Annotated in this window: 53 protein-coding genes and 1 pseudogene (2 of these 54 only partly in view); 23 read left to right on the top strand and 31 right to left on the bottom strand. The window is 70.5% G+C overall.

The genetic code is table 11. The features are described 5' to 3' along the window. Together P3T29_RS01325 and P3T29_RS01320 are read left to right on the top strand one after the other, a co-directional pair. Window positions 1–664, top strand: partial view of an ATP-binding cassette domain-containing protein gene (locus tag P3T29_RS01325; RefSeq protein WP_280714317.1) — the final stretch only. Its footprint begins 1,337 nt before the window's first position; only the last 664 of its 2,001 coding nucleotides appear in the window; its start codon lies beyond the left edge, outside the window; the stop codon is at window positions 662–664. Beyond that, window positions 661–2,100, top strand: coding sequence for a sulfotransferase (locus P3T29_RS01320; RefSeq protein WP_280714316.1), 1,440 nt, complete (start codon window positions 661–663; stop codon window positions 2,098–2,100). The genes P3T29_RS01325 and P3T29_RS01320 overlap by 4 nt, the downstream gene beginning before the upstream one ends. Here P3T29_RS01320 and P3T29_RS01315 read toward each other — a convergent pair. Beyond that, window positions 2,094–3,047 (bottom strand): NAD-dependent epimerase/dehydratase family protein, encoded by a 954-nt coding sequence (locus P3T29_RS01315; protein ID WP_280714315.1) that lies wholly within the window; start codon window positions 3,045–3,047, stop codon window positions 2,094–2,096. The genes P3T29_RS01320 and P3T29_RS01315 overlap by 7 nt on opposite strands. A 405-nt stretch (window positions 3,048–3,452) precedes the next feature. Between P3T29_RS01315 and P3T29_RS01310 the strand changes: the two genes are divergently transcribed. Then, window positions 3,453–4,604 (top strand): ROK family protein, encoded by a 1,152-nt coding sequence (locus tag P3T29_RS01310; RefSeq protein WP_280714314.1) that lies wholly within the window; start codon window positions 3,453–3,455, stop codon window positions 4,602–4,604. A 120-nt stretch (window positions 4,605–4,724) separates the two neighbouring features. Here the strand turns inward: P3T29_RS01310 and P3T29_RS01305 are convergent, their stop codons facing one another. Then, on the bottom strand, window positions 4,725–5,510 hold the full coding sequence (locus P3T29_RS01305) for a GntR family transcriptional regulator (protein ID WP_280714313.1): 786 nt from the start codon (window positions 5,508–5,510) through the stop codon (window positions 4,725–4,727). 230 nt (window positions 5,511–5,740) lie between these two features. On the opposite strand from P3T29_RS01305, the gene P3T29_RS01300 reads away from it, so the two are divergent. Next, window positions 5,741–6,541 carry an exodeoxyribonuclease III gene (locus P3T29_RS01300; protein ID WP_280714312.1) on the top strand — a complete coding sequence of 267 codons (801 nt, stop codon included), beginning with the start codon at window positions 5,741–5,743 and terminating at the stop codon, window positions 6,539–6,541. 415 nt (window positions 6,542–6,956) lie between these two features. On the opposite strand, the gene P3T29_RS01295 is transcribed toward P3T29_RS01300, so the two are convergent. Both P3T29_RS01295 and P3T29_RS01290 read right to left on the bottom strand, forming a co-directional pair. Further along, a complete protein-coding gene (locus P3T29_RS01295; protein WP_280714311.1) occupies window positions 6,957–7,127 on the bottom strand; it encodes a hydrophobic protein in 171 nt (56 codons plus the stop codon). Between the two features lie 30 nt (window positions 7,128–7,157). Beyond that, complete coding sequence (locus tag P3T29_RS01290; RefSeq protein WP_280714310.1) at window positions 7,158–7,553, bottom strand: hypothetical protein; 396 nt, start codon at window positions 7,551–7,553, stop codon at window positions 7,158–7,160. Window positions 7,554–7,874: 321 nt separating this feature from the next. On the opposite strand from P3T29_RS01290, the gene P3T29_RS01285 reads away from it, so the two are divergent. Continuing rightward, complete coding sequence (locus tag P3T29_RS01285; RefSeq protein WP_280714309.1) at window positions 7,875–10,124, top strand: SpoIIE family protein phosphatase; 2,250 nt, start codon at window positions 7,875–7,877, stop codon at window positions 10,122–10,124. 10 nt (window positions 10,125–10,134) lie between these two features. On the opposite strand, the gene P3T29_RS01280 is transcribed toward P3T29_RS01285, so the two are convergent. The 4 genes from P3T29_RS01280 to P3T29_RS01265 form a co-directional block, all read right to left on the bottom strand. After that, entirely contained in the window at window positions 10,135–13,353 is a 3,219-nt protein-coding gene (locus P3T29_RS01280; protein ID WP_280714308.1) for a HAMP domain-containing protein, read from the bottom strand. A gap of 93 nt (window positions 13,354–13,446) precedes the next feature. Further along, entirely contained in the window at window positions 13,447–13,890 is a 444-nt protein-coding gene (locus tag P3T29_RS01275) for an ATP-binding protein (RefSeq protein ID WP_280714307.1), read from the bottom strand. Then, entirely contained in the window at window positions 13,887–14,261 is a 375-nt protein-coding gene (locus tag P3T29_RS01270; RefSeq protein ID WP_280714306.1) for an STAS domain-containing protein, read from the bottom strand. Before P3T29_RS01270 ends, P3T29_RS01275 begins: the two co-directional genes overlap by 4 nt. Before the next feature lie 57 nt (window positions 14,262–14,318). Then, a complete protein-coding gene (locus tag P3T29_RS01265) occupies window positions 14,319–14,798 on the bottom strand; it encodes a hemerythrin domain-containing protein (protein ID WP_280714305.1) in 480 nt (159 codons plus the stop codon). A gap of 201 nt (window positions 14,799–14,999) precedes the next feature. Between P3T29_RS01265 and P3T29_RS01260 the strand changes: the two genes are divergently transcribed. Continuing rightward, entirely contained in the window at window positions 15,000–15,821 is an 822-nt protein-coding gene (locus P3T29_RS01260) for an RNA polymerase sigma factor SigF (protein ID WP_280714304.1), read from the top strand. 28 nt (window positions 15,822–15,849) lie between these two features. On the opposite strand, the pseudogene P3T29_RS01255 reads toward P3T29_RS01260, so the two are convergent. The 5 genes and pseudogenes from P3T29_RS01255 to P3T29_RS01235 form a co-directional block, all read right to left on the bottom strand. Beyond that, window positions 15,850–16,097, bottom strand: a pseudogene (locus P3T29_RS01255) (glycoside hydrolase family 15 protein); the annotation flags it as partial. A gap of 25 nt (window positions 16,098–16,122) precedes the next feature. After that, on the bottom strand, window positions 16,123–16,419 hold the full coding sequence (locus P3T29_RS01250; protein WP_280714303.1) for a WhiB family transcriptional regulator: 297 nt from the start codon (window positions 16,417–16,419) through the stop codon (window positions 16,123–16,125). Between the two features lie 115 nt (window positions 16,420–16,534). Further along, entirely contained in the window at window positions 16,535–16,957 is a 423-nt protein-coding gene (locus P3T29_RS01245) for an SsgA family sporulation/cell division regulator (RefSeq protein ID WP_280714302.1), read from the bottom strand. Window positions 16,958–17,592: 635 nt separating this feature from the next. After that, window positions 17,593–17,877: a plasmid stabilization protein gene (locus P3T29_RS01240; RefSeq protein ID WP_280714301.1), complete on the bottom strand. Its 285-nt coding sequence runs from the start codon at window positions 17,875–17,877 to the stop codon at window positions 17,593–17,595. Window positions 17,878–17,981: 104 nt separating this feature from the next. Continuing rightward, complete coding sequence (locus tag P3T29_RS01235; RefSeq protein WP_280714300.1) at window positions 17,982–19,001, bottom strand: YihY/virulence factor BrkB family protein; 1,020 nt, start codon at window positions 18,999–19,001, stop codon at window positions 17,982–17,984. 370 nt (window positions 19,002–19,371) lie between these two features. Between P3T29_RS01235 and P3T29_RS01230 the strand changes: the two genes are divergently transcribed. Further along, window positions 19,372–19,986 (top strand): GNAT family N-acetyltransferase, encoded by a 615-nt coding sequence (locus P3T29_RS01230; RefSeq protein WP_280714299.1) that lies wholly within the window; start codon window positions 19,372–19,374, stop codon window positions 19,984–19,986. A gap of 96 nt (window positions 19,987–20,082) precedes the next feature. Here the strand turns inward: P3T29_RS01230 and P3T29_RS01225 are convergent, their stop codons facing one another. Together P3T29_RS01225 and P3T29_RS01220 are read right to left on the bottom strand one after the other, a co-directional pair. Then, a complete protein-coding gene (locus P3T29_RS01225; RefSeq protein ID WP_280714298.1) occupies window positions 20,083–21,180 on the bottom strand; it encodes an NAD(P)-dependent oxidoreductase in 1,098 nt (365 codons plus the stop codon). After that, window positions 21,177–21,542: a hypothetical protein gene (locus tag P3T29_RS01220; protein ID WP_280714297.1), complete on the bottom strand. Its 366-nt coding sequence runs from the start codon at window positions 21,540–21,542 to the stop codon at window positions 21,177–21,179. The genes P3T29_RS01225 and P3T29_RS01220 overlap by 4 nt, the downstream gene beginning before the upstream one ends. 773 nt (window positions 21,543–22,315) lie before the next feature. On the opposite strand from P3T29_RS01220, the gene P3T29_RS01215 reads away from it, so the two are divergent. From P3T29_RS01215 to P3T29_RS01185, 7 genes are all read left to right on the top strand, one after another. Continuing rightward, window positions 22,316–23,593, top strand: a complete 1,278-nt coding sequence (locus P3T29_RS01215; protein WP_280714296.1) for an MFS transporter — start codon at window positions 22,316–22,318, stop codon at window positions 23,591–23,593. Window positions 23,594–23,628: 35 nt separating this feature from the next. Further along, window positions 23,629–24,432, top strand: coding sequence for a putative hydro-lyase (locus P3T29_RS01210; protein WP_280714295.1), 804 nt, complete (start codon window positions 23,629–23,631; stop codon window positions 24,430–24,432). A gap of 68 nt (window positions 24,433–24,500) precedes the next feature. Next, window positions 24,501–25,295, top strand: coding sequence for a 5-oxoprolinase subunit PxpA (locus P3T29_RS01205; RefSeq protein ID WP_280714294.1), 795 nt, complete (start codon window positions 24,501–24,503; stop codon window positions 25,293–25,295). After that, window positions 25,283–25,897 (top strand): allophanate hydrolase subunit 1, encoded by a 615-nt coding sequence (locus tag P3T29_RS01200; RefSeq protein WP_280714293.1) that lies wholly within the window; start codon window positions 25,283–25,285, stop codon window positions 25,895–25,897. The genes P3T29_RS01205 and P3T29_RS01200 overlap by 13 nt, the downstream gene beginning before the upstream one ends. Further along, window positions 25,894–26,835 carry a biotin-dependent carboxyltransferase family protein gene (locus tag P3T29_RS01195; RefSeq protein ID WP_280714292.1) on the top strand — a complete coding sequence of 314 codons (942 nt, stop codon included), beginning with the start codon at window positions 25,894–25,896 and terminating at the stop codon, window positions 26,833–26,835. The genes P3T29_RS01200 and P3T29_RS01195 overlap by 4 nt, the downstream gene beginning before the upstream one ends. A gap of 127 nt (window positions 26,836–26,962) precedes the next feature. Next, the gene (locus P3T29_RS01190; protein ID WP_280714291.1) at window positions 26,963–27,688 is read left to right on the top strand and encodes a GntR family transcriptional regulator; all 726 of its coding nucleotides are present in this window, start codon (window positions 26,963–26,965) and stop codon (window positions 27,686–27,688) included. Window positions 27,689–28,236: 548 nt separating this feature from the next. Next, a complete protein-coding gene (locus tag P3T29_RS01185; RefSeq protein ID WP_280714290.1) occupies window positions 28,237–28,389 on the top strand; it encodes a hypothetical protein in 153 nt (50 codons plus the stop codon). Between the two features lie 292 nt (window positions 28,390–28,681). Here P3T29_RS01185 and P3T29_RS01180 read toward each other — a convergent pair whose 3' ends face one another. Continuing rightward, entirely contained in the window at window positions 28,682–29,530 is an 849-nt protein-coding gene (locus P3T29_RS01180) for a LysR family transcriptional regulator (protein WP_280714289.1), read from the bottom strand. 95 nt (window positions 29,531–29,625) lie between these two features. Here P3T29_RS01180 and P3T29_RS01175 point away from each other — a divergent pair, with 95 nt between their 5' ends. Next, on the top strand, window positions 29,626–30,357 hold the full coding sequence (locus tag P3T29_RS01175; RefSeq protein WP_280714288.1) for an SDR family oxidoreductase: 732 nt from the start codon (window positions 29,626–29,628) through the stop codon (window positions 30,355–30,357). A 182-nt stretch (window positions 30,358–30,539) separates the two neighbouring features. Here the strand turns inward: P3T29_RS01175 and P3T29_RS01170 are convergent, their stop codons facing one another. From P3T29_RS01170 to P3T29_RS01155, 4 genes are all read right to left on the bottom strand, one after another. Further along, window positions 30,540–30,962 (bottom strand): organic hydroperoxide resistance protein, encoded by a 423-nt coding sequence (locus P3T29_RS01170; protein ID WP_280714287.1) that lies wholly within the window; start codon window positions 30,960–30,962, stop codon window positions 30,540–30,542. Window positions 30,963–30,973: 11 nt separating this feature from the next. Next, window positions 30,974–31,891, bottom strand: a complete 918-nt coding sequence (locus P3T29_RS01165; protein ID WP_280714286.1) for a helix-turn-helix transcriptional regulator — start codon at window positions 31,889–31,891, stop codon at window positions 30,974–30,976. Between the two features lie 424 nt (window positions 31,892–32,315). Next, window positions 32,316–33,065 carry an SDR family NAD(P)-dependent oxidoreductase gene (locus P3T29_RS01160; protein ID WP_280714285.1) on the bottom strand — a complete coding sequence of 250 codons (750 nt, stop codon included), beginning with the start codon at window positions 33,063–33,065 and terminating at the stop codon, window positions 32,316–32,318. 126 nt (window positions 33,066–33,191) lie between these two features. Further along, a complete protein-coding gene (locus P3T29_RS01155) occupies window positions 33,192–33,659 on the bottom strand; it encodes a nuclear transport factor 2 family protein (protein ID WP_280714284.1) in 468 nt (155 codons plus the stop codon). 93 nt (window positions 33,660–33,752) lie between these two features. Here P3T29_RS01155 and P3T29_RS01150 point away from each other — a divergent pair, with 93 nt between their 5' ends. Then, window positions 33,753–34,349, top strand: a complete 597-nt coding sequence (locus tag P3T29_RS01150) for a TetR/AcrR family transcriptional regulator (RefSeq protein ID WP_280714283.1) — start codon at window positions 33,753–33,755, stop codon at window positions 34,347–34,349. Window positions 34,350–34,519: 170 nt separating this feature from the next. Here P3T29_RS01150 and P3T29_RS01145 read toward each other — a convergent pair whose 3' ends face one another. The 4 genes from P3T29_RS01145 to P3T29_RS01130 form a co-directional block, all read right to left on the bottom strand. After that, window positions 34,520–34,939 (bottom strand): nuclear transport factor 2 family protein, encoded by a 420-nt coding sequence (locus P3T29_RS01145; RefSeq protein ID WP_280714282.1) that lies wholly within the window; start codon window positions 34,937–34,939, stop codon window positions 34,520–34,522. 326 nt (window positions 34,940–35,265) lie between these two features. Beyond that, on the bottom strand, window positions 35,266–35,724 hold the full coding sequence (locus P3T29_RS01140) for a cupin domain-containing protein (RefSeq protein ID WP_280714281.1): 459 nt from the start codon (window positions 35,722–35,724) through the stop codon (window positions 35,266–35,268). A 199-nt stretch (window positions 35,725–35,923) separates the two neighbouring features. Beyond that, window positions 35,924–37,219, bottom strand: a complete 1,296-nt coding sequence (locus P3T29_RS01135; protein ID WP_280714280.1) for a serine hydrolase domain-containing protein — start codon at window positions 37,217–37,219, stop codon at window positions 35,924–35,926. A gap of 322 nt (window positions 37,220–37,541) precedes the next feature. Next, the gene (locus tag P3T29_RS01130) at window positions 37,542–39,365 is read right to left on the bottom strand and encodes an FAD-dependent oxidoreductase (protein ID WP_280714279.1); all 1,824 of its coding nucleotides are present in this window, start codon (window positions 39,363–39,365) and stop codon (window positions 37,542–37,544) included. A 397-nt stretch (window positions 39,366–39,762) separates the two neighbouring features. On the opposite strand from P3T29_RS01130, the gene P3T29_RS01125 reads away from it, so the two are divergent. From P3T29_RS01125 to P3T29_RS01100, 6 genes are all read left to right on the top strand, one after another. Further along, complete coding sequence (locus P3T29_RS01125; protein ID WP_280714278.1) at window positions 39,763–40,917, top strand: DUF6183 family protein; 1,155 nt, start codon at window positions 39,763–39,765, stop codon at window positions 40,915–40,917. Window positions 40,918–41,180: 263 nt separating this feature from the next. Continuing rightward, window positions 41,181–42,710 carry an ATP-binding protein gene (locus tag P3T29_RS01120; RefSeq protein ID WP_280714449.1) on the top strand — a complete coding sequence of 510 codons (1,530 nt, stop codon included), beginning with the start codon at window positions 41,181–41,183 and terminating at the stop codon, window positions 42,708–42,710. Then, window positions 42,707–43,114: a roadblock/LC7 domain-containing protein gene (locus tag P3T29_RS01115; RefSeq protein WP_280714277.1), complete on the top strand. Its 408-nt coding sequence runs from the start codon at window positions 42,707–42,709 to the stop codon at window positions 43,112–43,114. The genes P3T29_RS01120 and P3T29_RS01115 overlap by 4 nt, the downstream gene beginning before the upstream one ends. Further along, window positions 43,111–43,470 carry a DUF742 domain-containing protein gene (locus tag P3T29_RS01110; protein ID WP_280714276.1) on the top strand — a complete coding sequence of 120 codons (360 nt, stop codon included), beginning with the start codon at window positions 43,111–43,113 and terminating at the stop codon, window positions 43,468–43,470. Before P3T29_RS01115 ends, P3T29_RS01110 begins: the two co-directional genes overlap by 4 nt. Window positions 43,471–43,510: 40 nt before the next feature. Further along, window positions 43,511–45,037 carry a cytochrome P450 gene (locus tag P3T29_RS01105; protein ID WP_280714275.1) on the top strand — a complete coding sequence of 509 codons (1,527 nt, stop codon included), beginning with the start codon at window positions 43,511–43,513 and terminating at the stop codon, window positions 45,035–45,037. Between the two features lie 524 nt (window positions 45,038–45,561). Continuing rightward, window positions 45,562–47,652 carry a hypothetical protein gene (locus P3T29_RS01100; protein ID WP_280714274.1) on the top strand — a complete coding sequence of 697 codons (2,091 nt, stop codon included), beginning with the start codon at window positions 45,562–45,564 and terminating at the stop codon, window positions 47,650–47,652. Between the two features lie 122 nt (window positions 47,653–47,774). Here P3T29_RS01100 and P3T29_RS01095 read toward each other — a convergent pair whose 3' ends face one another. From P3T29_RS01095 to P3T29_RS01075, 5 genes are all read right to left on the bottom strand, one after another. After that, window positions 47,775–48,440: a hypothetical protein gene (locus P3T29_RS01095; protein ID WP_280714273.1), complete on the bottom strand. Its 666-nt coding sequence runs from the start codon at window positions 48,438–48,440 to the stop codon at window positions 47,775–47,777. 72 nt (window positions 48,441–48,512) lie between these two features. Further along, a complete protein-coding gene (locus P3T29_RS01090) occupies window positions 48,513–49,820 on the bottom strand; it encodes an Nramp family divalent metal transporter (protein WP_280714272.1) in 1,308 nt (435 codons plus the stop codon). Window positions 49,821–49,949: 129 nt separating this feature from the next. After that, a complete protein-coding gene (locus P3T29_RS01085; RefSeq protein ID WP_280714271.1) occupies window positions 49,950–50,876 on the bottom strand; it encodes a ketopantoate reductase family protein in 927 nt (308 codons plus the stop codon). Between the two features lie 105 nt (window positions 50,877–50,981). Next, window positions 50,982–51,500: a hypothetical protein gene (locus P3T29_RS01080; RefSeq protein WP_280714270.1), complete on the bottom strand. Its 519-nt coding sequence runs from the start codon at window positions 51,498–51,500 to the stop codon at window positions 50,982–50,984. Between the two features lie 541 nt (window positions 51,501–52,041). Next, a complete protein-coding gene (locus P3T29_RS01075) occupies window positions 52,042–53,658 on the bottom strand; it encodes a ferritin-like domain-containing protein (protein WP_280714269.1) in 1,617 nt (538 codons plus the stop codon). Between the two features lie 221 nt (window positions 53,659–53,879). Between P3T29_RS01075 and P3T29_RS01070 the strand changes: the two genes are divergently transcribed. Beyond that, window positions 53,880–54,827 (top strand): diiron oxygenase, encoded by a 948-nt coding sequence (locus P3T29_RS01070; RefSeq protein ID WP_280714268.1) that lies wholly within the window; start codon window positions 53,880–53,882, stop codon window positions 54,825–54,827. Between the two features lie 52 nt (window positions 54,828–54,879). On the opposite strand, the gene P3T29_RS01065 is transcribed toward P3T29_RS01070, so the two are convergent. Together P3T29_RS01065 and P3T29_RS01060 are read right to left on the bottom strand one after the other, a co-directional pair. Next, a complete protein-coding gene (locus P3T29_RS01065; protein WP_280714267.1) occupies window positions 54,880–55,860 on the bottom strand; it encodes a zinc-binding alcohol dehydrogenase family protein in 981 nt (326 codons plus the stop codon). Continuing rightward, window positions 55,857–56,285: the end of an aminotransferase class V-fold PLP-dependent enzyme gene (locus tag P3T29_RS01060; RefSeq protein ID WP_280714266.1), read on the bottom strand. 705 nt of this gene lie beyond the right edge of the window; only the last 429 of its 1,134 coding nucleotides appear in the window; its start codon lies off the right edge, out of view; it ends in the stop codon at window positions 55,857–55,859. Before P3T29_RS01060 ends, P3T29_RS01065 begins: the two co-directional genes overlap by 4 nt.

The raw sequence follows: 56,285 nt of genomic DNA, 5'->3' as shown, positions 1-56,285 counted from the left end.
CGGCAAGAGCACGCTCGCCAAGCTGCTGGCCGGCCTGTACCAGCCGCAGCACGGCAGCATCTCGTGGGACGGCCAGGACATCGCCGGGTTCGACCCCCACTCGCTGCACGAACGGATCTCCGTCGTGATACAGCTGCCGGTCCGGTGGCCGACCAGCGCCCGCGACAACATCACCATCGGCCGCCACGACCGCAGCGACCCCGACCACGAGGCCGTGACCAGCGCCGCCACCACCGCCGGAGCGCACAGCGTGATCGAGCCGCTCCCCCACGGGTACGGGACCCTGCTCACCAAGCGGTTCGCGCACGGGTGCGATCTGTCCGGCGGCCAGTGGCAGCGGATCGCGGTCGCCCGTGGCTACTTCCGCGACGCCCAGCTGCTGTTCTTCGACGAGCCCACCTCTTCCATGGACGCCCGCGCCGAGGCCCAGGTGTTCGAGCACATCCGGGGGTTGGCCGGCGACCGGACGATCGTCCTGATCACCCACCGGCTGGCCAACGCGCGCCACTGCGACCGCATCCTGGTACTCCGGCACGGACGGCTGGTCGAACAGGGCACCCACGACGAACTGCTCCGGCACGGCCAGGAGTACGCCCAGATGTACGCGCTGCAACGCACGGCGAACGCCGAGCCGGGACACTCCCACGAAGGCAGGACAGCATGAAGTCGGCAGGCACGATCCGCACCCTCGACGAGGACTTCGGTCCGCCGGGCGGGCGGCCGGTGGAGCTGGTCTTCCGTACAGTCGGTGAGCGCACCTCCGCACTGGCTCTGCAGCTCGCCATCCGCCACGTCCGCCCGAACCGCGTCCACCTGGTCGAGAACGTCAAGCCGTTCGCCCACGCGATGGACCGGCTGCTCCAGATCGAGCACGACTGCTCGCACGTCGTCTACTGGGACGCCGACTGCCTCGTACTCGAGGATCTGCGTCCCTTCCTGGACGACAACGAGCTTGCCTACGTGGACGCCTACGTCCGGGACCGGTTCCTCGGCCGCACGCACTGCGGCGTCCACGTCACCCGGACCGACCTGGTACGGCGGATGCGCGAAGTCCCGCCCGCCGCAGGCGACCAGCTCAACTCGGTGCTCCGCCCGGAGTCGAACCGAAGGCTGGTCGCCCGCCGGAACTTCCTGCCCGAGGTGCAGCTCAAGGGCTTCCACATCCTGCACGACCACTTCCAGCACTACCCGGACATCTTCGCGAAGAACGCCCTGCGGGAACTGCGGTCACGAAAATCCGCCAAGCGTAGGGGACTTAATGCCGCAATGGCCTGCTGGGGCGACGCGCCGGAGTTCTCCGTCGCACGGGCCGCCATCCGGCACGCCCGGCGTACGGTGGCGCCCGACGCCGCACCGGCCGTCGTCGAGGCGTACATCCACGAACTGCCGCGCACGGCTCGCGAGAACGTGGCAGCCATCGGCCTTCCCCGGCAACCACCGCTGACCATGCGGGAATTGGATGATGCTCTGGCAGCGGATTCCGCGCTCGGCACACTCCGCCGACCACCGAAGACCTTCGCGCTCGGACTGCCCGGCACGGGTATCCGCAGCCTGACCATGGCACTGCACGAACTCGGTGTCGATCTGGCGGGCGACCCGCTCGGCGACGGCGGCCTGGCCGCGTTGCGGCGCGGTGACGGCCGCTTTCCCGCACTCGACCACTACGACGGGCTGGCGGGCATCGTACCGATGCTGTCCGTCGCCGGGTTGGACGCCCGCCATCCCGGCGCACGGTTCATCCTGACCGTGGGCGACAAGGAGACCTGGCTGCGCTCGGCGGAACGCCACTGGAGCAACGGCCCGCCCTCCGAAGCGCCACCGGCGGAACAGGCGGCCTACCGGGAGGCACTGCGACTGGTGCTGGACCGGCTCTGCGACCCGGGGACGGCCGGACTCGGACGCGCGCAACTGAGCCGGATCCACGACGAGTTGAACGCACAGGTACGCGGGTACTTCGCCGGCCGTCCCGGCGACCTGCTCGTGCTCGACCTGCGCGGCGGGGAGGGATGGGAGCGGCTGGCCCCCTTCCTCGGCTGCGAGCCGCCCGCCGCACCCTTCCCGCACGAACGCAGTCCCGCGCACCCCCAGGGCGCCTACTGACCGACGGACGCCACCTCGCTGGGGCTCCCGTGACCTGCCACCATCGCGGCGAGCCCCTCGGCCAACCGAGTCCGGGGGCGGTAACCGAACGCGCCGGCCGCCACGGTGATGTCGGCCCCGGTGTGGCGTACGTCGCCTCGCTGCGCCGGGAGCCGGACGATCTCGACCGGTCCGACCAGCTCCTCGACCACGGAGATCACCTCCCGCATCGTCGTACGGCAGCCGCCGCCGATGTTCGCCACCCCGGTGAAGTCGGAGCAGGCCGCGTCCCGCATCGCGGTGACGACGTCCGTCACGTAGGTGAAGTCGCGGCTCTGCTCACCGTCACCGTAGAGCGGGAACGACCCGCCGCTCGCCGCAGCGGCGACCAACCGCGCGAAGGCCATCTCCGGCCGCTGCCGTGGGCCGTACACCGTGAAGAGACGCAAGGACACGGTCGGGACTCCGAACCCGCTGCGGTAGAGCTCGCAGAGGTGCTCGGCGGCGAGTTTGGTCACCCCGTACGGGGAGGCCGGCTGCGGGCGCAGGGTCTCGGCCGTCGGGTAGGACGCCGCGTCGCCGTAGACCGACGAGCTGGACGCGTACACCAACTTCCGCAATCGCCGACCGCGTGCCGCCTCCAGGACGGCCTGCGTGGCCAGCACGTTGAGCGCCGCGTACGTACGGAACTCCGCGCCCCACGACGGCCGCACGCCCGGCTGCCCGGCGAGGTGGTAGACGACGTCCGCGCCCGCCAGAAGGACGCCCAGATCGGCCGTCAGCAGATCGACCCGCTGGAGCGAGAAGGCGCCGGACGACATCATCGGAGCCAAGTTCCGCTCCTTGACCGCCGGTTCGTAGTAGTCGGTGAACGCGTCGACGCCGACCACCTCGTCGCCGCAGGCCAGCAGGTACGCGCAGAGGTGGGATCCGATGAAACCCGCCGCCCCCGTCACCACAGCCCGCATCGAGCACCTTCTCTCGCAGCACACCAGGATCTGCCGCCCGAAACGTGGCAGAGCCCGTCCAGTTACTCACAGTTCCCATCATGCGGCATAGAGCGACCAGGACCGGTGACCCGTTTGGCTCAGGAGGTCTCGGGCCGGTCATCACCGAGGACGAAGAACCGGGCGTCGCGACGCCGGCCCCCTACCGGCGGACGCTCTAAGTACCGTTTCCATACCGAAGCCGTTTTGAGCTGCGGAAACGCTCGCGGCCGACAGGGCCGCCGGGTACGATCCGGCTCACGCCCTCCGGCGCGCCGTCCCCCGTGCCGCGACGTCCGGTGGGCGTTTCGCGGGGCATTCGGAGGTCACCGCGCACTCGGCACCCCGCGCGCCAATGCTGTCGCGCGAACGCGGAAGGGCAGCGCTTTGGCGGATCGGCTCACCGGAGGGGACTCCTCGCTGCTGCGCAGGATCAACGCCGCCGTCACGCTGCGTGCGCTGCGCGACGGCCAGTCGCTCACGCTCACTCAGTTGGTCGGCGACACCGGGCTGTCCCGGCCGACGGTCGAAGGGGTGATCGAGGGGCTGATGGAGGCCGGCCTGGTCGCGGAGGTCGAGCCCGTCCAGGACAACGGCCGTCAACGCGGGCGCCCGGCACGCTGGTTCCGCTTCCGAGCCGAGGCCGGGCACATCCTCGGGATCGAGATCGGGGTGCACGACATCCGGGTGACCCTCGCCGACCTGACGGGCCGCATCCTCGGCGGCGACGCCAGAGCCGTCGAGGAGACCCGGGACGCCGAAGGACGGCTGAGCTGCGTCCGGACGGCCGTCGCCGACGTGCTGCGCAAGGCCGGGGTGTCCCGGGACAGCCTCTGGACGGTCGCCGTCGGCACCCCCGGCATCGTCGACCGGGACGGCACGGTACGGCTCGGCACCGCGATGCCCGGCTGGACGGGCCTCGACCTGGGCGCGCGGCTGCGGCGCTCGTTCCGCTGCCCGGTGGTGATCGAGAACGACGCCAACCTCGCTGCCATCGCGGAACACTGGCAGGGCGCGGCGGTCGGCAAGGGCGATGTGGTCTTCGTGATGGCCGGACTGAGCCCCGGAGCCGGCTCACTGATCAACGGCAGGCTGCACCGGGGGTTCGGCGGCGCGGCCGGCGAGATCGGCGCCCTCCACCTGCTCGGCCAGGAGGCCACCCCCGAGCGGCTGCTCTCCACCACCGGCAAGCCGCTCGACCCGCTGGACGAGGCGGCCGTCGCCCGGGTGCTGCGGCTCGCCCGCGAGGGAGACGAGGTCGCGCAGGTCGCGATGGACCGCTTCCTGCGCCGACTGGTGCACGACGTGGCGGCGCTGGTGCTGGCGCTCGACCCCGAACTGGTGGTGGTCGGCGGCTGGGCCGCCGGGCTGGACGGCGTGCTGGAGCCGCTCCGCGAACAGCTGGAGCTGTACTGCCTGCGGGCACCCGAGGTGGTGCTCGCCGCGCTGGGCGAGGAGGTCGTGGCGATGGGCGCGCTACGGGTCGCCCTGGACCACGTCGAGGAGCAGCTCTTCGCCGTCGACCCGCCCGTACGCTGAGAGCGCCATAGACAGGGGCGCGGGAACTGCGCCAACTCGGAAGAGTCCAGACCGTTGCCTTCCGACTCGCGCAGTTCCTCGCGCCCCTGTTGTAGCTGATCGAGTACCTACCGCAGAGCCTTACGCGGTACGCGCGGCCTCGACCGGGGTGACCTCGACCAGGCCGGTCTCACCGAAGGTCAGCTTGCAGGTGTCGGCGCGGTAGGTCGAGACGGCGAGCGCGACCAGCCGCCCGGCGGCGGCGTACTGGGTGGTGACCACCAGGACCGGGGTGCCCGGCGGGCGCTCCAGCAGGGCGGCCTCCCCGGCCTCGGCGACACCGAGTTCGACCGAGCGGGACTCACCGTCGACACCGAGGCGCTCCAGCTGGCGGAGCACCGAGCGGGCGCGGTCGTTCTCCGCGCCGCCGATCAGCTGCGGGACGGCCGGGAGGCGCGGCACGGCGGAGTCGGGCACGTGCAGCGACTCGGCGGCCATGATCTGCCCCTGCACCAGGCGCAGCCGGCGGACGGTGTGCACCGTCTCGCCCGCCGGGATGCCGAGGGAGCGGGCCAGCTGGGCCGGAGCGGGCGCACTCACGCAGTCGACACTGCGCCAGGACTGGCTGCGGCTGGTACTGGGCCAGCCCTCGTCGCTGCGGCCGACCGGGACACCGACCCGGGGTGCGGCGATCAGCGTGCCGATGCCCCGGCGGCGGACCAGCCTGCCTTCCAGCTCCAGCTGGTCGAGCGCCTGCCGCAAGGTCGCCCTCGCCACGCCGAAGCGGGCGGCGAGCTCGCGCTCGTTGGGGAGTACCTGGCCGGTGGAGAACTCACCGTCGATGGTGCGCACCAGGACCGTACGCAGGTGCCAGTACTTCGGCTCCGGCACCGTCGAGCCCGACGCGGCCGGGACCGGCACCGCCATGAGTTGTCCTTGTCCCACCGTGTCCTCCACCCTGAAGGACTCCGGGCCTGCCCCGTGCCCGGTCTTGCGGCAGGTGGGAGGGGCGGGCTTTATCCGTCCTTCTTTATTAAAGGTCTTTGCAGTAAGGGACACTATGGGGTGTCGGCGGAGATGGTCAAGACCAATGACGGCGGCCGGGACGGGGGCGCGGCTGCTCGCGCGGGCCCTGTCACGGCGGTTACCCTTCCCCGGTGACTGTGGTGACGAGTGTGAACGTGAACGGGATCCGGGCCGCCGCCAAGAAGGGCTTCATCGAGTGGCTGGCTGCCACCGCAGCGGACGTGATCTGCCTCCAGGAGGTGCGCTCCGAGCCGGAGCAGCTGCCCGCCGAACTGCGCGACCTGCCCGGCTGGCACGCGGTCTGGGCCCCCTCGGTGGCCAAGGGGCGGGCCGGGGTGGCCATCCTGTCGCGGAAGGCACCGGAGCGTACCGCGATCGGATTCGGGTCGGACGAATTCGACAATTCCGGCAGATACGTAGAAATCGATCTGCCCGGACTGACGGTCGCCAGCCTCTACCTCCCCTCCGGAGAGGTCGGCACCGAGCGCCAGGAGGAGAAGTGGCGCTTCATGGCGGAGTTCCTCGTCCACCTCACCGAGCTGCGCAAACGCGCCGCCGAAGACGGGCGCGAGGTCGTGGTGTGCGGCGACTGGAACATCGCCCACCGCGAGGCCGACCTCAAGAACTGGAAGGCCAACCAGAAGTCCGCCGGCTTCCTCCCCGAGGAACGCGCCTGGCTCACCCGGGTCTTCGACGAGGCCGGCTACGTCGATGTCGTCCGCGCCCTCCACCCCGACCAGGACGGCCCCTACTCCTGGTGGTCCTACCGCGGCCGCGCCTTCGACAACGACAGCGGCTGGAGGATCGACTACCTGATGGCCAGTCAGAGACTCGCGGCCACGTGCGCCAGTGCCTACGTCGAGCGGGCCGCCTCCCACGCCGAGCGCTGGTCCGATCACGCCCCGGTGACAGCTGTCTTCGACCTGGGGTGAAACGGACTCTCCGACTCATCATCCGCATCCCGGATGGAGGTATAACCAGCCTGTAGACAAGGCTAGTTGCTTCACATCACGGCGGCCTGGTGCGAGCGCCTCCGCGCGCTCCAGGCCGCCGCCGCGCTCCGCCGGCACTCCAGCCGAAGATCCTCAGTCAATGATCCGACGCCCGCCCGAACAGTTTTGAGAAAGCGATTCGTGCCCACGCTGACGGCTCATAGGCCGATCCGGCACAGCATCGCCAGAACCACGGCGGTCGCGTCGGCAAGGTGCACGGACGGGCGGTCCACCGTGGCGGTTACGCCGGGCCCGCGCCCTCGGGCGAGAACGCGGTCAACTGCCCCTCAGCAGCCGAACCACTGAGGGGCAGCGGCGAACACGTCGACACAGGCGCCGGGCAACTGGCGTTCCGTCACCAGCGGTACCACCGGGAGCGCGTGCCGCCCGTGCCGGCGCCACGGGCCACGAAGCCGACCAGCCAGAGCACCAGCACCACCAGGGCGACCCACCACAGCACGTGGATGACGAAGCCCACACCGCCCAGGATCAGGGCGAGCAGCAGAACGAGAATGAGGGGAACCATGAGATCCATCTCCTGACGGAACGTCGGTTGTCAATGGGGAAGGTGCTGCCGGCGCCGGCTGAACCGGGCCCGGCGTGACGTCGAGTTCGGGATCAGCGCTTCGTCGGCAGCGCCTTGATCGGCGGGCGGCGGAGCAGCCGCTGCGTCGCGTTCGGCCGCTGCCTGGTTCGCGCGCAGTTCGCCGATGGGCAGCCGCACGGCCCGTTCCCGGGTCGTGCGGACTCCGGCGCCGACCAGTAGGACGGCCAGCGCGAAGACCAGTGCCAGCGCCAGCCCGGCCAGGAAGATGCTCAAGCCGTTCATGTGGGCGACGTCGTTTCCCAGGATGGTCACGGTGTAGTCGGGTCCGCCTGACACGTTGTCGGCGATCGCCAGGCCGGTGAAGACTCCGGTGGCGGCCAGTAGGACGATTCCGAGCAGCAGCATCGCTGGGTCCCTTCCGTGGAAGTGTCCTGGAGACGCCTCGCGCCTACCCGCACAGTCGCATGGCTAACGTCGCAGACCGTTGTATTCCCGGACAAAAGAGGCAGTCGGGCTCAGCGCTGTTGGCGCTGAGCCCGCCCTGCCAGGCTCGATGAGCGGTCACTTCCTTCCCGCCCGTGCGCCTACCCGCCAGGGCATCCCTCTCCGAGTGGCCGCGCGCGGCCACTCCTTGCCCGCAACACGGTCCTCGAACTCAGCAGTCTCGCGCAGCGGAGGAGCTCGATAGACTCCGAGAGAGCGGTGTCGAACACGTGAAGGATTGCGATGGCCACCCCCGAAGCGGATACGGACCACGGGACGGTGGCCGCGCTCGCCGCCGAGTTGGCCGCGCTGCGGGCCACCGCCGGCCGCCGTCACCTGCTGGATGTCGCCGCTGGTGTACTGGTCGCCCAGCTGGGCGTGGAACCGGCCGAGGCGGCCGAGCAGCTCGACCGCCTGGCCGCGGAGACCGGGCAGACGTCCACCGATCTGGCCGCCGACCTCCTCAACCAGGCAACGGGGGCTGTCCCGGAACGGGCTGAACCGGCAACCTTGGCCGAAGCACGCCGGCACCGGCTGGCCGGCTCGGCTGTCGAAGCGGTGGCCGACGACATGGACGTGCTCGCCGACACCCTGTTGAGCGAGCACCTGCGGCCGCTCGGGGCCGAAGGGGTACTTCTGTGGCGGTTGCGCGGCAGCGGATGCCTTGAGCTGGTGGGGCACGCCGGCGTCAGCCCGCTGGAGGCGGCTCGCTGGCGGTGGATCCCGCCGCAGTGGCCCAACCTGCTGCAACTGGCTGTCGGGGACGGCATGCCACGCTGGCTGCCCGCAGGCCCGCCGCCGGAGGAGCCGCTTCCGGGCCCCGCCGCCGAGGCGGCGCGCGCGGTGCTGCCACTGCGCCGTCATGGTGGGTCGGTGGGCCTGGCACTGGTGGTGTGGCCCGCGCCGACGGGCCTGGAGGAACCGGTCAGGGAGAGCGTGGTGGGACTCCTGGAGGTCGCCGGACGAGTCCTGGAGGCACAAGCGGCGGCCGCCCCGGAGCCGGCCACCCGACCGGCGCTGAACACTCTGCTGGACCTGCTGGCACACCCGGCCATGCTCCTGGCGGAGGACCCGCGGACCGGCGAGCAGTGGGTCGAGCACCTGAACGCCGCGGCAGCCCGGGCCACCGCCCTGCCCGATCCGGTGGGCCGGCCGCTCGCGCAGCTGCTGCCCTTCGTCCAGGACGAGCTCTGCCGGCTGATCGGGACGGCGCACGCCACGGGCACCCCGCAGCGCCGCCCCCGACTGCCCGCCGTCCACCACTCCGGGGAGCCCGGCTCGCTGGTTAACGTCCGGACGCTGCCGCTCGCCCCGGGGTGCACCATCGTGCTCTGGCACGCCGGCAGCCGTGACCACGCCTTCTCCCTGCTGGAGCTGGCCGGGCGACTGACCGACCTGGCCGCCTTCGAGGACGACCTGACCCGGGAGACCAGCCACTGGAGCGCGCGCGCCTACCCGATCTTCGGGCGGGCCGCGCAGGCCGGCCCGCTTCCGCTGCAGCAGCTCGCCCCACTGCTCCACCCGGACGACCGGGGCCAACTGGCCACTCAGATCGAAGCCATGACGCAACGCCAGGAGAACGTCAACACCACGCTGCGGATCGTTCGGGAGGACGACGGCAGCCTGCGCCACGTGCGGATCATCGCCGAACCGGTCCTCACCCACGGCACGGTGACCGGAGTGACCGGGGTCTTCCAGGACGTCTCCGCCCAGCACCGCACCGAGCTCGCGCTGACCGCCACCTTTGACCGGCTCGCCACCGTGCAGGAGCAGGCGGCGCTGCGCCACCGGCTGGCACTGCAGCTGCAGGAGGCGATCATCCCCGAGGCACCGGACCTGCGACGGATCGACGGCATCGAGGTGGCCGCCCGCTACCGCCCGGCCGCCACGGAGTACCGGGTCGGCGGGGACTGGTACGAGGTGCTGCCGCTGCCCGAGGGCCGGATCCTGGTCACCGTCGGCGATGTGGCCGGCCACGGGATCGACGCGGTCAACGGCATGGTCGCGCTCAGCGGTTCGCTGCGCGGCCTGGCGTTCGCCGAGCTCCAACCGGCCAAGCTGATGGGCGTCCTCAACCGGGTCACCCTGCACTCCGCCGGACGGCCGACCGCGACCGCGATCTGCGCGCTCTACGACCCCGAGAGCCGCGCGCTCTGCTGGGCCAGTGCCGGCCATCTGCCGCCACTGCTGCTGCGCGACGGCCGGGCCCGGCTGCTGGACTCGCCGCACGACATCCTGCTCGGCGCGCTGCCGGAGGCGGAGTACCACGAAATCAGCACCGAGCTGCGCCCGGGAGATGCCCTGCTGCTCTACACCGACGGCCTGATCGAGCGCCGCCATTCCTCCTTGGACGAGACCCTGGCCACCCTGCGGCGCGCGGCCGAGCGGCTGCCCGCCGCCGCCGACGTCGAGGAGCAGGCCGCCCAGCTGCTGGCGGCCGTGAGCGGTGACACGGACGACGACGCCAGCCTGGTACTGCTGCGGATCGGCTGACCGGCGCCGGTCAGTGCGCCGTCCGCTGGTTGACCACGGTGAGCCAGCGGCGCAGTCGTGCCAGCAGGTCTTCGATGTCCACCGGCTTGGTGACGTGGTCGTTCGCCCCGGCGGCCAGGCTCTTGGCGCGATCGCCGGGCATCGCCTTGGCGGTCAGCGCGATGATCGGGATGTCGGCGAACTGCGGCATCTCGCGGATCCGCGCGGTCGCGGCGTAGCCGTCGAGTTCGGGCATCATCAGGTCCATCAGCACCAGGTCGATGTCGTCGCGGCTGTTCAGCAGCTCGATCCCGGATTTGCCGTTGTCTGCGTGCAGCACCCGCACGCCGTGCTGCTCAAGAACGCCGACCAGGGCGAAGACGTTGCGCGCGTCGTCGTCCACCACCAACACCACCCGACCGGCGAGGTCCGGGTCCGCGCCGCCTTCGACGGTGGCGGCAGCGTGGCCGCCCGTGCGCTCCGGCGTCCTCGCCACGGCCTCCCGGGCGACCGGCAGGTACAGGGTGAAACTGCTACCGGCGTCCAACCTGCTCTCGGCGACGATGACCCCGCCGAGCAGCCGGGCGATCTCCCGGCTGATGGACAGCCCCAGACCGGTACCGCCGTAGCGCCGACTGGTGGTGCCGTCGGCCTGCTGGAAGGCACCGAAGATGCCCTCCAGGTGCTGGTCGGCGATGCCGATCCCGGTGTCGCTGACCCGGAAGGCCAGCACGGTGGCGCCGTCGGGCAGTTCGATCGGCAGGGCGTCGAGGCTGTCCCGCGCGGCGAGCTCGACCCGCAGCTCGACGCTGCCGGACGCGGTGAACTTGACTGCGTTGGAGACCAGGTTGCGCAGCACCTGGCGCAGCCGCGCCTCGTCGGTGAGGATCTCGCGCGGCACCTGGGGCACCGCACCGACCCTGAACTCCAGGCCCTTCTGCCCGGTCAGCGGGCGGAAGGTGGCGTCGACGTAGTCCAGCAGCTGGGCGAGCGGGAACCGGGCCGGACTGACGTCCATCTTCCCGGCCTCGACCTTGGACAGGTCGAGGATGTCGTTGATCAGCTGGAGCAGGTCGGAGCCGGCCGAGTGGATCACGCCGGCGTACTCCACCTGTTTGGGCGTCAGGTTCTGCTCGGGGTTCTGGGCCAGCAGTTGCGCGAGGATCAGCAGGCTGTTGAGCGGGGTGCGCAGCTCGTGGCTCATGTTGGCCAGGAACTCCGACTTGTACATCGATGTCAGCGACAACTGGTGGGCGCGCGCCTCCAGTTCCTGGCGGGCCTGCTCGATCTGCAGGTTCTTCGCCTCGATGTCCTGGTTCTGGGCGGCCAGCAACGCCGCCTTGTCCTCCAGTTCGGCGTTGGAGCGCTGCAACTCCTCCTGTCCGGCCTGCAGTTCGTCGGAACGGGTGCGCAGCTCCTCGGTCAGGCGCTGGGACTGCTCCAGTAGTTCGTCGGTGCGGGCGTTGGCGAGCAGCGAGCTGACGCCGACGCCGACCGTCTCGGTGACCTGGTCCAGGAAGTCGCGGTGGACCGGGGTGAACGGGTGCAGCGTGGCCAGTTCGATGACAGCCAGCAGCTGGTCCTCCACCACGACCGGCAGCACGATCAGCGCAGCCGCGGCGGCGGAGCCGGCACCGGAGGAGACGGTCGCGTAGCCCGGCGGGAGGTCCTCGACCACGATGGTGCGTCGGCTGCGGGCCGCCTGGCCGACCAGCGACTGGCCGAGCGTGTAGCGGACCGGGCCGGCTGACGGGTCCTCCGGCGCACCGTACGCCCCGATCCGGACCAGGCCGGCGCCGCGCGGCCCGTCCTCGGCGAGGTAGAAGGCGCCGTACTGGGCGCCGACCAGCGGGGCCAGCTCGTCCATCACCAGCTCGGCGACCACGGGCAGGTCGCGTCGGCCCTGCAGCAGCGCGGCGACCCGGGCGAGGTTGGTCTTCAGCCAGTCCTGGTCCTGGTTGGCGCGGGTGGTCTGGCGCAGCGACTCCACCATCGAGTTGATGTTGTCCTTGAGGTAGCCGACCTCGCCGGGGGCCTCCACCGTGATCGAGCGGGTCAGGTCGCCCTCGGCCACCGCGCTGGTGACCTCGGCGATCGCGCGGACCTGGCGGGTGAGGTTGCCGGCCAGTTCGTTCACGTTCTCGGTGAGCCGCTTCCAGGTACCGGAGACGCCCTCGACCTCGGCCTGACCGCCGAGCCTGCCCTCGCTGCCGACCTCGCGCGCCACCCGGGTGACCTCGGCCGCGAAGGCGCTGAGCTGGTCCACCATGGTGTTGATGGTGGTCTTCAGTTCGAGGATTTCGCCGCGCGCGTCCACGTCGATCTTGCGGGTCAGGTCGCCGTTCGCGACCGCCGTGGTGACCTGGGCGATGTTGCGGACCTGGCTGGTGAGGTTGTGCGCCATGAAGTTGACGTTGTCGGTCAGGTCCTTCCAGGTGCCGGCCACGTTCGGCACCCGCGCCTGGCCGCCCAGGGTGCCCTCGGTGCCCACGTCGCGGGCCACCCGGGTCACCTCGTCGGCGAATGCGGAGAGCGTGTCGACCATCCGGTTGATCACGTCGGCGAGGGCGGCGACCTCGCCCTTGGCCTCGACGGTGATCTTCTGCGAGAGGTCGCCGCGCGCCACCGCCGTGGCGACCTGGGCGATCGAACGGACCTGGCCGGTGAGGTTGGAGGCCATCACGTTGACGTTGTCCGTCAGATCCTTCCAGGTGCCCGAGACGCCGCGTACGGTGGCCTGGCCGCCGAGGTTGCCCTCGGTGCCGACCTCGCGGGCCACCCTGGTCACCTCGTCACCGAAGGCGCTCAGCTGGTCGACCATCGTGTTGATGGTCTCCTTCAGCTCCAGCACCTCGCCGCGGGCCGTGACGGTGATCTTCTGCGAGAGGTCGCCCTTCGCGACGGCGGTGGCGACCTGGGCGATGCTGCGCACCTGGTCGGTGAGGTTGGAGGCCATGAAGTTGACCGAGTCGGTCAGGTCCCGCCAGGTACCCGAGACGCCTTTGACCTGTGCCTGACCGCCGAGGCGCCCGTCGGTGCCGACCTCGCGGGAGACCCTGGTCACCTCCGAGGTGACCAGGGACAGCTGGTCGGCCATGCCGTTGAAGACGCCGGCGATGTCGCCCAGCAGGCCGTCGGCGTCGGTGGGCAGGCGGGTGGAGAAGTCACCGTCGCGCACCGCCGTCAGGACCGCGAGCAACCGGCGCAAACCCTCCTCGTCCAGCGCGGAGTGCTTGGTCGTTCCGTCCATCGCTCACCTCACGGCGTATGACTCAGGCGCGGTCGGCCGCCCGGAAGGCGCTCAACAACCACCTTGTCACCCCCGCTGCCGACGCGACCAGGGCTAGGTACGCAGGAGATGGCCGGGCGCCGGTATTTCCGACCAGACCGTCTTGCCACCACCATGCTCCTGACAGCCCCAGCTCCGGGACAGCCGCGCGACCACCCGCAGCCCGTGCCCGCCGGGCTGGGCCGCCGCTCCCTCTGCCGCCAGGCCGAACGGGCTGGGAACCGGTGGGCGCGGGTCGGCGTCGCTCACCTCGATCCGCAGCAGACCGTCGTGCAGGGCCAGCGCGATCTCCTGCGGACCGCCCGCGTGCAGGCAGGCGTTGGTGATCAGTTCGGAGACCACCAGCAGCACGTCTTCAGCGGCGTCCTGGCCGTCCTGGTCGAGCGCGGGCAGCCAGCCGAAGTCCACCAGCGCCGCCTGCGCGAAGTCGCGGCAGCGGCCGACCACCCCGCTGGTCCCGAACAGGGCCAGCCGGCGGATGCGTACGGGTGCGTTCATGGCGCCAGGGCCTCGTCCAAGGTGGGGTAGATCGTGAAGACCGCGTCCGCGCCGGTGATCTCGAACAGCCGCGTGACCGGCGGACGGAGCGCGGCCAACTCCAGCCGAGCACCGACCTGCTGCGCGTCCAATCGGGTGTGCAGCAGGGCATTCAGGCCGGTGGAGTCGCAGAACGCCAGCTCGGCGCAGTCCACCACGATTCGCTCCGGCCTCGCGGCCACCGCATTGGCCAGCGCCTCGCGCAGCGGCCCGGCCGTGTCGTGGTCCAGTTCCCCGCCCAGCGCGAGCACCGACTCGGGCGGGCCGACCCGCAACACGACGGTGAACCGCCGCTCATCGTCATCAGGCCGACGGCTCTCAGCTCCGGTCATGGGAAGACTCGCCGCCTCGTCGCGGAGCCCGTCCGGCTCCTGGAACCTCGTGCTTCCTCATGATGGCCTCCGCATGATGGCCTCCGCGCGGTTGACCAGAAGTGCTTTGAGCCGACGGGCCCGTTCCCCCAGCTCGAAGAGTCGGACGGGCGACACGGCCTCGGCCAGCACGGGAAAGATCCTCGCCTCTTCCTCCCCGTTGTGCCTGGTGACTTTCTCGATCAGCTGGGCCACCAGCCGGTCGAAGTCGGGGGTTCGGGCGGTGCGGCTCGCCAGTTCGCTCAGCAGTGCCTCCACCGCGCGGTGGGAGAGCAGCTCCCTGTCGACGATCGCGGCGCCACCGGGCAGGCGATGCACCAATGGGTACAGATAGTGCTCCTCGGTCACGCTGTGCCGCACGAGATCGGCGGTCACCTCGTCGACCAGCGTCTTGCGCTCCTGGTCCCCGACCGGCAGGGCGACGATCCGGCTGAACGTGACGGCGGTCAGTGCGTGGTCAGCGGTCAGTTCGTGCAGGATGTCGCCTTCGCGGACCATGGCCTCTCTCCCTGATGGATGCTGCTCACTCCGCACCTGCCCAGACCGCGGCCGCGTACGCACACCGGAGGACACAGACCCGCGGCCCTGCTGATTTCGTACGGCGCCGACGGAGTGAAGGAAAACCCGGGCCGATTTCAGGCATCCCGCGCGACGTGCGGGGTAGGCGAACCAAGACGGGTCCGAACCGATGATCGGAGTGTGACCGTGTTGCCTGCCCTACCTGACATCCGCAACCCTCGCGAGGCCGACACCACGGAGGCCCGCGCGCTGTCCGAAGTGCTCTTCGCGCGCCTACGGACCGTCGAGCCGGGCACGCCGGAGTACTCCTACGTCCGCGGCACCCTGATCGAGCTCAACCTCTCGCTGGTCAAGTTCGCCGCCCGGCGCTTTCACAACCGCGCCGAGCAGATGGACGACATCGTCCAGGTCGGCACCATCGGTCTGATCAAGGCCATCGACCGCTTCGACCCCGATCGGGAGGTGCATTTCGCCACCTTCGCCCTGCCCACCATCGTCGGCGAGATCAAACGCTACTTCCGGGACACCAGCTGGTCGGTACGGGTCCCCCGCCGCCTCCAGGAACTGCGCCTGGAGCTGGCCAAGGCCACCGACACGCTGGAACAGGACCTGGAGCACGAGCCCACGGTCGCCGAACTCGCCGAGCACCTGTGCATCACCGAGGCCGAGGTACTGGAAGGCCGGCAGGCGACCAATGCCTACACCACCGGCTCACTCGACCCGCCCGCCGACACCGACGAGGCCGACGGACCGCTCGCCCGCCGGCTGGGCACCGAGGACGCGGCGCTGGACGAGGTGGTCGACCTGGTCTCGCTCAAACCACTCATCGCCGAACTGCCCGAACGCGAACGCACCCTGCTCTCGCTGCGCTTCGTCGACGAGCTGACCCAGGCCGAGATCGGCGATCGCCTCGGCATCTCGCAGATGCACGTGTCACGCCTGCTCAGCAAGACCCTGACCCAGCTGCGAGCCGGCCTGCTCGGCCAGCCGCAACCCGCCTGAGCCCGCCTGTCCACACGTCCTGAACTGCTCACGTCCGCAGCGGTCGGTGGAGGCGGACAGCCGCCTCCACCAACCGCCGTGCACGAACGCCTGCGGCAGGTTACCGCGCAGCCGGCGCTGGGCGAGGTCGAACTCCTCGGCGTACGGGCCGGGCGGCCCGCACGCGGCCCGGTCGCGTGCGAACCAGCGGACGGCCTCCACCGTGTGGTGCTGCTGGTGTTCGGCCAGGGCCACGACGAAGCCGCAGAGCAGGAACGCGCCCTCGGCGCCCTCCAGCGCCGCGCCGGAGTCCGGCGCCCCGTCAGACGCCGACGTGGTGGGCCCGTACGGGGCGCAGGAGCTCGGCGCGCTCGTCCTCGGTGAGGCCGCCCCAGACGCCGTACGGTTCCCGCACCCGCAGGGCGCGGGAGAGGCAGGCGTCGCGCACCGGGCAGCGCGCGCAGACCTGCTTGGCGGCCTGCTCCCGATTGTCGTGGGCCTCGCCGCATTCTCCGAAGGGGTGGAAGAACAGGCTGGTGTCGACGCTGCGGCAGGCTGCCCGCAGCTGCCAGTTCCAGTACTGGTCGAAGGCGCCGGGCAGTCGCGAGGTGTTGGTCATCAGGTATTCCCTCCTCGGTCACGAGATCGTGTCCCGCGACGCGTCTCACCCGTGTCGCCGCCCCAAAACCCGGCAGTCGCGGACTCGATCGGCTCCTCGTCGGGGCCGGGGGCGATCAGCCGGTGGCGCGCAGCCGGGCGAGGGCGGTGTCGATGTCGAGGTGGTCGGACTCCGACCCGGCGGGCACCAGGGTGAACGCCTCCGCGAGGAAGGCGGTAACGACGTCGTCCGGGGCGCTGAGCACCGCCCTGCCGCTGGGAGTCCGCAAGGTGATGAGGACTTCGCCGACAGGTCCGGGCCTGACGGTGACGTCGCCGCTGCCGGTCGGGGCGTGACGGCCCTCGTTCAGCAGATCGCGGCTGAAGTACCAACAGACCCGGGCGTCACCGCCGGTGCAGCTGCACGGGGCCACCGGAAACGCCAGGCATGCCGCGTAGGGGAGGGCCGTGTCGAAGCGGAGTTCCGCGTCGACGGGGACGTCGGGCAGCGGGCCGTCGGGAAATGTGACGGGCAGCGGGCGGACAGCGGACGTATGCACCGGATGACCTTCCTGCGATGGCGGCGCGTCGGCCCACGAGCGGGCCGACGTGTGTCAACGGCGCCTACCCGACGCCCCAACCGCCAGTCAGCAGACCCGCAACCTCCACAACTCCCCCGCGCACACGACACACCGCCCGTCAGGACCAGCCCGCAGCACGGGCGTTCGATTCGCTCGTGGGCTGCGAGACGCCGTCCGCAGGCGCGGCGTGTCCGTTGACATCCGGTCGTACTCGGCTGCCCGGCGGGCGGGTGGGCGGACCATCCAGAAACGCGCGGTGACCTCGGCGGCGCGACGCCGTACGGACCGCAAGCCGCGGCGCGGGTCAGTCGGGCGGCTCCTGCGGACCGGGGCGGCCCGGCTCCGGGGGTTCGGGGTGCGTCGGTGGCCCCGGTTCGGGCCCTCCCGGCCTGCCCGGCCTGCCAGGCGGGCCCGGCGGCTCAGGCGAGCCGGGAGGCGCCGGCGGGTCCGGCGACAGCGGGGGCACGACCGGGTCCGGCCGTTCGGGCGGTGCCGGCGGGACAGGCGGCGCCGACGGGATGGGCGGTTCGGGTGGTACGGGGGCGATGTCGGGATCCGGCGGGACGGGGATGGAGGCCATCGCGTGCCCCTTTCCTTTCAGTGGCCGAGGGCCTCTAGTGGCCCAGGGCGTTGGCGAGTTGCTTCTTGTTCATCTTCGAGCGGCCGTGGATGTTGCGCTGCTTGGCCTCGTTGTACGGCTGCTCGTAGGCGAGGCCCTGGGAACCACTGTGGGAGCGCAGGCCGCCGCGCCGACCGGAGGAGATGTCCTTCACCGAGCTTCGGCCGGCGGTCTCCGACTCGCCGTGGCGCGCGCGTTCCTTGTTGACGGTGCGGGCGGCGATCTCCTTGGCCCGCTTCTCGCTCTCACCGCGCTCCAGCGCGCTGTCCTTGATGTGCACGTACTGGCGTTCCCCGATTCGGCGCTGGTCCGTCCGGCGCGGATCCGGCCCCCGACGCGGTTAACCGCTGGTGGCGACCTGAAACCCTCGCCGGCACCCGGCCGCTAACCACCCGCCGCATCCCCGTCACAGGTTCCGGGCGGGCGCGGGTCGTCCTCCGGCTGCGCGGCCTCGTCGGTGAAGGCGACGTCGACGTGCTGCTCGGGGCGGCGCTCCTCCTGGCGGGCGACGGCCCCCAGCACCTCCTCGTCCGGCCCGGTAAGCGGCGGCTGCACCAGGCTGCGCGGCCACAAGTGCCGGTGCAGCACCACGTTCGTCTCCGCCGCGTACACGGTGACCTGCGCGGCGAGGTACAGCCACGAGAGCAGGCCGATGACGGTGGCGAAGAATCCGTACACCTCGGTGGCGTGGCGCAGCTGATGGGTGACCAGGAGGGCGCCGAAGGCCTGGAGAACGGTGAACAGGGGCCCGGCGACGGCACAGCCCGGCATCAACGCGCGGGTGGGGACTTCCGCGGGAGTGAGGATGCGGAAGCAGGCCAGGCACAGGGCGGTGTTGATCAGGGCGGACAGCAGCAGAGCGCCGATTCGGGCTGCCGAGCCGGCGAGTGCGGTGCCGATGAGGGTGGCGGCGGCGGTGGCCAGGAGCAGGCCGGTGGCGAGGGCGGTGAACAGCAGCAGGCTTCGGGCCAGGCGCGGCCAGTAGCCGGGGCGGCGTACGCCGGGGACGTTCCAGACCTCGGCCATGGCGTGCTGCAGGACCTGGGCGATGCCGAGCGCTCCGTACAGCAGGCCGAGCAGGCCGATGACGAGCGCGAGGCCGCTGCCCTGGACGGAGTGGACGTTCTGGCGCAGTTGGTCGCCGATGATCGGGAAGTCCGCGAGCGCGGAGCCGACGACGGCCCTCTGGGCGCCGGGGTGGCCGTGCAGGGCGAAGCCGAGCACCGTGGACAGCAGGAGCAGCAACGGGATGAGCGCGACGAAACCGTAGTAGGTGATCAGGGCCGCGAGGAGGCCACCACGGTCGTCCCCGTACTTCTTGACCACCCCGACGACCACCGCGGACGGGGTGCGGTGCTGCTGAGCACGGTCGAGTGAGCGCAGCGCGCGTTCGACGGGATTCATGACACGACTCCCTCGCCCGACAGCGGTGGCCGATGCCGACCCCGCGTCATGCGTGTGCCCCGTAAGCAGACCGGCTACCGCCCAGAAGGCCGGGCCGTCTGTCGGCAGCAGCTGGGGGCGTCCTGCCTGCGGCTCAAGGAAGAGGAACGTGGGCGTCGGGCGTACCCGGCAGACCTGCCGTCGGGTGGATGCGGCTGCTCGACCTGCAAGCCCGGCACATCGAGAAGTTGAACGCCGACCACGCATCGACGGAGGGCGGGGGCGGATAGTGCGGACAGCTTCCCGAACGCTCATGGCCGCGATCTCCTCACACAAACACCAGTAGGCGAGAGGATGACGTCCATCAGGAAGACCGAGGAGGTTTCCGCGCATGGAGATCTCACTGACCACCGATCGGCTCATCCTCCGGAACTGGTCCGTCGACGACGCCGAACAGGCACTGGCGATCTACGGCTCGCCGGACGTCGCACGTTGGCTGACTCCGGCGATGGATCGCGTCGGCGACGTGGCGGCGATGCGCTCGGTGCTGCACGCGTGGCAGGAGGCGCAGCCGAATCTGCCGCCGCCCCGGGGACGGTGGGCCGTGCAGCGCCGGGACGACCAGGTGCTCGTCGGAGGTCTCGGCATCCGGCTGTTGCCGCCGTCGTACGAGGATGACCTCGAGGTGAGCTGGCAGCTGGCCCCTGGAGCGTGGGGGAAGGGCTACGCGACCGAGGCCCGGCCGCGCGTCCACCACGTCGACCTGGACGCGGGCTACACGCCCGCGCAGTGGCCGGCCGACTTCGTCCACTCCATGCTGGGCCGGGTGGCCGCGTCGTTCAGTGCATTTCCAATCGGGCAAACCAGCCAACTACCCCATGCACGGGCGAATCGCTCATCTCTGCGGCCGAGAACGCATTCGCCCTGTCGGTCAGGGGCGTGGGCGTCGGGTTCGCTCGACTATCCATGCCAGAAAAAACATGAAGCCAGCCGGCCCAATGAATGAGGAAGACCGTGAGGCCGGCGATGTAGGCGCCGCTCCCGGTCATGTTGGCAAGCGTCGCCCGATCGAGGGCCTTTCTTGCGGTCATCCGGTCTCTCATCAGCGGGAACCGCCGTGTGTCAGGCCGGTCTCCTTCATGAATTCGGCGAACTCGCCCAGAAGTCGGCGCGAGGACTCCTGCATCGCGGAGAGGGTCATGCCTGCGGAGTGCGGGGACAGGGTGCAATGAGGGTTGTCCGCGAGCACCGAGCGGAAGCCTGGGCCTTCTTCCTCGAACACATCGACTGCAGCCCACGAGAGCCCGGCCCGGCGGTCTCTCAGTACTTCGTCGAGGGCCTTCTCGTCGACGACACTCGCCCGGGACGTGTTGATCAGAACCGATCCCGGCCTCATCAACCGCAGTTCCTCCGCCCCGATGAGGCCGTCGGTTTCGACCGTGGCCGGTACATGGACCGACACCACGTCGCAGCCAGCCAGTAGCTCCGCGAGGGACTCCACCCGGTGACCGGGCCACTGTGCCGCTCGCTCTGCGGTGAACCTGGGCGATCCGTGCACCAGGACCTCGGCCCCGAACGAGCGCCCCAGCTCGGCCACTCGTCGGGCGATCGCTCCCGAGCCCACCAGGCCAAGCCGGGCGTTCATGAGGCCACCGGTCGGCAGGCCTTCGACCGCCGCGCTCCAGGAGCCCGCGCGCAGAGCGTTCGATCGCCTTGAGACTCCGCGGAGCGCGTCGAGCATGAGTGCCAGCGTGAGCTCGGCGACCGCCGCCGCGTTTGCTCCTGGTGTTGTCCGGATGGCGACTTCGAGGCGCTGTGCCGCGGTCCGGTCGAAGGTGTCGGATCCGGCCGCAGCCCTCCCGACCAGCACGAGACGGCGCTGGAGAGCGCCCGCTGTCGCTCGTTCCAGTACGGACTCGGTGAGCGGGATTCCGGCCCGGCATTTCAGTGCGTCGTATCCGCGCCCGTCGTCCTCGAGCTGCCGGGCCAGTTCCTCCTCCGAGAAACCGTCGAAGTCCACCGTGGCCCAGCGGGCGGCGATACGGGCCCGCAGCTCGGGGCCGGAGACCCGGCGGAGGTTGACCGTCGGTACGAGACCCAGGTCGTCGAGGGCGGCCAGCTCGGTCACGGCGGTATCGCCCGGTGCCGGGTCCACGACCAGGACCCGGCCATGGGGGCGGTGGTTCTGCCCGGTGTTCACGTGTCCTGCCTCCGTCCGTCGTGCCCTGCCGTGGCGAAAGGGCGGTACCTCAGGTCGTCCCTGCCGAGCACCTCGAGCTGGAACGCGCGCATGCTGCCGGGGGACGTGTCGGGGCTGACCGTGGCACCGCGCAGGAACGCCGTCTCCACCTGGTCGAGGCGGGTGTCGAGTTCGCCCGGAGTCGGCGCGCTCACCAGCATGGCCGCCGCAGGCTGGTACAGGGAGTTGGTCGGCCCACCGTAGGTGGCGCCCAGGTAGGTGTGGAAGCGGACGTACTCCACGCCGTCGAGGTCGGTCAGGTCCTCGGCGGTGGGCAGCCCGAGAACCACGCCGACCGGCAGTTTGGGGTGGATCGAGCCCACCTCCAGAGGTTCTCGGCTCGGTGTGGCGCTCGGCCGGCCGGCCGAGGCATAGGTCCACCGAGGCCTCGGCCACGGACCGGGAGGGCCGCACCTCCTCCTCGTTGAACGGACCGCCGCGCCTTCCGGCGCACTCGCTGACGCGGACGGGAGCCTGGTAGGGAGCTGTCACAGCGGGATTCGAGCGGAGTTGCCTGCTGGGCGATCGCGTCCGTCGATTCCACCATCTGCCATGTGACATTTCACAGAGCAGGAGGCTAACCGTGCGCTGTCGAGGCGTCAACTTCCTTCTTGACCATGAGACAAGAAGGACCTGGAACGACAGACACACCCAGCGACATCCCGACATGGCGAGTCACCGACTCCGCCTGCGCCAGGTGCGAGAGCTTCCCCTCGACCAGGGCGCCGGATGCGTGACCCGGCATGACGACCCAGGCCGGACAGCACAGTGCCCGCAAGCGGCAGATCCATGTTCGTTGAACAATACGGCAATTGGTTGATGTCCCAACTTGGCGGGCACTCACGGTACGCCAGACGGGTGCCGGACTGGTGGCAACCGACCAGCAGGCGTGGCAAGGCTCGGCGGTCGCGCTAATGCAAGTATTGCAAGACCCCTTGAAGGATCGTTGAACAATCCCTACCTTGTGGGGAAGACACAGGACGCGTGCACGAGAAGTCCCCGTTGCGCCGTTTTTGGTGCATGGTGGCTGCTCTGCGCCTGCCGTCGACCGGCTGTCCGTATCACCGGACCCGCTCCCTTCCCCGTGAGGTGCGATATGACCGCAGTCTCCGCCAGACCCCCTGTGACCACCGCCACCGAGGAAGTCGGCGGTCCGTTCGGATGGTTTCGCACCCTGGGACCCCAGGGCCGTCGCGCCTTCGCCGGCGCGTTCGGCGGGTACGCGCTGGACTCCTACGACTTCCAGGTGCTGCCTCTGGGCATGGTCGCCATCGCGGCGTACTTCCACATCTCCAAGGGGCAGGCGGGGCTGCTGACCACGGTCACCCTGGTCGTCTCCGCGCTCGGCGGCATCTTCTCCGGAATGCTGATCGACCGCGTCGGCCGGGTCCGCACCCTCATGATCACGGTGGCCACCTACGCGGTGTTCACGGTGCTGTGCGGCTTCGCCGTCAACTATCCGATGCTGCTGACGTTCCGCGCACTGCAAGGACTGGGCTTCGGCGGCGAGTGGGCCGCCGGCGCGATCCTGGTGGCCGAGTACGCGTCCGCCCGCTACCGCGGGCGCACCGTCGCCTTCGTCCAGTCCGCCTGGGCAGTCGGCTGGGGCTTGGCCGTGATCGTCGCCACCGTGGTGCTCGACCACGTCAGCGGCGCCATGGCCTGGCGCATCCTGTTCTGGACCGGCGCACTGCCCGGCCTGTTCCTGCTCTACCTGCGCCGCGGCGTCACCGACGCGCCGCTGACCAGGGAGCAGCAGGCAGCCAGGACACGGACCCCGGTGTCCGCGGTGTTCCGAGGTGGTCTGCTACGCACGACGCTCTTCGCCGCGCTGCTGGCCACTGGTGTACAGGGCGGGTACTACACGATCGCCACCTGGCTACCGACCTATCTCAAGACGGTTCGGCACCTCGGCGTGGTGGGCACCGGCTCGTACCTCTTCCTGCTCATCACCGGGGCTTTCGTCGGTTATGTGACCGGCGGCTATGCCACCGACTGGCTCGGGCGGCGTAAGGCGATCGCGTTGTTCGCCGTGCTCAGCGCCGCGATCATCATCGCCTACACGCACATCCCGGCCGGCCAGAACAACCTGTTGCTCGTCCTGGGCTTCCCGCTCGGGTTCTGTTCCTCCGCCATCTTCAGCGGCTTCGGCTCCTACCTGGCCGAACTGTATCCGGGCTCGGTACGTGGCACCGGGCAGGGCCTGACCTACAACGTGGGCCGTGCGGTGGGAGCGTTCTTCCCCACCGCGGTCGGGTTCCAGGCCGGCGGCCACGGCCTGGGCGGCGCCCTGACCTACGGCGCTGTCGGCTACGGCATCGCCGTCGTGGCCCTGTTCGGCCTGCCCGAGACCCGCGGCAAAGAGCTCGGCTGACCTCTCGTCAGTCCCCGTCGTCCAGAAGGACTCCCATGACCGTGACCACCGGCGTTCCGGATCTGAGCGGCTGCACGCCCGCCGAGGCCAGGGCCGCCTTCCGCTCCGGAACCACCGTACCGACCTCGGGCGTCGCGCCCGGCTTCGCCCAGGCCAACGTGATCTCGGTACCGCGGGACTACGCCTACGACGTGTTGCTGTTCGCCCAGCGCAACCCCAAGCCGTGCCCGGTGCTGGAGGTCACCGAGCCGGGTTCGTGGCACTCGCGGCTGGCACCGGGGGCGGACCTGCGCACCGACGTGCCGAGCTACCACGTCTGGCAGGACGGGGGCGTGCGGGACACCCTCCCGGATGTCACGGGCGCCTGGCGGGACGATCTGGTGACCTTCCTGATCGGGTGCAGTTTCAGCTTCGAAACCCTGCTTCGCGACGCGCAGGTACCGCTGCGCCACGTCGAACAGGGCACCAACGTCCCCATGTACGTCACCGACCGGCCGTGCGTGCCGGGCGGGCGCCTGCACGGCCCGATGGTGGTGTCGATGCGACCGGTGCCCGCGCACCTGGTCGCCAGGGCCGTGCAGATCACCGCCATGATGCCCGCCGTCCACGGGGCCCCGGTCCACGTCGGAGAACCCGAGGCCCTCGGCATCCAGGATCTGTCCGCCCCGGACTTCGGCGACCCGGTGACCCTCCGGGACGGCGACGTGCCGGTCTTCTGGGCCTGCGGGGTCACCTCCCAGGCGGCGGTCATGCAGGCCAAGCCCCCGTTCGCCATCACCCACGCCCCCGGCTACATGTTCGTCACGGACGCCCGGGACGTCGACTACCGAATCGTCTGACCGCTCGCACACCCGGCGCAACGGGTGCCCGAGCATGAGTGAAGAGCAAGGAAGGACGGCAGCCCACCATGAACCATCAGCAACCGGTCATCGACCTCAACAGCGACCTCGGTGAGGGATACGGCCGTTGGACGCTGGGCGACGACGATGCCCTGCTGTCCGTCGTGACCAGCGCGAACATCGCCTGCGGCTTCCACGCGGGGGACCCGAACACCATGCGGCGCACCTGCTGGACGGCTGCCGAGAACGGTGTCGCCATCGGCGCCCACGTCGGTTACCGCGATCTCGTCGGCTTCGGCCGGCGGCAGATCGTCCTCGATCCGGACGACCTGATCAACGACGTAATCTACCAGATCGCCGCGCTGGACGCTTTCGCCCGCTTGGCGGGGAGCCGGGTCGGCTACGTCAAACCGCACGGCGCGCTGTACAACACGGTGACCGCCGACCCCGCGCAGGCAGCTGCCCTGGCCGAGGCCGTGCACCGGTACGACCCCGAGCTGGTCCTGCTCGGACCGGCCGGATCCCAGGGACTGTCGCAGGCGCGGGCCAGGGGATTGGAGGGCGTCGAGGAGGCATTCGCGGACCGCGCCTACGACCGCGGGGGGCAGTTGGTGCCGCGCGGCCGGCCGGGCGCGGTCATCCACGACATCGACGTGATCGTGCAGCGCTGCCTTACCCTGGCGCTCCACGGCGAGGTCACGGCGATCGACGGCAGCATCGTGCCGCTGCGGCCCCGCTCACTGTGCGTCCACGGCGACACCCCCGGGGCAGTGGCCATCGCCAGGGCGGTGCGGGCCTCGCTCCTGGACGCCGGAGTCCTCCTCGCCCCGTTCGCCGCCGAGGAGGCGCGATGCGCTTCCTGACCGCCGGCACCCGCACCCTCCTGGTCGAGGTCGGCGGACTGGAGGAGGTCGGCGGCCTGCACGAGAGCCTCCGCGACAGCCCTCCACCCGGGGCGGTGGAATTCGTCCCCGCCGCACGCACCCTACTGGTCACCTTCGACCCCGCCGTCACCACCCGCGAGAGCCTCTCGGCAGCAATCGCCGCCCGCCGGGTATCCACCACCGGGCCCTCGGATCAGCGGCTGGTGGAGATCCCCGTCGTGTACGACGGGGCGGACCTCGCCGAGGTCGCCCGCGCCACCGGACTGAGCAGCCGCGAAGTCGTCCAGCGGCACAGCGCCGGACGGTACACGGTCGCCTTCGGCGGTTTCGTCCCCGGATTCGCCTACCTCTCCGGTCTCGACCCGCTCCTGCTGCTCCCGCGCCGACCCGTCCCCCGGACCCGGGTGGCACCCGGATCGGTGGCCATCGCGGATCAGTTCACCAGCGTCTACCCGCGCGAGTCCCCCGGCGGCTGGCACCTGCTGGGCCGCACCGAGACCGCCATGTGGGATCTGCACCGGGACCCACCCGCCTTCCTGGCGCCCGGCCGCCACGTGCGCTTCGTCGAGGTGCAGCCGTGATCGAAATCCTCCGCACCGGACTGCTCACGACCGTCCAGGACCTCGGCCGCCCCGGCCACGCAGCCCTCGGCGTCGGCGCCTCCGGCGCAGCGGACCGCGGCAGCCTGCGCTTGGCCAACCGGCTGGTGGCCAACGTCGAATCCGCCGCCTGCCTCGAACTCACCTACGGATCGCTGACCGTCCGCTTCCATGCACCGGGAACCGTCGCCCTGACCGGAGCACCGTGCCCAGCCGCCCTGGACGGGCGCATGGTGGGGATGAACGGGCCGATCCACGTGCAGACGGGCCAGACGCTCGAGATCGGCATGCCCGCTGCGGGGTTGCGGACCTACCTGGCCGTGCGCGGCGGCATCGACGTGCCGCCCGTCCTGGGATCCCGTGCCACCGACACCCTCTCCGGCATCGGCCCGACCCGACCGGCCACCGGGACCCGCCTGCCGATCGGACGAGCCATGGACGGGTATCCCGTCGTCGACCTCGCGCCGGTGCGCGGCTACGCGGACGACGTGGTCCTGCGCATCATCCCCGGCCCTCGCGACCACTGGTTCGGTTCCGCTGCGCTGACCACCCTGTGCTCCGCACGCTACGAGGTCACCGCTGACAGCAACCGGGTCGGCGCCCGCCTCGACGGCCCCCCGCTGCAGCGCGCGATCCACCACGAGATGCCCCCCGAGGGCATGGTGACCGGCGCGCTTCAAGTCCCGCCCAACGGGCAGCCCGTCCTCTTCCTCGCCGATCACCCCGTCACCGGCGGCTATCCCGTCATCGCCGTGGTCACCGACGGGGACCTCGACCAGGCCGCCCAACTCCGACCCGGTCAGTCCGTCCGATTCCGCCCCGCCCGGACGAACCTGGTCACCTCAGCCACCGCCCGCCACCCGCTGCCCCAGCCTGCCGGCCCACCGGCCCTCGACCCCCGCCTGGCCCCGGGTACCTAGCCCGGGCCGGTCTCAGAAGCCCCGCCGGACCCCGTACGAGACAGTACTTTTGTTCAACGATCCCGTGAGAGACTCGGTGGTGAAGCAGTCGGCAGAGCCTTGCGGGTGAGGCGGTGAGGGGAGACAAGTGAGCACAGGTGCTCTCGGGACGTGGGTCTCCGATCTCGAGAAGGACAAGGACCTGATCGGGCGGAGCAGCACCGCCGAACGCGTGGCCGGCATCCTCCGGGACCGGGTCACCGAGGGATTCATCCCGCCCGGCACCCGGATGTCGGAGGAGGCCATCGGCGAGGCCCTGGGCGTCTCCCGCAACACCCTGCGCGAAGCCTTCCGACTGCTGGCCCACGAACGCCTGCTCGTGCACGAGCTGAACCGCGGCGTCTTCGTGCGCACCCTCAGCAAGGACGACGTCGTGGAGCTCTACCGGCTGCGCCAAATCGTGGAAGGCGCCGCTGTCCGGGAGTTGGCCAGCGCCCCCGACCAGGTGATTGCGACGATCCGCGCAGCCGTCGAGGACGGCGAGCGCGCAGCATCGGAACACCGCTGGCCGGACGTCGGAACGGCCAACCTGCAGTTCCACCAGGGGATCGTGCAACTGGCCGGATCCCCGCGCCTGGAGGAGTTCATGCTCCGCATCCATGCTGAACTCCGCCTGGTATTCCACGTCATGCACAACCCGCGCCGCTTCCACGAGCCCTACCTCGCACGCAATCGCGAACTCATGGCAGCCCTGGAATCCAGGAACACCCAGCACGCGGAACTGCTCCTCGCCGTCTACCTCGCGGACGCGGAGCGGCAACTGGTACGCGCCTTCGCGGGCGCCGAGCCGTCCGGTCCCGAACTCGCCCGGTAGCCACGGGGTCCGACGGGGGTCAGGGATCGCTTCACGGAGCGCCACCGCTGACGTACGAACGCCGGGAGGGGAGGCGGCGCCGCCTCCCCTCCCGGCTGCTGTCGGTTCCGGTTGCCGCGCCGCGGCTACCGATGCAGCGTCAGTACGGCGGCCCCGGTAGCGTGACGCTGCTGCTGGTCGGCCTGGCCGTGGGAATGTTCCTGACGGCGATCCAGACCTCCGTACTCCCGCTCCTGGTCGTGGCGGCCTGCGCCCTGGCGGCTGCCACCGCCGTCGCCGTCAGCGGTCTGATCGGCTTCGCAGGCCCGTGCACAGGCGGCCGGAACGGGCAGGCAGACCCTGACCAGCGATCAGGGTTCGGGCTCGTGAAGCGTGAAGCCGTGGCCCAACCACCATCCGCGCCTTCGATTAGCAGGACATCTTCCACATGCGGCTGATAATAGAAGGCATGACGCGACGTCTTGGTGTAGAATCTGAAGTGCAGGGGGCGGCCTTGGGGCCGGCATCACCGTGATGCCGACGGCGCCCGCCATCAGGGGGAATTCATCATGACCTACCACTTCGACGCGATCCGGGCGACGATCGACGAGCGGCTCCGGGAAGCCGAGAAGGACCGTCTCGTCCGCGCGCTCCGTCTCAAGAACCGCGCCGAGCGCACCACCGAGCGCGCGCGCCAGGCCCTCGCCGGCCTGACCGCATGAACACCCCGATCACAACGGGCCGTCACCGACACACCGGTGACGGCCCGTCCTGCTTCCCACGTCGACGGTCCGCTACGAACCGGACGTCAGAGAACACGGCCGGGCCCGGCACCATTTCCTTGACGAACCCCGTAGAGGCACCCCCGTCACAGGCGCAGCGGCGGCGGTCGGTGGTGCTGCGTGCGGGCCGGATTGTGCTGATTCGACCGGCGTGACGTCGGCTCGGACTCGGTCAGCCAGTCTGATGAGCCGGAACACGATAGGTGGAACCTGGCCAGGCAGGTTGGAGCTACTACAGACGTGTCGCAGTACGGACGAGGTCGGCGACAGCTCTGGACCGGCTGTGCGGTGGCCAGGCGATCACGGTGGTGACTGTCGGCGCATCCAGCACGGGCACGGCGGCGAGGTCACCGTGCAGTTGGGCTCGGCACGACTCCGGTGAGACCGAGCAAGCACGGCCGAGCGCGACGAGCTGCAACAACTGCGCGTGGTCGCGAACCTGCGGGCCGGGGCCGGGCGGGTAGCTGCCGTCGGGGTCGGGCCAGCGTGGCAGGGGCAGGCCCGGCAGCGCGGTGATGTCGGCCATGTGCACATGAGCCCGGACGGTGAGCGGATGCCCGGACGGCAGGACCACAACCTGGCCCTCCGTACCGAGCTCCTCGGTGTGGAATCCGGCCGTCGAGTCGAACGGCCGGTGCAGCAACGCCACATCGGCCCGGCCCTCACGCAGGAGCCGTTCCTGCTCGGCCGGGCCGCACAGAATGACCTCGACGGGCACCGCGCCGGGTTCAGCGGCGTACGCGTCGAGCAGTTTCGCCAACAGCTCGCTGGACGCGCCGGCTTTCGTGACCAGGGCCAGGCCGGCACGGCCGGTCGTGGAAAGGGCTGCGCGGAGCGTCCGGCGCTCCGCGGCGTCGACCGCGTCGAGGGCCGCCCGGCCCTCGACCAGCAGCACCGAGCCGGCCACGGTCAGCGCGACGGTGCGGCTGGTCCGATCCAGCAGCGCCGCCCCGAGGCGGCGTTCGAGCTGCTGGATCGCCCGTGACAAGGGCGGCTGTGCGATCCCGAGCCGCTGCGCGGCGCGCCCGAAGTGCAGCTCCTCAGCGACAGCGACGAAATACCGCAGTTCCCGGGTCTCCATACCGGCACGTTACTCCGGATCCATACCCGGACGGTATCGTTGCCCACCCGATCGGTGTTGGACCCACGCCGGGTTCCGAGGGCAGCATGGTCCCTATGAGCGAACGGACGATTGCGCTGGTCACCGGCGCGAACAAGGGAATTGGCTACGAGATCGCCGTGGGCCTGGGCGCCCTCGGCTGGAGCGTCGGCGTCGGTGCCCGCGACGATCAGCGCCGTCAGGCCGCAGTGGAGAGGCTGCGGGCGGCCGGCGTCGACGCGTTCGGCGTACCGCTGGACGTGACCGACGACGCGAGCGTGACCGCCGCCGCACGGCTGATCGGGGAGCAGGCCGGGCGCCTCGACGTGCTCGTCAACAACGCCGCCATCACCGGCGGTTGGCCGCAGGAACCCACCCGGGTCGATCCCGCCACCATCCGGACGGTCGTGGAGACCAACGTGATCGGCGTCATCCGCGTCACCAACGCGATGCTGCCGCTGCTGCGCCGCTCCACCTCGCCGCGGATCGTGAACATGTCCAGCAGCGTCGGCTCCCTCACCCGCCAGTCAGGAACCGCCGCTGAGCAGACGGCCGGTCCGGTGGCCGTGGCGTACGCGCCGTCGAAGACGTTCCTGAACGCCGTCACCCTCCAGTACGTCCGGGAGTTGAGCGGCACGAACATCCTGATCAACGCCGGCTGCCCCGGCTACGTCGCGACCGACCTCAACGGCTTCCGCGGCGTACGTACCCCCGAACAGGGCGCGGCGATCGCCATCAAACTCGCGACCCTGCCCGACGACGGCCCGACCGGTAAGTTCTTCGAAGACGCCGGCGTAGTGCCCTGGTGATGTGCTGTCCCGCCGCAGTCGATCTGGTCCCGGTCTCAGCTGAGTTGGTCCGATTCGCTCAGCGTCTCAGATGTTCTGGTCCGTCGGTGCGCCTGTCAGCAGGGCGGCAGGCTGCGCCGTGTACGCGGACTGCCTCCTCGCGGGTGGCCCGTTGACCTCCCGCGAGGAGTTCAGCCCCTGGCTCAGACCGTCGCTTCGAGAGTGACCGAGATGTTCCCTCGGGTGGCGTTGGAGTACGGGCACACCTGGTGCGTGGTCTCCACGAGCTGATCGGCGGTGGCCTGGTCCAGGCCGGGCAGATGCGCCGACAGGGCGACCTTCAGTGAGAAGCCTCCGTTGTCCAGGGCAATTAGGCTCACCGTGGACCTGACGGTCGACTCGCCCAGCTTCACCTTCTGCTGACCTGCTATCAGGCGCAGCCCGTTGTGGAAGCACGCTGCGTAGCCGGCGGCGAAGAGCTGCTCGGGGTTGGTCCTGTCGCCGCCGGGGCCGCCCATCTCCTTGGGGACCGCGAGGAGTTCGTCGAGCACCCCGTCGGAGGTACGGACCTCGCCGTTGCGGCCGTCGCCGGTCGAGAGTGCCTCGGTGGTGTAGAGCGTGGACATGGGGTCTCCATTCACAGGTATTCAGGAAGGGTGGACGGGTTGTCGGTTGCCGGACGGGTGCGTCCGTGTGGGGTGGTGGCTTGGGCGAGCAGGGTCAGCGCGGCCTGCGAGGCGGAACCCGCCACGGCGGTCACCGCGACGAGTCGCTGTCCCTGCTCGTTCGGGACCGGCATGGCCTGCTGGGTGACGTCCATCGGCCCGACCAGCGGATGCCGCATCCGGTAGGCCGCGAGGTCCCAGGCCCGGACCCGGTGCCGGGCCCACAGGTCGGTGAACTCCGGGCTGTGCATGACCAGTTCACCGATCAGCGCGGCCAGCAGCGGATCGTCGGGGTACCGGCCGACGGCCAGCCGCAGTCTCCCCACCGCGTCTGCGGCCTTCTTCGGCCAGTCCTCGTACAGCTCCCGGGTGTGGGCGTCCCGAAAGACCAGCCGAGCGGTGTTCGGACGCCGGGCCGGGTCCTCCGGGCTCCTCGGATCGAGGTGCCCGGCGAAGAGCGCATGGCCGGTACGGTTCCACGCCAGGACGTCGCTGCTGCGGCCGAGCACGACGACCGGGGTGTCCCCGAAGGCGTCGATCAGCTGCTGGGTCGTCGCGGTGACGCGCTCGGGCGCCGACGACCTGTGGGTTCGGCCATTACCGCCTTTCCGCCCGACACCAGCGAGGTCGCACAGGTGACGGTGTTCGGTCTCGTCCAGACGAAGTGCCCTGGCGAGCGCATCCAGTACCTCCGTCGACGCGCCCCGCGACAGCCCCTGCTCCAGCCGCGTGTAGTACGACTCGCTCACCCCCGCCAACCGGGCAAGCTCGTCCCGGCGCAGTCCCGGCACCCGCCGCCGCTCACCGAACTCCGGCAACCCGACGTCCGACGGCTGCAGTTGCGCCCGACGTGTCCGCAGGAACCGTCCCAACTGCGACTTGCTCTTCATGGACTTGAGTATGGACACGGGCGGCGGCGCGTGCCTGCCCCTGCCAGTGCCAGGCAACGCGGCTTGAGATGGTGTGAGGTGACCCCCGGAGACCTGGCTGGATGCCGAGCACCGCAATCTCATGTCAGCACTCGAAACAGCCGCCGCGACCGAGCAACACACCGTCGCCATGCAACTGCCGACCGCCTTATGGGAGTTGTTCAACCATCGCGGCTACTGGGATGACTGGATCACCGCCTGCACCCTCGGACTGGCCTCGGCACGCCAGGTTGGCAGCGACGACCACCGGGCGGCCGTTTGTCGTCGTAGACGGCCTGGCCGTGGTCGTCCGCAAGCGGGGCAGGGCGCGGCGTGGGCGCCCCGGAGGTTACGGCGGACGGGTGCCGGGAACCGCCGGCCAGCCATGCGACCGGCCGATCGTTCCCTACTGGGCGAGGTAGCCGCCGTCGACAGGCAGGACGGCGCCGGTGATGAACGACGCCTCCGGTGAGGCCAGGAAGAGCACGGCCGCTGCGACCTCCGCCGGTTCGCCGAGGCGGCCCATCGGGTGCAGCTTCTCGATCGCCGCCAAGTACGCGGCGCCGCCCGGCTCCTGGGGGAGCCGGGCGACCCGCTCGGTGCGGATGGTGCCGGGGGCAACGGCGTTGACCCGGATGCCCCGGTCGGCCCATTCGACGGCGAGGTGCTTGGTCAGCCCGGAGGCGACGAACTTGGCGGGCCCGTACACCGCCTGCCCGCGCTGCCCGGCCTCTCCGGAGATGGACGAGATGCAGACGATCACGCCCCCGCCACCGTTCGCCACCATCGCCTCGATCGCGTACTTGCAGGTGAGGAACATGCCTCGCCCGTCCACCGCCATGACCCGGTCGAAGTCGTCGCCGTCCGCCTCGGTGATCTCCATCAGCGGGAGCACGCCCGCGTTGGCCACCGCGACATCCAGCCGCCCGTACCGCTCGACGGCGGCGTCGACCATCCGCCGTACGTCAGGCGCCTGTGAGACGTCTCCGACCACCGTCGTGGTCCCTGGCAGCTGCTCCGCGAGCCGGTCGAGCCCTGGGCCGTCGAGGTCGGTGGCGACGACGTGTGCGCCCTCGGCGGCGAAGCGGACGGCCACGGCCCGGCCGATCCCGCTGGCTGCGCCGGTTACCAGGCAGACCTGGTCGCGGATAGTCATGGCGGGATGACTGCCACGGGCCGGGCCGAACGAAACCACCCGATCAGGTGGCACGAGCGGCGCGGCCGGGTGGACAGGCCACCGGGGAGGTGACGCTCGTTCAGAGCCTGTGTCTGACGCGGGCTCTCAGGGCGTGCAGGGGCGGGTCTCGGTCCAGTCGACCATCAGACGGCGCTCGGCGAAGAACCACGCGCCGTCCTGCTTGACGAATTCGTCGAGGTAACGGATGGACGCGATCATGATCGTGCGCTCGGCATCCGCGCCGAAGGAGATGTGCTGGGCCAGGCAGTAGCTCTCGCCGCTCGCCCGGTCGCCGTCGAGGGACACCGTGCTCTGGCCGTTGAAGTGGGTGGTGGCCCGGTAGGTGTTCAGGTTGTCGAACACCGGGGCGAGGGCCTCGCGTCCGTGCAGTTCCTGGGTCGGCTCGGCTGCGGTGGCGTCCATGTACACCAGGAAGCGGGTGTCCTCGGTGAACAGGGCCATCTGGCCCTTGCCGTCCCGACGGTCGGCGCAGTGCGCGTAGGCGTCGATCAGCTCCCGGATGGCGAGGCGGTCGGCGGCTTCCTGGGGTGGGATCGAGGTGTAGGAGGACATGTCGGCTCCCCTCGTGAAACTATTTGACATATGCATAAGAGCACTGGGTGCGCATCTCCCGCAACCGGTCAGCGGGATCTGGAGGGCAGCGCTGTGAGCGATCGGACCGACCCGCGAGTCACCCGGACCACCAGCGCCCTGCGGCAGGCCGTCGTGGAACTCGCCTCGCAGCGGCCCGCCTCCCAGATCACCGTCGCCGACTTGGCCGAGCGCGCGAGGATCACCCGGGCGACCTTCTACAACCGCTACAGCACCCCACTGGATCCGCTCATCGAAGCGCTCTACTCCGATCTGGAGACCGGGCACCGACTGGAGGAGCAGCGCCGCGCCCAGGGGTACCCGGGCCCGGAGCTGCTGCACCTGGCCGTCCGGGAAGTGGCCGACCACGTCGAGCGGTTCGCGGCCGTCTACCGGAACGCGCTGGGCGATCCTGCGGATCGCGGCGTCTTCGACGCCCTGGTGCGGCACTTCAACGACTACGCGCTCTCGTTCCTGGAGCGCACGGCCGGCCGTGGCCTTCCCGACGTCAGCCACCAGGTGACCGCACAGTTCCTGGCCCACGGCTTCGCCGGAGCCATCAGGGCATGGCTCGGCCATCCGGACGTCACCAAAGACGACCTGGTCGAGGTCGCCGTGTCGTGCGCACCCGCCTGGTGGGCGGCCGCAGCCGCCACCCCGGTCGAACGCTAGTGCTGCACTGCGGTGGATCGTTGAGGGTGCGTTCGTCCAGGCAGCGGGGTCGTTGAGGAAGAGGCCGCACGCGCGCGGACACCTGTGGGCGGTCGGCAGGCCCTTCACGGCCCCGGACCCAGCCCGGCGATCGGCCGGGTCCGGGCTCCCCCAGGTGCCACTCGCCGGGCTCAGGCCAGGCCGAGCTGGGCAGCGATGACGGAACCTTCCGCGTAGCAGTCGAAGCGCTTGATCTTGCCGTCGACCAGCTCGAACACGTCGCAGCATGGGGCGTCCATGCGCTTGCCGGTCGCCGGGACGGTGCCCGAGGGCGTCTCCAGCGGGCCGAGGTGGGTGCCCTGGAGCCGCAGCTGCACGATGACGATGTCGCCGGTGACGTAGAACCGGCCGAGTTCGCGATGCATGTCGGGAAACGCCTTCGCGTAGACCTCGACCGTCTTGCCGAGTTCGTCCGCGCCGCGATAGGTGTGCGGGATCGACATGTCCGTGAAGGTCCCGTCCTCGGTGAAGGCGGCGACCCACCCGGCGACGTCCTGATCCTCGGCGACCTGGTAGGCGTTGCGGATGATCTTCTCGTTGTCCAGTGACATCTCGGTTCTCCTGGCTCGTGCGAGCGGCACCTCCCGTCAATGGAGGTGCCCTTTTCAGTGGTAGTGCGGTCCTGACATACGCCGCGCCCGCCGGGCCCGCCGGGCCGCGAACGGCACGGCGGGCGCGGCCTCGCGCTGGTCTCCGGGCTACTCGCTGTCGGGCCTGACCTGGGTGTCGACGAAGTCGCCGATCGCCGCGAAGACCGTTGCGGGCTGCTCGGTGAGCGGGAAGCGCCCGGCCTGCGGGATTGGTTGGCAGGAGTCGGCCGGGGCTGGGGCGGGTCGGGCCGGGTTACCGGTGCGGGTACGGGTGCGGGTGTGGATGCTCAGGCGAAGTCTGTGGCCGGCTCGGTGGCGTACCGGCTCATCGCCTCGATCGTCGCCTCGGGGGTGAGCGGCCGACCGTCGGCGATCATGTCGCGCAGATCCCGGAAGTAGTTGACGTACAGGTCCGGGGTGAACGTGTTGAGCAGGACCGTGATGCCGTCGGTCGGGTTGGCGAAGGTGTGCGGGGCGCCGGGCGGGATCATGACCAGCGTTCCGGCGGGTACGTCGTACACAGTCTCGCCGACGGTGAAGCGGGCCGTGCCGGACACCACGTAGAAGCCTTCGTCGTGCCGGGCATGCCGGTGCTGCGGCGGCCCGTCGGTGTGCGGGGCGAGCGTGATCTCGCCGACGCCCAGGCGGTGCCCGGTCGTGCTGCCGTCCTCGAGGATCCGCATCCGGGTCGGGCCGAGCTGGATCGACTCACCGGCGTCCGGGCCGACCACTGAGACGTCTGCCATCTGAACCTCCAGCGAAGAGAGACTGCCATCGTTACCAGGGTCAACCCTCATGAATATAGGCACCCTGCGCGCTTTATGCAAGTTAACTCTCATGATAATAGTCGACCTGCCCGGGTGGGGCGCGGGCCGGTCCGGAGCCGGTCGCGGAACAACCTTCTCTGCGCTCAGAGAGTGGGAGGGGACGCCGGCGGGCCCGACGTCAACCCGCCGGGGCCGCAGGCGTGCTGGGGATCGGCTTGTCGAGCATGGTGCAGACTGCGGCGTTCACCAGGGCCTGGTCGGCAGCGCCGGTCTTCGGCGAGGCGAGGCCGAAGATGGTCGTGGTGAAGACCGAGACAGTACGGCGGCCGGTGCTGTCGGTGTAGTCCTCGCTGGAGTAGCCGGGTACCTGGCCGACGTGGCCCCAGACGGTGCCGCAGGGGGTGACCACCTGCTCCAGGCCGAGCCCGTAGCGGTTCGGGTTGCCGCTCTCCTCCGCGACGGTGGTCTGCATCTCCTTGAGCTGGGCGGGCGGCAGGAGCTTCCCGGACATGAGCGCGGTGTCGAACGTGGCCCAGTCCTGGGCGGTGGAGACCATGCCGCCCGCAGCCCATTCCGTGCTGGAGTTGGTCCAGGTGGTGTCGACGTGGCCGTCGGGCCGGGCCGGGCCGGCGAACGCGGTGCCGACGGGCGTGCCAGGCGGCAGTACGGGCGCGAGTTGGGCGGCGTCGGGCTCGTAGCCGTGGGCGAGAGCGGGGTTCTTCGCCTCGTCGGAGCCGGTGACCAGGTAGGTGTGTGTCAGGTGCAGCGGACCGGCGATCCGCTGCTGGATCAGCTCGCCCAGGCTGTGTTCCGAGACCTTCTCGGCGACCAGGCCGAGCGCGACGTAGTTGGTGTTGCTGTAGGAGTACTGGGCGCCAGGCGCGAACAGCGGGTTGTGGCGGACGGCGGCGGCGATCAGCTCCTGCGGGGCCCACTGCCTGGTGTCCTGGCCGGTGAACGCCTTCAGGACGTCGGGGTCGTTGGCGTAGTTGAACAGGCCACTGGTGTGGTCGAGCAGCATCCGCAGGGTGATCGCGGCCCCGTTCGGGATCAGGCCGGGCAGCCACTTCTCGACCGGGTCGGCGAGCTGGATCCGGTGTTCGGCGACCAGTTGGAGAACCACGGTGGCGACCATCGTCTTGGTGTTGGAGCCCATCCTGAACGCGTCGCTCGCGGCGAGCACGTGGTCGGCCCTGGTCCAGGGCGCCTGCCGGGCGATCTCGACCGCCGGTGCGTTGCCGTCGTCGACCCGGACGATCACTCCGGGCGCTCCGGCGTCCACGTCCTGCTGGGCGAGCCCGGACAGCCGGGCCTGCGGCGAGGCTGGCGCGCTCGGGCGTCCAGCCGGCGCGTGGGCGGCCTGCGGTGCGGCGGCCGCCCCGCAGGCGGCGAGCGTGCCGGTCAGGGCTGCGGCCAGGACGAGCGTCAGACCCGCCTGCCGACGGTGGTGCGGGGACGGCGTGTGTCCGGTCATGAGGTGTCCTCCTGAATATGCGGCGGGGATCGATCGGGCGGCACGTCGTTCACCGTCCGCCGGGTCGCAGCGGTCGACGTTTCCCGGCCACACCAGCGTCCCGGGAGCACGGGCGGAGAACACGGGTGCTGGGCCCCATGCGGGGGTGGAGAAAACCCCACTGCGCGGATCCCGGTCGGCCTCACCGTTCAGTCGGAGGGAGCAAGGGAGCGAGGGAGCGTGAGCGCTGTCGGCACGAGTCGGGACCGGGGAGTCCGAACCTGCCTCCGTTCAAGCAGGTTCGGACTCCCCGGTCTCACAAGTACGGGGCGGGGCGCACCATTCAGCGGGGGTGGACCTCCAGGAAGGCGCGGACCGCAGACTCCAGGGCGCCCTCGATCCAGGCCGGCTTCAGGCTGGTGTGCTCGCCCGCGAAGTGCACGCGGCCCTCCACCGTGCGGGTGGCGGGGTGCAGTTCGTGCAGCTGGCCCGGGGTGAAGATGACCGCTTCACCGAGCGCGTAGCGGGCCCTGGCCCAGGACTGGCTGACGCCCACACCGGCGTACTCGGCGCGGACGACCGGGCCGAACAGCCGCTCCAGGTCGTCCAGGGCGAACGCGACCCGCTCGCCCTGGGTGAGGGAGTCCCAGCGGAACGCGTCGTCGGACCAGCTGTACGAGGCCAGCACCACGCCGCCCGGAGATCCGGCCGGGGCGTGCGAGGGCAGGTAGGTGTTGCGGCTGGGGCTGTCGGAGGTGCAGCCCGCGCCGGTGAAGCCGTTCGGTCCCTGCTCCCAGAAGCGGGTCTTGAACTCCAGCAGCACCTTGGTGGCGGAGTCGTAGTGCAGCTCGTTGACGGCCCGGCACTTGGGGTAGGACATCAGCGGTTCGACGGTGCAGAAGCGCAGTGCGCTGAAGGGGATGGTGACGATCGCGTAGTCGCCCTCGAAGCACTCGGTGGGCTGGATCGGTGCGCCGTCGCAGGACTCCTCGGTGCCGCTCTCGGCGGTGGTCTCGATGCGGACCCCGGTGGCGCTCTGGATGAGGCGGGTCATCCGCCGGCCCATCCGGATGTCGTTCCTCAGCGGCGCGGCCAGGGCCTCGGTCAGGACGTCGAAGCCGCCGACCAGTTCCCAGTACCGGTTGGTCGGCGTGATCGCCGCGTGGTCCATCAGGGTCGGGACGAGGGAGTAGTGCAGCCGGGAGGTGAGGTTCTCCAGGGTGCCCGCCGCCTGGATCTTCGCCAGGTCCCACCCGGCCTCCTCGACCAGGTAGCGGTGGGTGGAGTAGTCGTCGTACTTCTGGAATATGGTCGCCCAGGCGTCGATCTGGTCGTTGATGTTCGCGTCGCCGGAGACGGTCACGGGCTTGAGGGCCTCGTTGAGCGCGTCTGCCATGGTGGTGCCGGCGATCGCGCCGAACGTGCTGTTCACCTTCTTCGGCGTGGCGGCGTAGGCGGCCCGGGTGGTGGTGAGTCCGTTGACACGGATCAGCCGCTTGCCGCCGGACACCGGGGGCGTGAAGGTGTGGTCGTCCGGGCCGTTGGTCCAGGTCTCGCCGGTGAAGGACCGGTAGGTGACCGGGGGTATGGTGCCGGTGGGTTCGGCGCCCGGCGCCACGTCGGCGTTGTAGAAGAGCTGGCGCTTGAGTCCGAGCTTGTCCACGAGCGCGCGGACCAGCGGGTGGAAGTCCGGCAGCCGCATCGCGCCGGCCTCGGCGTACAGGGCCTTGTCCTTGAAGTCGCGGAAGGTCTTCACCCGGCCGCCCACCCGGCTCCCGTTGGCCTCGATGACGACCACCTCGTGCCCGGCCCTCTTCAGGAGCGTGGCGGCGGTCAGCCCGGCCACCCCGGCGCCGACGATCAGGATCTTCTTGCGCGGTGCTCGGGGCGGGAGTTGGCCGTCTATCAGAATCCGCAGGTACTGCAGTTTCAGGTCCTCGCCCTTGTCGCCGACCAGCAGGAGCTTGCGGGCCAGGTCCCGGCTGACCACCGGATCGATCCCGTGGGGCCGGTCGGAACCCGGCGGGCTGATGACCGGGCTCCCGGTGAAGCCGGTGGCTCCCACCACGGCGGCCCCCGCGACAGCCGAGCCGAGGAAGCTGCGCCGGGCGACAGTGGACGGGCGGCTCTCGGGTGAATCGCTGGTCTTGGCAGGCGAGTTCGGCACAAGGGCTCCTGGGATGGAATGCACATTCGTCGGATGAGATCAAACCCCGCCGAATTGAGCCGGGTACATGCCAATCATCTGGTTCACCCGAACAAGTGAAGAAACCCGGCTCACGCCTCAGTTCGGCTCCCCCAGTGATAAAGGCCCGGACGGACACGCGATCCACGCGCCTCTGGAAGCTGCCTGAGCCATGGCGCCGAGCGAAGCCAAGACAGCCGACCGGCGGATGGACGCGCCTCCGACAAGGACGGGGGCGGCGTGGCCAGTCGGCTGCGGAGCGCCGCGCGCTCATCTCCGGCACCTGGCCTGCATCCGCGAGGGGCCTGACGCTGCTTCATCATCCAGGTAGGGGTAAACGCGTGGCGGCGCTTCCCCCCGGGCCCGTAGGGTGCCCGGCATGAACGGGGATCAGCACCAGGCGCCGATCGAGCCGGGCGCGCTGCCGGGCGAACTGCCGCCCGAGGTGCCGCCGCTGCCTGACGCAGGCTCGCTGAAGGCCTGCGCCGCCACCGACCCCGCGCGGCTCTACGAATTGGCCGTCGCCCACCTCCGGCGTCCCGGGCCCGAGAGCGCCCGCGCGATCTCGTGGATCGCCGAGCCGCTGTGCACCGAGGATTCGTACCAGGCCGCTGAATGGGCCGCCCGCCTGGCCGACACCCTGCTGACCCTGACCGGACCGGACGACCACCGGATGCTGGTGCGGCGGATGGCCCGGCAGTTGGTCCAGCGGGCGGGCTGGGTGACGCTGAAGCCACTGTTCGAACAGCTCCCCGAGCACCTGGACGGCCCGGCGGAGTTCCGCGCCTGTCTGCTCCAGGAGATAGCACTGCGGTGGGGCGTCGACGCCGAGCCCTATCTGGAGTACGCCCGGCGGCTCCAGGAACTGCGGCACCCGCTGGCCTGGCTGCCACTGGCCTCGCTGCGGTTCGAGCACGAGCTGTGCCGGACGACCGAGGGCAGCATGCCCGGCTCGATGAGTCCCGCCACCCTGCGCGCCGCGTACCCGGAGATCCCGCCGACCGAGGCCGGCACTGCCGCCGGAGGCCGCGCCCGGGAGGTTCCGGACACCGGACGGGCCGAGGCCGCCGGCGCGCCGCTCGCCCAACTGGGCAGGTGGGAGGCGAAGTTCTACGTCCTTGCCCAGCCACTCGACCCGGACGACTGGAACGCCGCGTTCCTGGCCGAACTCCCGGCGCAGTGCCTGGCCGGGACCACCACGGACACGATCGTCGCGGTGCACACCACGGCGGACGACCTGGCCGGCGATCTGTTCGTGTCCGCGTACTCGGGCGGCCTGTGGGGCGAGTCCCGGCAGGGCGCCTACAGCCGACTGTTGACCTGGCACAGCCTCTACGCCCTGCTGGACCTCGACCTCACGGTGTCGCCGTACGACGCCGTCCGGCTCGCGGCCCGGCACCACTGGCTGCGCTTCGCGGTGGACGAGCACAGCGACAACCAGTGGTTCCACCGAGAGGTGACGGACCTCGGGTTCGCCGTCCTCGACCCCGGTCGGACCCGAATCGCGCTCCTGGCCGCCACCGACACCGACTGACTCCACCCCGAGTGCGAACCGGTGCTCGCCGTCGCACGCGCGAACAAGGCGACGTCCGCGCAGGTCCGGTCGGCGTGGACGCAGCAACGGGGACCGGACCAGGCCGTGGACCCCGCTCTACCACGGACCCTCCGCGCCGCGTGGCAATTTCGCAGCAGACCCCTCTCATGAGCGAACTGGGCCCGGGCAGCGCTCCGACGAGCCCGGGGCAGGGCAATCCTGGTCCCTCCCCGCCGTACTCTTTCGATCGTTTGAGGATGCTGATGCTCCGTGCCGGATCGTTACCCGGAGGTCGCCACTCCGTTTCCGTTCTCGGCTGGCTCCTCCCCGTGGTGGTGACGGCTGCCGCCGCCGCCGTCGCCGCGTCGGTGGCCTCCACCGGTGCCCGCGCGGGAGTCGTCTGGTGCGGGGTCGTGGGCACCGCAGCGGTGGCCGTGGTGGCCGCCGAGGCGGCGCGGCGCGGGCGGACGCTGGCCCGCCTGCAAGAGCGGTACACCCAGCAGGAGAGCGAGCTGCGCCGTCGGCTGGCCCGGCAGGAGGCCGCGACGGTCCAGCTTGCGAAGGTCGCGCTGCCCGAGGCGGTCGCCCGGCTCCAGCGTGGCGAGTTCACCGAGGACGTGCTGAAGGCGTACGAGTCCCACGACAGCGTCGTCGGCCCCGAGTTCCAGGCCGCCCGGCAGGCGGTGCTGCGTTCGGTGCTGGAGGCGGTCGACGCGGAGGAGGGCCTGCGCGAGTCCGCGCAGCGCGCGTTCGTGAACATCGCCCGCCGGGTGCAGGCGATCGTCCACCGGCAGGCCCAGGACCTGCGGGAGATGGAGGACCGGCACGGCAACGACCCGGCCGTCTTCGACGACCTGCTGCGCCTGGACCACGGAAACGCGCTGGTCGGGCGCCTCGCGGACAGCATCGCCGTCCTCGGTGGCGCCCGCCCCGGCCGCCAGTGGAGCCGGTCCGTCCCGCTGTACAGCGTGCTGCGCGGTGGCATCTCGCGGATCCTCGACTACCAGCGGGTGGAACTGCACCCGGTCTCCGAGGTCGCCGTCATCGGACCCGCCGCCGAGCCGCTGATCCACGCGCTGGCCGAACTGCTCGACAACGCCACCCGCTACTCCCCGCCGCAGACCAACGTGCACCTGACCGCCGTCGAGGTGCAGACCGGCATCGCCATCGAGATCGAGGACGGCGGCCTGAGCCTGAGCGAGGAGGGCCGGGCCCGCGCCGAGCGGATGCTCAAGGAGGCGCAGGCCGGGATCGACCTCAACGACCTCGGTGAGACGCCCCGCCTCGGCCTGGCCGTGGTCGGGCGGCTCTCGCAGGCGTACGGCTTCCAGGTCTCGCTGCGGCCCTCCGCGTACGGCGGCGTGCGCGCGGTGCTGATCGTCCCGCAGGAGCTGATCACCACGGCACCCGCCACCGGCCGGGCGCACGGAATCGGAGCCGCCCCCGGCCGTCGAGCGGTCCCGGCCGCCGGTTCCCGGCCGATGGGCGGTTCCAGCTCGTGGGGGCCGAGGACGGTACCCGACTCCTTCTGGTCCTCGCCGGGGGCGGCGCCGGGGCCGGGCTCGACGGACGGCGAGCCGCCCCCGAACGGCCTGCCCCAGCGGCGCCGCCACGCCACGCCTGCCCGGACGGGCACGCCCGAAGCCCCCAGGATCCCCGCGCCGGCCGAGGCGTCGGAACAGCCCGGTATATGGCTGGCCGCGTTCCACGAAGGGGTGAACGGCCACCCGCCGTCCACCGGTGCGGCATCCGGCCACACCAGCGACGCGTCGGCAGGGAAGAGCGAACAGTGATTCAGCAGCGGACCAACATGGACTGGATGCTCAAGGAACTGGCTGACTGCGTCCCGCACACCCGCCACGTAGTCGTGCTCTCCGCCGACGGCCTGCGGATGGCCCAGTACGGCACCGACACCGACACCGCCGACCGGCTCGCCGCCGCCTGCGCCGGTCTGCAGAGCCTGGCGGGCGCCGTCGCCACCGAGTTCCCGCACGGTGACGGGCGGATGCGGCTGGTGGTCATCGAGCTGGGTGGCGGGTTCTTCTACCTGATGGCGGCCGGCGCCCGGGCGTACCTCGCGGTGCTGGCCGACCAGGGGGTCGACGCCGGGCTGATGGGCCATCGGATGCGGGACCTGGTCGCCCGGATCGGCGAACATCTCAGCACTCCTGCGCGGGGCGGCGAGCAGGTCGCATGAGCGCAGCCGACCAGGTCTGGGACGAAGGCAGCCCCGAACGGCTCTATGTGATCACGCGCGGCCGCAGCGGCCTGGCCGAGCGATCCGCAGTCGACCTGGTCACCCTGATCGTCTCCCGCTCGGAGCCGGCGCCCACGATGCAGCCGGAACACGCGGCGATCCTGCGGATCTGCGGCTCGCCGCTGTCCGTGGCCGAGATCTCCGCCTACCTGCGGCTGCCGGTGAGCGTGGTCACCGTGCTGCTCGCGGACCTCCTCGCCGAGGGACGGATCGAGGCCCGCGCCTCCGTCCCGCAGGCGGTCCTGCCCGACCGCGCCCTGCTAAAGGCGGTGATGCATGGACTTCAGAAGCTCTGACCGCTCACCCCGACCACCTCACACCTACCCCGGAGGTACCGTGACCACCCCCTTCTCCGACGACCTCTCACTCACCCCGCCACCCGGCTGCCCCGCCCACCGGCTCGACACCGGCGAGTTCGACACCGGCGGACTCGCTACCCACGGCCCTGACACCCACGGCCTCGGCGCAGACGGTCTCGGCGCCGACGGTCTCCGGCGGCTCTACGGGCCGGAGGCCGAGGCCGACCCGGCGGGCCTGTACGAGAAACTGCGCGCCGAGCACGGCGAGGTGGCGCCCGTGCTGCTGCACGGCGACCTCCCGGCCTGGCTGATCCTCGGCCACTCCGCGAACCTCACCGCCATGCGCACGCCGTCCCGGTTCTCCCGGGACTCCCGCCGCTGGACGGCGTTCCAGCAGGGCCTGGTCACCCCGGACTCCCCGCTGATGCCGGTGATCGCCTGGCAGCCGCTGTGCGTTTTCGCGGACGGCGAGGAGCACAAGCGCCTGCGCAGGGCGGTCACCGACAGTCTGAACCGCTTCGACCGGCGCGGGATCCGCCGCTACGTCACCCGCTTCGCCGACCAGCTGATCCAGGACTTCGGACCCACCGGCCAGGCCGAGCTGGTGGCCCGGTTCGCCGAGCACCTGCCGATGCTCGTGATGACCCAGGTGGTCGGCATGCCCGAGGAGTACGGGCCCCGACTGGTGGACGCCGCCCGGGACTTGATGAAGGGCACCGAGACGGCCATCGCGAGCAACGACTACGTCGTGGCGACGCTGCGCCGGCTGATGGAGCGTAAGCGGGTGGCGCCCGGCGCCGATCTCGTGTCCTGGCTGATGCAGCACAGCGCCGGACTCACCGACGACGAGGTGCTGGAGCATCTGCGGGTGGTGCTGCTCGCCGCGAACGAGACGACCGTCAACCTGATCGCGGACACCCTGAAGCTCCTCCTCACCGACCGGCGGTTCCGCACCCACCTGTCCGGCGGCCACATGACCCTGCCCGACGCCCTGGACCAGGTCCTCTGGGACTCCGCGCCGATGTCGCTGGTCGCGGGCCGCTGGGCCACCGGGGACACCGAACTCGGCGGGCAGCAGATCAGGGCCGGCGACATGCTCCTGCTCGGTCTCGCGGCCGGCAACGTCGACCCCGCCGTCCGCCCCGACCTGTCGAAGCCGCTCTACGGCAACCGCTCCCACCTGGCCTTCGGCGGCGGCCCGCACGAGTGCCCCGGCCAGGATATCGGCCGGGCCATCGCGGAGACCAGCATCGACATCCTGCTGACCCGCCTGCCGGACATCCAACTCGCCATTCCTGAGGACGAGTTGACCTGGACGTCAGCCTGGCTGTCCCGGCACCTGGTCGAGCTGCCGGTGCGCTTCACCCCGCGATCGAAGCCCAAGGGGGAGGCGACCGCCACCGGAGGCACCGCGCCCACGACACCACCGACGACGACCCCCGCCACGCCCGACACCCCGCCGGCTCAGCCGATCGCGCCGCCCACCGGCCCGGCCGCCACGGCCACCGTCCCCCAGCAGCGCCGCAGCTGGTGGAGCGTCCTGGCCGGGATGTTCCGGCACTGACGGCGCGCCGGCCGACCGAGCAGCATCCCAGCAGCACTCCGAGCAGCACCCCGGCCCGCACAGCGCCGCCCGGGAATGGGAGACCCACGGACAGCGGGTCTCCCTTCTGCTTCCCCTCGCAGGCTTGGGACTGCGACGACCTGGGCAGCCGACCTGGACACAGACGAACGTAATCCTTCATCAACAAACATAATCCCGCGCGAAGTCTATTGAAGTGTGGCATGTGCCATTACACTCCGATGCGCGACAACCTCCAGCCGGTCAAGGTCATCGCCGCAGGCGAGCAGCGCACTCACTGCCGTCCGTTCACCGTACGGGCTCTGACGAGAGCTCAGGTCGTGACCGGATGCACCCGGTCCCCCTCCGGGGTGCGCTGCTCGCCTGTGTCTTTTTGTTGGATATCGCCACGGGCATGCTGGTGCCCTCGGCGGCGGCGGAGCCAGGCGGTACTACCGCGTCACCGCCTGGCACCGCGCTGTGGCCCCCTCCCCCAACTGCCCCCACCTGTCCCCCCGGAGTCGTCCTTGCGCGCATCACGAAAGATCCGTCGCCTGCCCAGCGTGCTGATGACGCTGGCCCTGACCGCCCCCGGACTCGCCGTCGGTATAGCCGCAGGCACCCTGGCGACGGCGGTCCCGGCTGCGGCACTCGGCAACGGGAGCGCCCTCACCCCGCCGATGGGCTGGAACTCCTGGAACTCGCTCGGAACCGGCGTGACCGAGCAACAGGTCAAGCAGACCATCGACTTCATGTCGGCCAACGGCCTGGTCGCGGCCGGCTACAACACGGTGACCATCGACGACGGCTGGTCGCTGTCGCACCGCAGTGACCAGAGCACCGACCTGGCGAAGAACTCCTACAACGCGATGCAGTTGTACGACGACAACGGCAACCCGGTCCTCGGCACCGACGGCACGGGCAACGACCCGACCTCGGGTCACCTGGTCCCGAACGCCGCCTACCCGTCCCAGACGGTGAACGGCCAGAGCGTCAACGGCATCCAGTACCTGGCCTGGTACGCCCACAGCAAAGGTATGAAGTTCGGCCTGTACGGCACCGACACGTACACCACCTGCCAGGGCCACCCCGGCAGCCTCGGCCACGAGTCCACCGACGCCACCGACTTCGTCTCCTGGGGCGTCGACTACGTCAAGTACGACGACTGCCCTTACGGTCCGCAGATCACCGGCCCGGACGGGCACAACTACTACACCCAGGGCGAGGGCAAGGAACTCACCCAGTCCATGTACGCCCGGGTGCAGACCTTCCAGCGCGCGCTGGACAGCGCCTCCGCCGCGCAGGGCCGCCCCCGGGTGACGCTGAGCGTCTCGGCGCAGCCGGTGCACAGCGGCGTGCCGTACCTGCTGAACGCGAACGACCCGGCCCGTACCGACCCGGTGATCCTGGCCGCCGGCACCCCGCAGTACAGCGCCCCCGGTTACGCCCCCACCGGCACCTGGTGCGGTCAGGTCGCCAACCTGTGCCGGATCGGCGGCGACCGCGACAGCGAGATCAACGGCATCCTCTACAACAGCCAGTTGCAGACCGCGCTGCAGGACTCGGGCAACGTACGGCCCGGCAGCTGGAACGACATGGACATGATGTTCACCGGCTGGAACGACCCCTACGGCGTGTACGGCGTCACCGACAACAACGTCAGCGCCAAGTCGTTCACCGACGACGAGTCGCGCACCGAGATGTCGATCCTGTCGATGATGGCCTCGCCGCTGATCTCCGGCGCCGACCTGCGCAACGCCGCCGACTCGCAGCACAGCTACAACGGCGTCAACTGGACCACCGGCATCAACAGCGACAGCCTGGCGATCTACAAGAACGCCGATGTGATCGGGATCGACCAGGACAGCCTGGCCAAGCCCGCCACCCTGGTCGGCAGCGCCCCGGACTCCGCCACCGCGCCCGTGGTGCTCAAGCGCCAACTGGCCAACGGTGACACGGCGGTGCTGCTGGTCAACCAGGACCCGACGTACAGCCGGACGGTCAGCACCAGTCTCTCCGCGCTCGGCCTGACCGGCCCGGGATACTCCGCCAAGGAGCTGTGGAGCGGGTCCGCCGGCAACGTCACCGGCGCCATCAGCGCCTCGCTGGCTCCGAGCGCGGTCGCCATGTACCGGCTCTCGCCGCTGCCCACCACGATCCCGGCCACGGTCGTCGGCGACGGGAAGTACCACACCGTCGGCGCCGGCGGCACCGGCGGCCAGGTCCTCGAGGTCTCCGGCACCTGCAGCTCCCCGGTCGGCGCCTCCGCCGACGTCAACACCTGGTGGCCCACCCACACGTCCGAGCAGTGGACGTTCACGACCAACCCCGACGGCACCGTCCGGATCAGCGACAACTGCGACACCGGCACCCAGGTGCACACCGTGCTCGCCGCCGGAACCGCGCCCGGTAACAGCGCCTACCTGCTCAACTACTCACCGGGCAACGCCTGGCAGGAGTGGCGGGTCCTGCAGAACGCCGCGAGCGGCGCACTGACCGTCACCAACGTCGCCACCGGCCTGGCCCTCGACACCTCCGCCGCCACCGCCGGCTCGACCGTGGTGACCAACCCGGCCAACGGCACGGCGCCCGGCCAGTCCTGGACCCTCCGGTCCTGACACCACCGGACCACCGGGCGGGCGGGGCGCTGCACACCGCAGCGCCCCGCGCCTTCCGTTCGGCGGCCCGGCCCGGGCCGCGCGAGGCTCCGGCTCCGCGCGCCCGACGGACGGCTCCGGGGTCAGGGCTTCTCGAGCGCGGGCATTCCGAGGTTGCGCATCCGCAGGACGCGCGTGTTGACCCGCATGAAGGGCTGGATGAGGGTGTCCACCACCACCAGGAAGCACACCGTTCCGATGCCCACCGGCCCGCCCATCAGGTAGCCCGTGAGCAGCAGGACGCCCTCCAGGGACATCTTGGCGATCCACAGCTGCCAGCCCCACTTCTCGACCATGGCGATCGCCAGCAGGTCCATCGCCCGGATGCCGACCCCGCTCATGATGATCAGCGACGAGGCGTAGGCGCACAGCATGGTGGCCAGGAGCATGATCGCGAAATGGGTCAGCGGCAGGAACCGCGCCGGTTGGAGAGCCCGCAGGACGTCGATGATGCTGCCGCACATGAGGAACGTGACGAACGGCAGCACCACGGGACGGCGCCGGTACCAGAGCGACCAGATGAGGATGCACACCGCCGCGATACCCGCCTGCGCGATGCCCACCGTCAGCGGTACGTGCTTGAGCAGCCCGAGCGAGAAGACGTCGAGCGGGTCGGTGCCGAGATCGGAGTAGATGAAGAGGTAGCCGCCAAGCGAGAAGAGCAGGCAGCCGCTCAGGTAGGTGGCGAGTCGGCGGGCCGATGACCTGGACCACCGAGGTTCGCGTATGGACTGGTTCGTCGATGACACTGGGTGCGCCTCCTGTTGGCGATGATGACGGTGAGTACCGAGCGGTCGGAGAACGGGTGGCGGAACGTCCCGTCAGGTGGTGAGAACCGCCGCCGCGAGCACGACGTTGAGCACGACGACGACTCCGGTGACGAGGACGGCGGCAACCGTGGTGGCTCGGGTGTTGACCAGCGGCCCCATCAGCTCCGGCGCACGCGTGAAGCGGATGAGGGGTACCAGGACGAAGGGGATGCCGAAGGAGAGGACGAGCTGGGACCAGATCAGCGCCTGGGTCGGATCGACCCCGACGGCCAGTACGACGAGTGCGGGCAGCGCGGTGATCAGACGGCGCAGCAGGACCGGCAGCGAGCGGCCGATGAACCCGGCCATGATGACCTGCCCCGCCAAGGTGCCGACCGAGGTGGAGGCCAGCCCGGCGGCGAGCAGCGCGAGGGCGAAGGCGAGCGCCGCCCCTCCCCCGAGCAGCGTACCGAAACCGGCGTGGATGCTCTCCAGGGTGTCGACCGCGATCGGGCCCGCGTGGAACAGTTTCGCCGCGACGACCAGCATGGCCATGTTCGCCAGGCCGGCCAACCCCAGCGCCACGAAGACGTCGAGACGGACCTGGCGGAGCAGCCGGCGCGTCCGGTCCGGGTTCACCGGCCGCACCCGGCCCACTCCCCGCTCCCGGCCGGGCAGTTCGATGACGTGACGCCGCGTCAGATCCGAGTGTACGAAGACCACGTGCGGCATCACCGTCGCGCCCACGATGCCGCCGGCGATGAGCAGCCCTGCGGAGCCGGGCAGCGTGGGCAGCAGCCCGCCGCCGAAGTCACCCGGCCGCACTCCCGCCCGCAGCAGACTCCAGGCGAAGCCCACCAGGATGCACGCCAGGCAGGCCGCGATCACCGCCTCGAACTTGCGCTTGCCCCGGGTGTCGAAGGCGAGCAGAACGAAGGAGAAGACGGTGACCAGGACTCCGCCCACCACCAGCGGCAGCCCGAAGAGCAGCGACAGGGCGACGGCGCCACCGATCACCTCGGCCAAGTCGGTTGCCATCGCCACGAGTTCCGCCTGGACCCAGAGCCCCCACACCACCGGCCCGGGGTACCGCTCCCGGCACAGCTCCGCGAGGTTCCGACCGGTCGCCAGACCGAGTTTGGCGGAGAGGAACTGGACCAGCGTCCCGACCAGGTTGGCGACGACCACGACCCAGAGCAGTTGGGAGCCGAAGTCGGCCCCGGCCACGAAGTTGGTGGCGAAGTTGCCCGGATCGACATAGGCGATGGCAGCGGCGAAGGCGGGCCCGACCATGACCAGACCCCGTGCGCGCTGCACCAGCACGCTCCGTGGCCGCCGGACGGGGAGCTGGTCGAGCACCTCTACCGGTGGAGGTGTCATCCGGCCCCACCCGCCCGACCCCGTGGCCTGCGCGGGTCGGCGCGATCCGTCCAGCAGGTGTCCGCGTTCACCGAGTGCTCTCCCTTGTCCGGTACGTCCGACGTCCCTCCACGGCCTGCCCCCACCGAGTCAGCCGGATCGGCGGGGTGCCCCCTGGTAGACGCGGAGATGGGTGTACGCGAGGCCGATCAGCGGCACCTCGACACCGCGCTCCGCAGCCCGCGCGGCCAGGTCCCCGAGGATGTGGTCGGCCTCCACCGGGCCGCCCCGCCGCAGGTCGCGGTAGAGCGAGGAGGCGGTGTCCGCCCCCGCCTCGGTGACGGTGGCCAGCATCCGGCTCCGCGCCGCCTCACCGACCGGGTGACCGGACGCGGCCGCGACGGCCACGCACTCGGCCACGACGCGTTCGGCGAAGGCACGCCCACCCGGGGCCGCGACGACCTCACCGATCAGCCCGCGCATCAGGCAGGTGACCGCGCCGACCGCCGCCACGTACACCCACTTCTCCCACATCTCCTGCCGAATGTCCTCGGAGCGGCGGACGGTGAACCCGGCGTCGCGCAGCTCCGCGTCGATCTCGTGGACCCGCGCCGGCCCCGGAGCGCGGCAGACACCGTGGACGAGCTCCTGCCGGCCGCCCAGCTGGCGGATGCCGCCGTCCGGGTCGAGCGTGGTGGTCACCTGGCAGACTCCGCCCAGGACCCGCTGGTCACCGAAGTGACCGGCGAGGAGCTCGACATGCCGCAGACCGTTGAGCACCGGCAGGATCGCCGTCTCCAGGCCGACGGCCGGCGCGATGTCCTCGACGGCCTGCTCGAGGGCGTAGGACTTGACGGTCAGCAGCACCAGATCGTAACTGTCCGTCAGCTCCCCGACCGTGACCAGCTTCGGGGCCAGCCGCAGGTCTCCGTTCGGGCTGTTGATCACCAGCCCGCCGGATCGCAGCTGCGCCGCCCGCTCCGGCCGGACCAGAAACGTCACGTCGCGACCGGCCTCGGCGAGCCGTCCGCCGAAGTAGCCACCGGTCGCGCCCGCTCCTACGACAAGTACCCTCATCTGAACCCTTCGCACTGGCACGGAACCGGACGGCACGCACAGACCCGCACCCGGTCGGGTCCGGGCGGGCGGGAATCAGGTCGGCGGGTATCAGGCCGCTCGGCCTCAGAAGTCCACCAAGGCCATTCCGCGTTCGTCACGTCCCTTCACCGCCGGCCAAGGGCTCAGTCGGAAGCCGTCCAGGGCGGCGGCCGCGGCGGCGACGATGTCATCGGCCATCCCGCCCAGGGCGTCGGCGTCGCGGGCGAAGCGCTCGGCATCGTCGATCCCGGCCATCTCCAGCAGCGCTACACCGCCGCGCAGTTGGCGCCCCAGCCAGCCCAGCGGGTCCCGGCTCAGCTCCTCGTCGTACAGGCGCTTACGGCCCTCGCCGTTCGGCATCTCCGGGTGCCAGTGCATCCGGTCCTGGGCTCCCGGGGCGGACTCCAGCAGGTCGAACCGGCAGACCCCCCGACTGATCGAGAGCGCGCGCGACGCGTAGATCGACCCGGGGAGGGTGTCCCTCTCGACGATCCGCAGCTCCAGCCGTACTCCGCACTCCCTGCCGTCCTGAAGGCGGTTCGGATTGAGGAAGTCGAGACCTTCCACGCTCATACAGAGCCTGTTCGCTATGAAGATTCGCATGTCCGACAGCGAAACAGAGCGTCGGCAGAGCTGTCAACGGACCATCGAATAGGCAATCGGTGACCGGAACGGAGGAATGCGGACGGTGCGGTTGGGGATTCTCCCAACCGCACCGTCCACGACTCCTCGTCCTCAGGCCTCTCCTTTTCGAAAGGTCTCCCTTTTTCGACTCCGGCGGCTCCTCGGTCCGGCGAGTACTTCCGGATATCAGGCCCTGGGCACCGGCAGTCCGTTACGGATCCGGTGTTCACGGAATGCCGCGTGCTGACCGGCCAGCACCGTTACCGCCGACAGCGGCCGGGCCGTGCAGAGCAGAGCGAAACCGGCGGATTCGTCAGCGGGATAGAACCGCCGGGCCGCCGAGTGCTCGACCTGTCCCTGTTCGATCCGGGCCGCGCAGGAGGTGCACCACCCCTGACAACACGTCCGGGGGAGCCAGAGTCCGTGCCGCGCGGCCGCGTCCAGCAGGAATTCCCCCGGCCGGGCGGCAATCGTCGAAACGGTTCCCTGGAATTCGATCCGGACCTCGAAGCCGGGCCCGTCAGGAGTGGTCGAACGGCCGGTTCCTGCTCCAAGGTGCGTCACCGACTCCACCCCGCTTGAAGTGTCCGGACGGACGCGCCACCCCGTCCCTTTCCATGCTGAGCAGTTCGATGAACCACGCCTCGTGCTCGATCTCCTCGTTGAGGATCCGCATCGCCAGTTCGTAGGTCCGGGGGTCCTTGCCGAAGGTCATGTCGCAGATCTCCCACCACGAGCGCACCGCGCACCGCTCGGCCTCCAGCAGCACGGTGAGAATCTCGGTGGCGTTCGCCGGGCTGGTGGCGTCGTCGCCGTCGTTGCCCCAGCTCAGCCGGCCGTTGTTGGTGTTGGGCAGATAGGCGTCCGGGCAGCCGGCCCGGTCGGCGAAGTCCCTGATGTCGAACGGGATGGTGCCGCCCAGCTCGAAGATCCGGGGCGTGATGAGCTCGAAGTGCGAGCGGTCCTCCAGCCGGGCGTCCTCGGCGATCGCCTTGTAGTCCTCGTTACCGGCCAGGAAGTGCCGCAGCACGGTGTAGTAGTAGTACGTCGTGAACTCGGCGGCGGCGGCGTCGATCAGCTTCTCCCGCAGGGCGATGACGTCCACCCCGCGCTCCTCGAGCTGCTCGACACCCGCCCGCCTGGTCAGGTCACCCTCGCCCACCCGCCCCTGGTAGGAGCGGGACGGGGTGAAGCCGCCGGCCGACTGCGCCACCGCCGGGGCCTGCCCGCGCGCGGCGCGCTCGGCCTGCTGGGCGGCCTTGCGTCCGCCGCAGCAGCCGTCGGTCCGGGTCTGACCGTCGGTTCGGGTCTGGCCGTCGCTCCGGGCCTGGGAGCCGCTGCGGGTCGCGCGCCGCGCGTCGGACACCTCCCGGGCCTCCCTGGTCGTGATCTCCCGTGTCTCACCGTTGACCAGATACCGGTCGAACGCCTCCAGCGGGCTCATCCCCGAGCGCACGGCGTCCCGCAGCGCCTCCTCCTTGAGGGCTACGGCTGATGCCTCGTCCGCCACCTTCGCGGCGACCTCCTGCGGCACGATCACCACGCCCGACCCGTCGGCGACCAGGTAGTCGCCGGGGGCGATCCGCACGCCTTCGATGTGCACCGGGTCCTTGCCCCAGCTGACCCAGTCGCCGCGCTGGATGAAGCCCTGCGGGCGGACGAACCGGGAGATCACCGGAAAGTCCATGTCGTGCACCGAGTGCAGGTCGCGGGCACCACCGTCAATGAGCGCGCCCGCCGCACCCTGCGCCTGCAGCGCGGTGATGGAGAGGTCACCGAAGATCGAGGCGTCGATGCCGTTCATCTGCACCACGGCGATATGGTCGCCGGGCACCGAGGAGAGCATCTCGAACAGCCCCCGCGCGCTCTTTCCGTGGGAGACCGCGAGCGGGTTCGGTGTGCACTCGACGGGGTAGACCGGCCCGACCATACGCATGCTGGGGTCCGGGAACAGGAAATTACCGGAAAGGCTCTGCTTCACATAGCCCAGCCCGTCGAGAATGTCGGTCAGCGCACCGGTGTAGGTCTCCCGCAGCTTGGCGACGATCGCCGAGTCGACGGGCCACTGCCCGTCGGTCCTCCCGCCGGCCTTGCCACTGCTCTTCTCATCGGCGTTCGCGTTGGTAATGTCACTCATCTTCGTCGACCCCTTGATTCGATGGGACACACGTCTACTGAATTTGACGGCGAGTTTGACGGCGAGCGGGATCCCGGGATTTCACCGGCGCTTGTTCAGGCTATCAGTGGGCATTGCGATCCGGAACAACCCGTTCTCCCGGCGCCCTTCTGAGACCGTGTTAGCATCGGTCACCGTCTTTCTTCGGCATCCGATTGAACTGTCCCCGTTGGAGGATTCTGATGTCTGCCGGATCGGGCCCGAAAGACCAGTACCGTTCCAGTTTTTCCAGCTGGGACGGCAGATCCAGCGTCCGGGCGAAGCCACGGCGGATACTGGAGGAACTGGAGAACGGAAAGGTGTTCTTCCCGCCGGAGCTCGTTCCGGTGCTCTACCACCCGCTGGTCCGGGATCAGGAGCAGGAGGTCATCAACAGTCTGCTGCTGCAGCGACTGCACATCTACCTCGATTTCACGGCGGATCTCGAACAGCTTCTGGTCGCCCCCGTCACACAGCTCATCAGCCGCCGCCGGAGCGGCTTCGAGCTGCCTGCCGTGATGCTCCGCGATTCGTACAAGATATGCACCGACGAGGCCTGGCACGCCCAGTTCTCCGACGATCTGCAGTCCCAACTGATCTCGGCCACCCGGGAGTTGCCGACAACCTCCGGCGAGCCCTACTTCCTGTCCCGGCTGCGTACGCTGAAGGCCGGCCTCGATCCCGCCCTCCGCCCGCTGGCCGATCTCTTCTTCACGGTGGTCTCGGAGACGCTGATCTCCAGCATCCTGTCCGGCATTCCGAAGGATCAGCGGGTGTGCACCGCCGTACGGGAGACGATCGCCGACCATGCCGAGGACGAGGGCCGCCACCATGCCTTCTTCGCCCAGTTCTTCGAGCATGCGTGGCCACAACTGACCTCCTGCGAAAGAGACTTGATCGGCACCCTGCTGCCCGAGTTCGTCGTGGCGTTCCTTCGGCCCGACCTGGCCGCGACGAGCGGCATGCTCGGGCCGGCCCGCCTCGATCCCGACTCCGTCATGGGAGTCATCGAGGAGACGTATCCGGTCGCGCGGATTCAGGCGGACATGCGAGCGGCGGCGGCGTCCACGCTGCGCCTGTTCGACCGTAACGGCGTCCTCGAGTCGAACAGGGTCGCCGACTCGTTCTTCCGGAGCGGGCTGCTGGTGTGATCCGGGCCGGCCGGGTCCGCCCCACCCGGCCGGCCCCCTACCGGCGGACCCGCTAGGCGGGCGCCTGGCCGTGACCCAGGGGCTGACTCCGTACGTCGAGCAGGATCTTCCCCGTCGCCGTCCGGCCGGTCAGTGCCCGCAGGGCCTCACCGACCCGCGCCAGCGGGTAGATCTCGTGCACCGGGATCACCAACTGACCGTCGCGCAGCGCGTGCAGGGCCAGCTCGGTGCCGGCCCGGATCCGGGCCGGTGGCTCGCTGACCCCGCCGTAGCCGGCGATGGTGAGGTTCTTCCGGTAGACGGTCCGCATCGACAGCGTGCTGTCGGGGCCGGCGCTGGCTCCGTACGTGATCAGTCGGCCGTGATCCGCCAGCAACTCCACCGCAGCGGCGGTGAATTCGCCGCCCAGGGCGTCGAAGACCACCGTGGGTACCACCGGGTCCGCCTCGACCATCAGCTCCGCGGCACCGGACGCGCTGATCGGCGTGACCCCCGAGGCGGCGATCGCCTTCACCTTGTCGGGGTTGCCGGTCTGGCCCCAGACCTGTGCACCGGCCGCCCGGCACAGGCTGGACACCGCCTGGCCCACGCCGCCGGAGGCGCCCAGCACCAGGACCCGGTCGTGTGCGCGCACCGCGCCCACGTCCCAGGTGACCCGGATCGCCGTGGTACCGACCACGGCGGCGGCCGCCGCCGCCTCCAGGGCGACCCCGTCCGGCACCGGCACCAGGGCGTCCCTGGGCGCCAGCACCCGCCCGGACCAGGTACCGTCCCGGACGATGCCGAGGCCGCCGCCGTGCACGACGACCGGCCGGCCGTCGCACAGGCCGACGCCCTCGACACCGAGCGTGCGAGGCCGGACGGCGTTGCCGCCCACGCTGCCCTGGATGACGTACGTGTCAAGGGGGTTGAGTCCGGCGTAGTACATGTCGACCACAGCCTCGCCGGCGGCCGGATCGGACAGCTCGACCTCGGTGACCACCGGCACACCGCCGAGGTCGGCGAGCCGGGCGGCCAGGACACGAGATTTCAACGGTTCCTCCCGGAACTTCGAAGGCCCGCCCGGACGGCGGCAAGCGTTCTGGTGATGTCCGCGTCGGTCACCGTGCCCAGGTGCCCCACCCGGAAGGTCCGGTTGCCCAGCGCCGAGAAGGTGCCGCCCGGCAGGAGCACGCCCTCGGCGGCGACCGCGCCGAGGAACTCCTCCTCACGCATCCCCTCCGGCACGACGCAGACCGTCACGCCGTTGGCCCGCTCCGCCGGCTCTGCCGCCAGCAGCTTCACACCCAACTCGGCGAGCCCCTCGTGCAGCCTGTCCCGCAGCGCCATGTGCCTGCCGACCCGGGCCTCCCGGCCCTCGGCCAGCGCCAGGCGCAGGGCCTCGGACAGGGCGAGCACCAGATTCCCCGCCGGGGACTGGAAGTAGCCGAACTCGCCGCGTTCGGTGGCCGCCATGAC

The organism is Kitasatospora sp. MAP5-34 (genome assembly GCF_029894335.1).
Taxonomy (GTDB): Bacteria; Actinomycetota; Actinomycetes; order Streptomycetales; family Streptomycetaceae; genus Kitasatospora.
This window is presented reverse-complemented; position numbering and strand designations above follow the sequence as displayed.

Excerpts from the sequence above, each read along its gene's own strand:
- P3T29_RS01320 (WP_280714316.1), top strand. The coding sequence starts at position 661 with ATGAAGTCGGCAGGCACGATCCGCACCCTCGACGAGGACTTCGGTCCG.
- P3T29_RS01315 (WP_280714315.1), bottom strand. The coding sequence starts at position 3,047 with ATGCGGGCTGTGGTGACGGGGGCGGCGGGTTTCATCGGATCCCACCTC.
- P3T29_RS01305 (WP_280714313.1), bottom strand. The coding sequence starts at position 5,510 with ATGGCGGTGCCGGTCCCGGCCGCGTCGGGCTCGACGGTGCCGGAGCCG.
- P3T29_RS01295 (WP_280714311.1), bottom strand. The coding sequence starts at position 7,127 with ATGGTTCCCCTCATTCTCGTTCTGCTGCTCGCCCTGATCCTGGGCGGT.
- P3T29_RS01290 (WP_280714310.1), bottom strand. The coding sequence starts at position 7,553 with ATGCTGCTGCTCGGAATCGTCCTACTGGCCGCCACCGGAGTCTTCACC.
- P3T29_RS01285 (WP_280714309.1), top strand. The coding sequence starts at position 7,875 with ATGGCCACCCCCGAAGCGGATACGGACCACGGGACGGTGGCCGCGCTC.
- P3T29_RS01280 (WP_280714308.1), bottom strand. The coding sequence starts at position 13,353 with ATGGACGGAACGACCAAGCACTCCGCGCTGGACGAGGAGGGTTTGCGC.
- P3T29_RS01275 (WP_280714307.1), bottom strand. The coding sequence starts at position 13,890 with ATGAACGCACCCGTACGCATCCGCCGGCTGGCCCTGTTCGGGACCAGC.
- P3T29_RS01270 (WP_280714306.1), bottom strand. The coding sequence starts at position 14,261 with ATGACCGGAGCTGAGAGCCGTCGGCCTGATGACGATGAGCGGCGGTTC.
- P3T29_RS01265 (WP_280714305.1), bottom strand. The coding sequence starts at position 14,798 with ATGGTCCGCGAAGGCGACATCCTGCACGAACTGACCGCTGACCACGCA.
- P3T29_RS01250 (WP_280714303.1), bottom strand. The coding sequence starts at position 16,419 with ATGACCAACACCTCGCGACTGCCCGGCGCCTTCGACCAGTACTGGAAC.
- P3T29_RS01235 (WP_280714300.1), bottom strand. The coding sequence starts at position 19,001 with ATGAATCCCGTCGAACGCGCGCTGCGCTCACTCGACCGTGCTCAGCAG.
- P3T29_RS01230 (WP_280714299.1), top strand. The coding sequence starts at position 19,372 with ATGGAGATCTCACTGACCACCGATCGGCTCATCCTCCGGAACTGGTCC.
- P3T29_RS01215 (WP_280714296.1), top strand. The coding sequence starts at position 22,316 with ATGACCGCAGTCTCCGCCAGACCCCCTGTGACCACCGCCACCGAGGAA.
- P3T29_RS01210 (WP_280714295.1), top strand. The coding sequence starts at position 23,629 with ATGACCGTGACCACCGGCGTTCCGGATCTGAGCGGCTGCACGCCCGCC.
- P3T29_RS01205 (WP_280714294.1), top strand. The coding sequence starts at position 24,501 with ATGAACCATCAGCAACCGGTCATCGACCTCAACAGCGACCTCGGTGAG.
- P3T29_RS01200 (WP_280714293.1), top strand. The coding sequence starts at position 25,283 with ATGCGCTTCCTGACCGCCGGCACCCGCACCCTCCTGGTCGAGGTCGGC.
- P3T29_RS01185 (WP_280714290.1), top strand. The coding sequence starts at position 28,237 with ATGACCTACCACTTCGACGCGATCCGGGCGACGATCGACGAGCGGCTC.
- P3T29_RS01180 (WP_280714289.1), bottom strand. The coding sequence starts at position 29,530 with ATGGAGACCCGGGAACTGCGGTATTTCGTCGCTGTCGCTGAGGAGCTG.
- P3T29_RS01175 (WP_280714288.1), top strand. The coding sequence starts at position 29,626 with ATGAGCGAACGGACGATTGCGCTGGTCACCGGCGCGAACAAGGGAATT.
- P3T29_RS01170 (WP_280714287.1), bottom strand. The coding sequence starts at position 30,962 with ATGTCCACGCTCTACACCACCGAGGCACTCTCGACCGGCGACGGCCGC.
- P3T29_RS01165 (WP_280714286.1), bottom strand. The coding sequence starts at position 31,891 with ATGAAGAGCAAGTCGCAGTTGGGACGGTTCCTGCGGACACGTCGGGCG.
- P3T29_RS01160 (WP_280714285.1), bottom strand. The coding sequence starts at position 33,065 with ATGACTATCCGCGACCAGGTCTGCCTGGTAACCGGCGCAGCCAGCGGG.
- P3T29_RS01155 (WP_280714284.1), bottom strand. The coding sequence starts at position 33,659 with ATGTCCTCCTACACCTCGATCCCACCCCAGGAAGCCGCCGACCGCCTC.
- P3T29_RS01145 (WP_280714282.1), bottom strand. The coding sequence starts at position 34,939 with ATGTCACTGGACAACGAGAAGATCATCCGCAACGCCTACCAGGTCGCC.
- P3T29_RS01140 (WP_280714281.1), bottom strand. The coding sequence starts at position 35,724 with ATGGCAGACGTCTCAGTGGTCGGCCCGGACGCCGGTGAGTCGATCCAG.
- P3T29_RS01135 (WP_280714280.1), bottom strand. The coding sequence starts at position 37,219 with ATGACCGGACACACGCCGTCCCCGCACCACCGTCGGCAGGCGGGTCTG.
- P3T29_RS01125 (WP_280714278.1), top strand. The coding sequence starts at position 39,763 with ATGAACGGGGATCAGCACCAGGCGCCGATCGAGCCGGGCGCGCTGCCG.
- P3T29_RS01120 (WP_280714449.1), top strand. The coding sequence starts at position 41,181 with ATGCTCCGTGCCGGATCGTTACCCGGAGGTCGCCACTCCGTTTCCGTT.
- P3T29_RS01110 (WP_280714276.1), top strand. The coding sequence starts at position 43,111 with ATGAGCGCAGCCGACCAGGTCTGGGACGAAGGCAGCCCCGAACGGCTC.
- P3T29_RS01090 (WP_280714272.1), bottom strand. The coding sequence starts at position 49,820 with ATGACACCTCCACCGGTAGAGGTGCTCGACCAGCTCCCCGTCCGGCGG.
- P3T29_RS01085 (WP_280714271.1), bottom strand. The coding sequence starts at position 50,876 with ATGAGGGTACTTGTCGTAGGAGCGGGCGCGACCGGTGGCTACTTCGGC.
- P3T29_RS01080 (WP_280714270.1), bottom strand. The coding sequence starts at position 51,500 with ATGCGAATCTTCATAGCGAACAGGCTCTGTATGAGCGTGGAAGGTCTC.
- P3T29_RS01075 (WP_280714269.1), bottom strand. The coding sequence starts at position 53,658 with ATGAGTGACATTACCAACGCGAACGCCGATGAGAAGAGCAGTGGCAAG.
- P3T29_RS01070 (WP_280714268.1), top strand. The coding sequence starts at position 53,880 with ATGTCTGCCGGATCGGGCCCGAAAGACCAGTACCGTTCCAGTTTTTCC.